Raw genomic sequence first — 57671 nt, forward strand, 5'->3', positions numbered from 1 at the left:
AGAAGGGATATCAGCAGGAAACCTGTGCTGGAAAAAGTCATGGGATGTAGTAGAAAGAGAGCCACCCTGCATGGTTAAAAGAGAGAGGATCGTATCCCGAAAGGAAATCTTACGTTTTCTCGAAAAATCAACGCCAGGGTGAAGGACAAAAGAATCCTTCTGAAGTTCTAATTCAGAAATAGCAGACAGGAGCAATTCATAACTGGAAGCAAAAGTAGAGTTCATAAGCGAGCCTCCTTTTGTATAAAAAAAGATTGCAATGTATAATTCTTTTTTACCATACATTGCAATCTTTTGGAATACTATGTTCTAACTAAATGGCATTGGCCCGTTTTTCCCCCTCGCGCTCCCCCTTTCCGGGCACGCTTTTTTGAACGTACGTTGTGGTGTGTGATACGTTTTGTATAGGGCGATGGATTCGACTGTATCGGGAATTCAAGGCTGAGCCGATGAATGAGGACGGACGGAAAAGCGGCCCGCATAGCGGGCCTGTTCCCTGATATGAGATTTATATTCTGTGATATTTAACTGAATCAAGTAAGTCCCCTGCAGAGTTGCGAAAAGCAATAAGCAGTGGGTGAGGACTTGCTTGTATCAAGAGAAGTGCAGGCTCTATCTGATAAACTGCGGAGCAGTTATTCAGTTATGAGCAAGTAGCGAAGCGGATTGCGAATATCCGCTTGACCTGAATCAAGAAAGCATATCAGTTACTTATATCGGCATAACTTGCAATATCCAACATCGTAGAATCCATCACCCCGTCAGAAAAGTAACACATTCCACAACGCAGAACAGCGGCGTGGCCGGGAGGGGAGGAGCGCGAGGAGGGGACGATGGCCTTCGCAACTATGAATGCTTCCCCTCCTCGCACCTGCCGCATGCGAAATGCTCCCCCTGGAAAGGAAAAGCACAGCCGCATGCGAAATGCTCCCCCTGGAAAGGGAAAACCGCATGCGAAATGCCCCTCCTGGAAAGGAAAAGCACAGCCGCATGCGAAATGCCCCTCCTGGAAAGGAAAAGCACAGCCGCATGCGAAATGCTCCCCCTGGAAAGGGAAAACCGCATGCGAAATGCTCCCTCCCGGAAAGGGATTCACTTCCAATTAATTTCATGCTAGAATAAAAAAAGAATAATAAGAAAAACAATAACAAGAAAAAATAATCAGGAAAAGAGGAAATCACATCATGGTAAAACAGAATATCGTCTTCGTAGAAAACACTCCGGGAAGTCTTCAGAAAGTCACAAAGATCCTTGCAGAGAATCAGATCGACATTTACGGCTTCGGCTGTTTCGATGCACCGGAGTTCGCAAACTTCCGTATGGTATGTGATGATCCGGAAAAAGCAGACCAGATCATGGCAGAAAACGGATATATGACCCGTATTACTCAGGCTATCCTGGTAGATCTTCAGGATGAGATCGGCGGTCTTGACAAGCTTCTCAGCGTCATGGGCGACAGTAATGTAAACCTTCATTACATTTACACCTTTTTCCACAGAGGTTTGAAAGTTCCGGTAGCGATCATGCACTGTGAGGATCTCCTTGTTGCAGAGAGTGTTCTCCGTAACAATGGCTTCAAGGTTCTGGATCGTCTAGTAGATCCTGATGGAGTTGAAGAAGCGTAAGGACATATTCCGGAAAAAATGACAAACAGGAATGACGTATTCACGTATTGAAGTTTTGACAGGGCAATGCTACAATAAAAGAGCGTGTCAGGAAACAGGAAAAACGTTTCCGGGCACGCTCTTATTTACATGTACAACGAGCTGTGGCGAGATTCTGATGAGTGCTGTACAGATCGGAGAAGTAGGCACAGCTGCGTTTATAACGGAATGTACATACAATGGAGGAAATCGATGAAAAGAGAAAGTTTCAGAAAAGGTATGAAGGATGGAGTTCCCATCGCTCTTGGATATTTTGCGGTATCCTTTACCTTTGGCATGATGGCTGTTGCCGGCGGCTTGAGTATCTGGCAGGCAGTTCTGATCTCCCTGACCAACCTGACATCGGCCGGTCAGTTTGCGGGACTGGACATTATTTTTGCGGGAGGCTCCATGTGGGAAATGGCAATGACCCAGCTGATCATCAACCTGAGATACTGCCTGATGTCATTTTCCCTGTCCCAGAAATTCCGGCGTGAGGAGTCCGGTATCCTGAAATACATCGCTGCTTTTGGTATCACCGATGAAATTTTCGGGATCAGTGCGGCCCAGGAGGGAAAGGTCAGCGTATTTTATAATTACGGAGCCATGTGCGTGGCAATTCCCGGATGGACTCTTGGAACTCTGGCAGGAGGAATCTCCGGAAGCCTTTTGCCGGATTTTATGCTTAGTGCGTTGAGCGTTGCCATTTACGGAATGTTCCTGGCCATCATCATCCCGCCGTCCAAAAAGAGCAGACCGGTTCTTGGGGTGGTTGTGGCATCCATGGCAGTCAGCACTGTTTTTGCGGTGACACCGGTGTTAAAACAGGTATCATCCGGATTTATGATCATTATCACAACACTTCTGGTAGCAGGCCTAGCAGCTTATTTCTGCCCGGTGGAAGAGAAGGAGGAAGCCGTTCATGAGTCATAATGTATATCTCTATATCCTGGTGATGGCAGCAGTCACCTATCTCATCCGTATGCTGCCCCTTGCTCTTGCAAAAAATGAGATCAGAAGCCCGTTTATCAAGTCCTTTCTGTACTACGTGCCATACGCCTGTCTGGCAGCCATGACCTTCCCGGCTATCCTGAAAGCCACAGACAGCATCATCTCCGGCGCTGCAGGTTTCCTGGTAGCACTTATTGCTGCATATAAGGAAAAAAGCCTGATCACAGTAGCCCTGCTGGCGTGTGCGGCGGTGTTTATCGTGGAGAGGGTTCTGGTATTTATCTGAAAAGTATAATATGCAGGAGGGAGCTTCGAAAAGCTCCCTCCTTTTTCATTTATTCACCTAAAAATCCAAGATCGATCTCTCCGTCAAACACCGTAGTTGCAGGTCCTGTCATATATACAAGGTTTTCATCTCTTTCCCAGGAGATGTTTAAGTCTCCGCCAAGAAGCTGTACAGTAACCGGCTTGCTGCCGTCAACCTTGTCATTGAGGATGGAAGCTACCGTAACTGCGCAGGCGCCTGTGCCGCAGGCAAGAGTTTCTCCGGAGCCACGCTCCCATACACGCATCTTTACGGTGTGGCGGTCGATCACCTGAACAAACTCAGTGTTGACTCTGTCCGGGAAGCATACGTGATTTTCAAAGGACGGGCCGATCTTTTCCAGGTCAAGGCTGTCCACATCGTCTACGTAGATGATGGCATGAGGATTACCCATGGAAACTGCGGTCATGTGATATTCTTTTCCGTCGACGGTGATGGGAGCGTCGATCACCTGTTCGGTTTCGGCAACCACCGGGATCTCTTTTGCAGTGAGGATCGGGGAGCCCATGTTGACTTTTACCATGGAGGCCTTGCCGTCGCGGATAGTAAGATCTACATATTTGATACCGCTTCTTGTGGCGATGCTTAAAGAAGTTTTGTCCACAATGCCGTGGTCATAGACATATTTGGCAACGCAGCGGATACCGTTTCCGCACATGGCACCCTGAGAGCCGTCCAGATTGTACATATCCATCTCGCAGTCTGCAATCTCCGACGGGCGGATCAGGATCAGCCCATCGGAACCAATGCCAAAATGACGGTCGCTGACAAATTTTGCCACTGCGGCCGGATCCTTAACAGTTTCCTCGAAACAGTTTACATATACATAATCGTTTCCAATGCCGTGCATTTTCGTGAATTTCATAATAGTAACCTCCTCTTGTTTCTGAATATTATACTTGTTTTTTCTGTTGGAACACAAGACCCCATGGAAAAAACACGCAGGTTTTTTCCATTTGTTGCCTTTAATAGTATAGTATATTGGACAATTGTTATCGAAAAGTGAATTTTCCCTGTGGAATTCCGGTAAATTAGAAGTGGATTTTCGTATTTATGGATTTTATGTGCTTGCATTTTGTCAGAAACATGGTATCATAAAACAAAGTAATATGCATGGAGATGTATAATTATGCTGTACATTACGAATTGGACTGACACAAGCAGAGAGACAGTTAACGTAAAGTACATAGAATTCAGGAGGAAGAAAAAATGAAGAGAAAATTTATGGCACTTGCACTTGCAGCAGCTATGACAGTTTCTATGACATCCGCTGTTTTTGCAGCAGATGAGATCAAGAGCGCAGATGATCTGGAGGGTAAGAAGATCGGTGTTCAGCTTGGAACAACCGGTGATGCAGACGCTACAGAGGTTAAAGACGCAACAGTAGAGAGATACAACAAAGGTAATGACGCTGTTATGGCTCTGAAACAGGGTAAGATTGACTGCGTAGTGATCGACAGCGAGCCTGCTAAGAAATTTGTTGAGAAAAACGATGATCTTGAGATCGTTGAGGATATTTTTGATAAAGAGGAGTATGCAATCTGTCTTTCCAAAGATAATGCAGACCTTACCAAAGAGTTCAACGAAGCGCTGAAGGAGCTGAAGGATGACGGAACTCTGGATTCCATCAGAGATAACTACATCGGTGATGATGCAGGTAAGACACCGTATGAGACTCCTAAGGATGCAGATCACTCCAAGGGAACTCTTACCATGGCAACAAACGCAACCTTCCAGCCATACGAATACTATGACGGAGATAAGATCGTAGGTATTGATGTTGATATCGCTCAGGCTGTCTGCGACAAGCTTGGATATGAGCTGAAGGTCGAGGATATGGAGTTTGATGCGATCGTAAATTCTGTTAAATCCGGAAAAGCTGATTTCGGTGCTGCAGGAATGACAGTAACAGAGGATCGTAAAAAGAGCGTTGATTTCACTGATCCGTACACAACTGCAGAGCAGGTTGTTATTGTAAAGAAATAATTTTGCACAGAGAAATCAGAGGATTCTGAACGGATAAGCTGAGAAACAGATATTCGTTGCAGGGTTCAGTAGCGAATGATCAGGTTCCGGATATCCGGGTATGTTTTCCGGATTTCGGAACCTGTAGTTTTGGAAAGGGTGGAAATTTTGAGTCTTATTGAACAGTTTCAGTTTAACTTTCTGGACGACAATCGCTGGCAGTTCATTTTGTCCGGTCTGAAAAATACCATCATCATTACTTTTTTTGCTGTACTTCTTGGTATTTTTCTGGGATTTGTCATTGCTATTGTCCGTTCTACACATGATAAGACAGGTAAGCTTAAGATCCTTAATGTGATCTGTCGTGTTTATCTGACTGTGATCCGTGGCACCCCAACGATGGTACAGCTGCTGATCGTATTTTATGTTATTTTTGCAACCATAGATCCGGGTAAGATAGTTGTTGCCATTATCGCCTTTGGTATGAACTCTGCTGCATACGTGGCTGAGATCGTCCGTTCCGGTATCATGTCTATTGATCAGGGACAGTTTGAGGCAGGACGGAGCCTGGGTCTTAACTATACACAGACTATGATCAAGATCATTCTTCCGCAGGCGGTCAAGAACATCCTGCCGGCCCTTGGAAACGAGCTGATCGTACTTTTGAAGGAGACATCCATCAGTGGTTATATCGGACTTATGGATCTGACCCGTGGCGGAGACATTATCCGAAGCCAGACCTACAGTGCACTGTTCCCGCTGCTGGTAGTAGCTGCGATCTATCTTGTGATCGTTTGTTTTCTTACCTATCTGGTAGGAAGACTTGAAAGGAGGCTGAGAACCAATGAGCGTAAGTAATGAAGTGCTTCTGGATGTACAGGGACTTGAAAAGGCCTATGGCGGCAATCAGGTTCTCAACGGGATCACCACACAGATCCGCAGAGGTGAAGTAGTAGCCATTATCGGACCATCCGGCTGTGGTAAATCTACATTCCTCCGTTCCCTGAATCTCCTTGAGGAGCCGACCGGGGGAAAAATCCTCTTTGAGGGAACCGACATCACAGATTCCAAGGTGGATATCAACCGTCATCGTCAGAAGATCGGAATGGTATTCCAGCAGTTTAATCTTTTTCCACATAAGACAGTAAAAGAGAACATTATGCTCGCACCTGTGACTCTGAATCTTATGAGTAAGGAAGAGGCTGAAAAAACGGCACTGGAGCTTCTGGAGCGAGTAGGTCTTCCGGATAAGGCAGATTCCTATCCGGACATGCTTTCCGGCGGTCAGAAGCAGCGTATCGCCATTGCAAGATCTCTTGCCATGAACCCGGACGTGATGCTGTTTGATGAGCCTACATCTGCTCTTGATCCGGAGATGGTAGGAGAGGTCCTGGAACTGATGCAGGAGCTTGCAAGATCCGGCATGACCATGGTTGTGGTAACTCATGAGATGGGCTTTGCCCGCGAGGTGGCAACCAGAGTCCTCTTCATTGATGAAGGAAAGATCCAGGAAGAAAATTCTCCTAAGGAATTCTTTGCAAATCCAAAGAATAAGAGACTTCGAGAGTTTCTTTCAAAGACATTATAAATATAAGAATATTAAAAACGGATGCTTGATCCTCCTGTGGAAATGCTGCAGGAGATAAAGCATCCGTTTTTTGTAGTGCTAGTTGCAAAAAAATCTTTTTTCTTTCCGCTGCTCAGTGGATTTCTTCACCGGCAGTTTTCTGTGCGGCTTTTATTTCGTTGTAACAGTATTTGATGATAGATTTTCTGGTTATGATCCCGATGAAGGAGCCCTGGTCATCTACCACCGGTACGAAGTTCTGATTAATGGCGCGATCCAGGAGATCTTCCATATTGGAATCTGCATGGACCGGTTTGTAGGTGGCACGGCGTGGGATCGCCATGATCGGGATTCCCTCTGTTTCCTTGATGTCGTGGATATCTGCACGGCGCATGCCCCAGAGGAGATCTCCCTCTGAGATGGTGCCGAGATATTTGCCGTCCATGGTGAGGATAGGAATGCAGGAGTACTTGCGGTGCTCCATTTTTTCGAGGGTCTGGCGAAGAGTTTCATCCTCAAAGATGTAGGCTACTTCGCTTTTGGGAATCAGAAAAAACAGAATGTTCACGTTATTACCTCATTTCCGCGAAAATTATAAATAAATCTGTAGGCTGTTTTAGAGAAGCTGAAGTCCGTGTGTCTCTGCAGCATCTGTGATCTCCTTCGGCCAGAGAGAGACATGTACTTCTCCGATGTGTGCTTTACGAAGGAAGAACATACAGATCCTGGACTGTCCGATACCACCACCGATGGTGTACGGAAGCTCTTTGTTCAGGATTGCTTTCTGGAATGGAAGCTCTCTTCGGTCATCACAGCCTGCTTCGGTGAGCTGGCGGTCAAGTGCGTCCTCGTCAACACGGATTCCCATTGAGGAAAGCTCAAGGGCAATGTCAAGTACCGGATAGTATACGAGGATATCACCGTTCAGTTCCCAGTCATCATAGTCCGGAGCACGTCCGTCGTGGCGCTCGCCGTTGGTGAGGGTTTTGCCGACTTTCATAAGGAAGACAGCACCCTTTTCACGGGTGATCCGATATTCACGTTCCTTCGGTGTGCAGTCCGGATACATGTCAAGAAGCTCCTGAGTTGTGATAAAAAAGATATCCTTCGGAAGGATCTCCTCGATGTAGTCATACTGTACAGCCATGTATTTCTCAGTTTTACGAAGGACACTGTAAATGGTGCGTACGGTTTCCTTGAGAGTCTCCATGGAACGTTCTTCTTTGGAGATGATCTTTTCCCAGTCCCACTGGTCTACGTAAACAGAGTGGATATTGTCCAGATCTTCATCCCGGCGGATGGCTACCATATCTGTGTAAAGACCTTCTCCGTGAGAAAATCCGTATTTTTTCAGTGCGTAGCGTTTCCATTTGGCAAGGGAGTGTACGATCTCGGCGTTGCTTCCTTCGATAGCCTTGATATCAAAGCTTACCGGGCGCTCTACACCATTAAGGTTGTCGTTAAGGCCGGATTCCGGTGCTACAAATGTTGGAGCGGATACTCGAAGAAGGTTCAGCTTCTGTGAGAGTGTCTGCTGGAAGAAATCTTTTACTGTTTTGATCGCAATCTGTGTGTCATGGAGGTTCAGGTCTGCATGATAGGTTGCGGGGATTGTGATTGTATTCATTATCGGCTCCTCCTGATGATTTTTAGGCTTATTGCTCTGTGGGGTATTATAGCAGAAAATGGGTGGAGTGGCAATATAATGAGAGGGGAAGTCTTTTGAGGTATCGTAGAAAAATACTGGGTATTAAATGCCTAGTGTGATATACTGAAAAAAGAATGCTTATGTTTACGACGGAAATATAAATATCCGTTTTGACGGATAGAATGGAGGGAGCTTATGGCAGGTCAAAGGTGTCAGGTTTGTGGGGGTAAGGTTGTAAATGGCAGGTGTTCATTATGTGGGATGCCTTACAGAAATGATGAGGTGTTATATCATCTGAATGAGCCCCGGGAGATACATTATAAACATGCTTCCGCCAAAGTGAGGGATATGATGCGGCAGTATGGAAAGGATGCTGATCAAACAACACAACATAACGGAAACGTAAACCGGAATACGAACGTAAACCGGAATACGAACGCGAACCGGAATACAAACATAAACCGGAATACGAATGCAAGCCGCAATACCGATTTGAATCGGAATCTAACCGGAAGCCGGAATACAGGTGCAGCAGCCGGACGTAAGACTGCAGCGGCAGTTAATACCAGGAATAAAACAACGGTGGGCAGAAATCGTGCAGAAGTTTTAGATCAGGGAAAAAAACAGCAAAAAAAAGATCAGAAAAGCAGTGGGGCAGGCTGGATCATATGGTTTATAGTGACACTGGCCATTCTGCTTCCAAAATTATGGGATTTTCTTGCAGACTGGATCGGAACGAATTTGTGAGAATATTTCTGCAGTGAGATCAGGCAGTGCTAAGTGTCTGTATTTTCGTGTATACAGAAATATCCCTTTTCTTTTCTCCTCAGCTGTGTTATACTCATGCCTAGCACAACATATAGATGAAAAACAATATATAGAGGATATAGGTACTATATATAGTATTTTGCATAGCGACTTATATATAGCACAGGGAGGGATGAGCAATGTTATATGTGATCAAGAAAGACGGGACAAGAGAGGAGTTTAATCCGCAGAAGATCGTGGCTGCCGTGAACAAATCCGCAGAGCGTATTCTTTATACTTTTTCAGACGAGGAGAAGGATTTTATCTGCCGTTTTGCCCAGGAGCATGCGGATTCCCTTGGAAAGAATGAGATTGAGATCCAGGAGATGCACAATATCGTGGAGGGGGCTCTGGAGCGTGTGAATCCGGCAGTTGCCAAGAGCTACCGTGATTATCGGAATTACAAGCTGGATTTTATCCATATGATGGATGATGTCTATACCAAGAGTCAGGCGATCCGTTATATCGGTGATAAAAGTAATGCCAATACAGACAGCGCCCTTGTTGCCACGAAACGAAGCCTGATCTTTAATGAGCTGAACAAGGAACTCTATCGGAAGTTTTTTATGAACCGTAATGAGCTTCAGGCATGTAAGGACGGCTACATTTATATTCATGACCAGTCTGCACGTCTGGATACCATGAATTGCTGTCTGTTCGATGTGGCAGCTGTTTTAAGTGGCGGTTTTGAGATGGGCAATGTCTGGTATAACGAGCCGAAGACTCTGGATACAGCCTTTGATGTTATGGGGGATATCATTCTCAGTACAGCAGCACAGCAGTATGGTGGCTTTACAGTGCCGGAGGTTGATAAGATCCTGGCACCGTATGCAAAGAAGAGCTATGATAAATATATTTCCGAATTTATGAAATACTCGGACGAGAGCTGGAGTGGCCGTGAGGAGAGAGCTATTGAGTATGCTCTTGATAAGGTCCGCAGGGATTATGACCAGGGCTGGCAGGGAATTGAGTACAAGCTGAATACCGTCGGTTCTTCCAGAGGTGATTATCCGTTTGTTACGGTGACACTTGGTCTCGGAACCGAGCAGTTTGAGAAGATGTGTACGATTTCCCTTCTTGAGGTCCATCAGGGAGGACAGGGTAAGGCCGGACACAAGAAACCGGTACTTTTCCCGAAGATCGTATTCCTTTATGACAAAGAGATCCATGGTCCCGGAAAGTGCTGTGAGGATATTTTTGAGGCTGGTGTGGAGTGTTCCTCCAAAACCATGTATCCGGACTGGCTGTCTATGTCCGGCGCAGGCTATATTTCCAGTATGTACAGGAAATACAAGAAGGTCATCAGCCCGATGGGATGCCGTGCTTTCTTAAGTCCGTGGTATGAGCGTGGCGGTATGGAGCCGGCGGATGAGAATGATACGCCTGTTTTTGTGGGACGTTTTAACATTGGTGCGGTAAGTCTTCATCTTCCGATGATCCTTGCAAAGGCCAGAGCGGAGAGCAGAGATTTCTATGAGGTTCTGGATTTCTATCTGGAAATGATCCGTAACCTGCATATCCGCACTTACGAATATCTGGGACAGATGCGTGCATCCACCAACCCGCTTGCATACTGTGAAGGCGGTTTCTACGGCGGACATCTGAAACCGAATGAAAAGATTGGCAAGATCCTGAAGCCTATGACAGCTTCCTTCGGTATCACAGCGTTAAATGAGCTTCAGGAACTTTACAATGGCAAATCCATTGCCGAGGATGGGGCGTTTGCTCTGGAGGTCCTGAAATATATCAATGACAAGGTAAATCAGTACAAGAAGGAAGATGGTTATCTTTATGCGATCTACGGAACACCGGCAGAGAGTCTTTGTGGCCTGCAGGTAGAGCAGTTCCGTAAGATGTATGGAATCATTGAGGGCGTTTCTGACAGACCATATGTGAGCAACAGCTTCCACTGCCATGTAACAGAGGATGTGACTCCGATCGAGAAACAGGATCTGGAGGGACGTTTCTGGGAGCTCTGCAATGGCGGTAAGATTCAGTATGTACGTTATCCGATCGGCTACAATAAGGAAGCTATCCGTACACTGATCCGCAGAGCCATGGATCTGGGATATTATGAGGGAGTGAACCTTTCTCTTGCATACTGTGACGATTGTGGTCATGAGGAACTGGAGATGGATGTATGCCCTGTCTGCGGTTCCAGAAACCTGACCAAGATCGACCGTATGAACGGATATCTTTCCTACAGCCGTGTCCATGGAGATACCCGCCTGAATGAGGCGAAGATGGCTGAGATCGCTGAGCGAAAATCTATGTAAATGCTAGCTGTCCGATCAACTGTGGAACAGTGATCGGACAGCCAGACAATATAAAAATATCCCGCAGAGCTGCCGGTAAGACCAGCAGCCGTCTGCGGGATATTTTTATGTAAAGTGAAGTTTTATAGTTCACTTTGTATTCTGAGTCCGTAAAATGATCATTTAATGATAGTTCCGGTCTTCTCACGGTAGCCGTCTTTTGCATGGGCCATGTCTGTGATGATGGTACGGCGTCCGGTTCCCTTCTCCACGAAGGAAACACCTGCTTCGATCTTAGGAAGCATGGAGCCTGCCGCAAACTGTTTGCCGGCAATATATTTCTTGGCATCTTCTGTGGAAATAGTATCCAGATAAGATTCGTGATCCGTATTATGGTCAAGGCTTACTTTCTCGACGCTTGTAAGGATCATCAGAGTGTCAGCGTTCAGTTCTTCTGCAAGAAGTCCTGCTGCCAGGTCTTTCTCGATGATGGCGCTGGCACCATTCAGCTGAGTTCCCTGCTCAAGAACCGGGATTCCGCCACCGCCTGCGGCAATGACGATCTGCTCTGCTGCAGAGAGGACCTTTACGGTTTCAATCTCTACGATCTTCTGTGGCTTCGGTGCTGCAAGGATACGTCTGTACTGGCCCTCGCCCACCTTTGTGACAAAGTTTCCTTTTTCTTCTTCAGCCTCGGCCTCTTCTGCGTTAAGAACACGTCCAATGATCTTCTCCGGCTCTGCAAATGCTTCATCGTATGGATCGATGACAACCTGTGTCAGAACTGTGCTGACCGGTTTGTAGATCCCTCTGGAGATAAGCTCAGCACGGATGGCGTTCTGAAGGTCATAGCCGATATAACCCTGGCTCATGGCGGAACATACGGACATTGGTGCAAATGTATAATCAGGATGTGCCTTACCGAATTCATTCATTGCGGTGTGGATCATCCCTACCTGCGGACCGTTGCTGTGGGAGATCACTACGCGGGTTCCCTCCTCTACCAGATCTGCGATTACCTTCGCTGCGAGTTTTGTAGCTGTTTTTTGCTCTGGAAGTGTGGTGCCAAGTGCCCGGTGGCCTAATGCAACTACTACGGTTTTTTCGCTCATAGGAAATACCTCGTTTCTCTTTAAAATTGGAATGAAATCAGTTACTGTATCCAGTAACGAGTACATCGAAAACGACGTACGAGTATTATATTTTATTATAAAAGACCTATGTGGGAAATGCAATAGAAAATCGAGTGTTTTCCAAGACAGGAAAAACCGCCTGATCCAGTCAGACGGTTTGATTCCTACTATTTTTTGAGGGGGGAGATAGAGAGTGGTTTTTCATCTATCCAACACCTATTATATAGAGAAAATATGTTTAAAATATGTCGTTAATCTAAAAGAAATGGAAAATTTATAAAGAAAGTTTAAACAAACTTTATAATTTTTATATCCGGTTGCGCATGGTTTGAAAATGTGATACATTGAAAAAGTCTTGATCCTGCATTCTGCGGGATCTGTTCACGCATCGTTTCGATGCAGAAATCCATTTTATTTTATCGAAAAAAATATTGATCATGCACCATTTGCCGGGGAGGGATGCCTTTGTCTGTGGAAAAGTAAGCTTCTGTAAAAAAAACATGTGTATAAGAAATGCCAGATCAGGCAGAAATGAGGAAGAGCCATGAAAAACAGAATATGGAAACAGATGAAGAAAGCCGGAATTGTGACAGTGCTGGCAGGAGCCATGCTGGGAGGAACAATAGAACCGAAGCTGACTCTGGGAGCAGATTTTTTGCCGGGACAGGCACCGTTTATCGATCAGAGTGTGTTCTGGAAAGACATAGAATCCGGACAGGCGGAGCTTGGGATCCGGATTCGCGGCCTGAATGAATGGCTGTCCGGGAGAAGGTTTTCGGAGGATAAGGAGAAAAATGAGAAGTGGGACGATGAACTTCAGAAGATTGAAGATTCATCGGTGGAGCAGGAAGAAGAGATAGAACCGGAGCTGCCGGAGGATGACTTGCAGCAGGAAAAGGAGCCAGAGCAGGAGCTGCCGGAGGATGACTTGCAGCAGGAAGAAGAGCCAGAACAGGAACTTTCAAAGGCTGAGGATGACTTGCAGCAGGAAGAGAAGGCAGAACAGGAATTGCCGGTGGATAAGGTTGGGGAAGGAATCGGAATAGAAATGGAGGAAGGATATGAGCACGTGGAGCAGCTGGCATCCGGGGAAACAGTACAGCCGGAGGATGAAGAGCAGGAGAAAACGGGTCCGCTCACACCGGAAGGAACGTCGACCGGAGGGGAAAATGTAGGGAATGAAGAGGAAGGTGAGTCTGAGGAGACGCAAAAGCTGACGCTGGTCACGTATATTTCGGAGTATTTTGTTCCGGAAACGGATTCTGTCCCGAAAAATATGGCTGCACAGCAGATTTCTGTAAGGAGCCAGAGCGGTGAAGCTACAGAGATCACAAAGCTGGAAAGCGTGCTGAACGTGGAGCAGAACGGGCAGGATGAGATCTTTTTCCGTATCCCGCTGATCTTGCGGCAGGAATACCGTTTTCCGGCAGAGAAAAGCAGTTATCCTGTGACTCAGGAGGAACCGCTTCAGAAGGACTGTACCGGTGCGGGAACCTTTCTCATGACAGAAGAAAACGGGGAAGAGCTGGTGATCGCAGAGGGAATCTCGCCTATGCTGGACGTGGAGGCTGCTGAGGCTGATATGGAATTGTCGGTAATTGCACAGAATGAAAAAATGAAAGCAGGGCAGACCATCCGTTATCAGGTAGAGATAGCCAATACCGGAAAGCTGGATCTTGCAGATATCCGTCTGACCAGCAGCCTTTCCTGCCCTAAGATCCGGCAGCTGTGGGAAGATGCAGAAGGCCTTCTAACAGAAGGGGCTGTGGCGGAATTTGCAGAATTAAAAGCCGGAGAGAGCAGGAGCTTTTATGTACAGGCGCCGCTTCTGGATGAACAGGAAAAAGATCTGGAGCACCAGGTGGAAGCAGAGGCCAGGGTGAAGGACAGAGCGGATGAAGTGATCCGGAAGAACGCCTCCACTATAAATGGTCTGGAGGCACTGAAGGCGGATCTTTCTGTAAAGAAAACTGCAGACAAAGAAACCGCTGCACCGGGTGAGACTGTGACCTATCAGATCTGTATCGTGAATACCGGTGAAAAAACGCTTCATTCGGTTGTGGGAACGGAGCGCTTTCAGGCAGCAGGGATCCATGCACAGTTTCTGGAGCAGGAAGGTGTAACGCTCAACAGCAGCCGTACAAAGGCAATGATCCAACAGATCCCGCCGGGAGAGGCAGTTTCTCTTCAGGCTGTGGTGAAGATTCCGGGAAAAACAGCGGATCAGAAGCTTTTTAACCAGGTGACGGTCACAAGCCAGGAAACCGGAGAGCGATTGATGGAGGCCTCCGCTTCTGTCATGGTAAAAGGAGAGGTGGCTATTACGCCGGAAGAAGGGCTGCCTTTGCAGGGAGATGACCAGGGTCAGGCTTCCGGTCAGATACAGATGGCAAGAACTGCGTCCACACATCCGAAGACCGGAGATGATACCAGGAGGGATTTGTGGACGCTTCTGGCAGTGACAGCTTTGGTGACTGTGCTGGGCGGCATCTGGCTCCGGAAAAAATATGCGGATATTTATGGAAAAAGCTGATGTTACTGAGAACGGAGTGAACAGTAACAAGCTGATATTTTACAAGGCGGCCGTACCTCAAAGAAACGTTGAAAACAGGGGGGAGGTGTGCTATTCTATATGGTATGTACAGAAAATAAGAACAGTATATTTCCCACCTCCGGTGTGCTGCCCGTCAGACCGGAAAAAGGGAAGATGGAGGAGAAAAATGAATCTTTTATCCTTATTGGAACATCTTGAATACAAATGCCTTCAGGGAAGTACAGAGCAGGAGGTTTCTTCTGTTGTATATGATTCCCGCAAAGTAGAAGAAGGGAGCCTTTTTATCTGCATCAGAGGTGCGGTCGTGGATGGACATAAATTTATACCTGATGTTGTGGCAAAGGGTGCGAAGACACTCATCGTGGAAGAAGCGGTGGAGGCACCGGAGGATGTGACAGTGATCCAGGTAGAGGATACCCGTTACGCCATGGCCTTTATTTCAGCAGCATGGTTCGGACATCCGGCAGAAAAGCTCAAAACCATCGGTATCACCGGAACCAAAGGAAAAACAACTACAACCTATATGGTGAAATCGATCCTTGAGAATGCCGGATATAAGGTTGGTCTGATCGGAACCATCGAGGCTGTTATCGGGGAGAAGCATATCCCGGCAGCCAACACGACACCGGAATCCTATATGGTACAGAAATATTTTCATGATATGGTAGAAGCAGGCTGCGATGCGGTCGTTATGGAGGTTTCCTCACAGGGACTGATGCTTCACAGAACCCAGGGATTTGTGTTTGATTTTGGAATTTTCACAAATATTGAACCAGATCATATCGGACCGAATGAGCACAAGGACTTTGATGATTATCTGCACTGCAAATCCATGCTTCTCAGACAGTGTAAGGTTGGTATCGTAAATCGTGACGATGAACACTTTGACCGCATTATCGAAGGCCACACCTGTAAACTTGAAACCTATGGATTTTCCGAAAAAGCAGATCTCCGTGCAGAGGGCGCCAGACTCGTTGGAAGAAAGGGCTATCTGGGAATTTCCTATCATGTTAAGGGACTTATGGATTTTCCTGTGGAGATCGATATTCCAGGTAAGTTCAGCATTTACAATTCTCTGACTGCCATTGCCATTTGCCGCCATTTTAAGGTATCCGAGGAGAATATCATCAAAGCTCTGAAGGTGGCCAGGGTCAAAGGCCGTATTGAGATGATCAAGGTATCTGACGAATTCACACTGATGATCGATTACGCACATAATGCCATGGCGCTGGAGAGCCTTCTCGGAACACTGAAGGAATATGATCCGCACAGACTGGTATGCCTGTTTGGCTGTGGCGGAAACCGTTCCAAGCTGCGCCGTTATGAGATGGGTGAGGTTTCAGGAAAGATGGCAGATCTGACCATCATTACTTCAGATAATCCGCGAGATGAGGATCCACAGGCCATCATCGATGATATCAAGATCGGAATGGCAAAAACAGATGGAAAATATATAGAGATCCCGGATCGTAAAGAGGCGATCGCCTACGCGATCCATCACGGTGAGCCGGGAGATATCATCGTCCTTGCCGGAAAGGGCCATGAGGATTATCAGGAGATCAAGGGTAAGAAATATCCCATGGATGAGCGTGTACTGATCCGGGAGATCCTGGAAGAAGATCAGAAAGCGTAAATGGATGATCTATGCAGATGTGATCATTGATATTTCCCATGAAAAACTGGACCGGGATTTTCAGTATCGTGTACCTGAGGAACTAGTGCAGGCAATAAAACCTGGAGTTGTGGTCACAGTGCCCTTCGGAAAGGGAAATACCCTTCGGAAAGGCTATGTGACCGGGATCTCCGGAACGGCAAAATATGATGCGTCAAAGCTCAAGGAGATTCGGGGAGTGTCCACAGACAGTGAGACAACAGAATCCCGGCTGATCGCACTTGCGGCCTGGATGAAGGAGACCTATGGCTCCACCATGATCCAGGCACTGAAAACAGTTCTGCCTGTAAAAGACAAGGTCCGTGCAAAAGAGAAAAGACTGATTCTTTTTACAGGGAAAAAGGAAGAGGGGCAGGCACTTCTTGGCAAGCTGGAAGGCAGCCGCTTTAAAGCACGTGAGCGGTTCCTTCGGGCAATCCTGGAGGCCGGGAGCCTAGATTATACCTATGCCTCCAAAGAGCTTGGAGCCGGCATTTCCGTTCTTGATTTTTTTGAGAAAAAAGGTCTGATAACTATTGAAAGTCAGGAAATGTATCGCATTCCCGAGGGGCTCGGCTTGGTGAAGGAGAACATGGAACTGAGTCTGAACCAGGAACAGCTTTTGGCGGCAGAGCAGATCTTTCGGGAATGGCAGGAGCCGGACCCAAGGCCTGCACTTCTTTTCGGAGTGACCGGAAGCGGAAAGACCCAGGTTTATATGCGCCTGATCCAGGAGGTACTGGAGGAGGGAAAACAGGCAATCGTGCTGATCCCTGAGATCGCGCTTACTTATCAGACAGTCAGGCGCTTTTATGCCATGTTCGGAGATAAGGTTTCGGTTCTGAACTCCAGACTTTCCCAGGGAGAACGTTATGATCAGTTCAAAAGAGCAAAACGTGGTGAGATCCAGGTGATGGTAGGACCCAGATCTGCACTGTTCACACCGTTTTCAGATCTGGGACTGATCGTTATCGACGAAGAGCATGAACCCACCTACAAAAGTGAGAATACGCCAAGGTACCATGCACGTGAGACTGCCATTGAGAGGGCACGAATGGAACATGCCCGTGTGGTCATGGGATCAGCCACTCCGTCATTGGAAGCCTACAGTCATGCCTGTGACGGAGAATATCTTCTGGTAAAGTTAAACGCACGTTATGAGGAAAGGCCTCTTCCACAGGTATCAATCGTGGATCTTCGGGAAGAATTAAAGAAAGGAAACCGCTCGGTACTGAGTCTGGAGCTGAAGAGGGATCTGGAGCAGGTCCTTGAAAGAAGAGAACAGGCCATGCTGTTTCTGAACCGGAGAGGATATGCGGGCTTTGTTTCCTGCAGAGCCTGCGGTCACGTTATGAAATGTCCCCACTGTGATGTATCTCTAAGTGAACACAATGGCAATCGTCTGATCTGTCATTATTGCGGCTATGAGACTGTGAAACCGGAAATCTGTCCGTCCTGTGGTTCACCGCACATTGGTGGATTTAAGGCAGGAACCCAGCAGATCGAGAAGGTCATTGAAAAAGAATTCCCGAAAGCCAGGGTACTTCGAATGGATTTTGATACCACAAGGACCAAGGACAGCTATGAGAAGATCCTGGCTTCTTTTGCAAAGCATGAGGCAGATATTCTGGTGGGGACCCAGATGATCGTCAAGGGACATGATTTTCCGAATGTGACTCTGGTAGGAGTGATTGCAGCAGATCTTTCGCTGAATATGGATGACTATCACTGCGGGGAGCGTACATTCCAGCTTCTGACTCAGGCAGTTGGACGTTCCGGCAGAGGGAATCGGCCGGGGCAGGCGGTGATCCAGACATATCAGCCGGAGCATTACAGTATCCAGGCTGCGGCTATTCAGGATTATAAGAAATTTTATAAAGAAGAAATGGGGTATCGGATGCTTCTGGACTATCCGCCGGCAGCCCATATGATGACTGTTTTTGGCGCCTGCCAGGATGAAGAACTTCTGAAAAATGCCATGTATTATATAGAAGTTTTTATCCGCAGGGTAAGTCCGAAGGAAGAGCTTCACATGATCGGACCTGCAGCTGCATCGGTAGGTAAGGTAAAGGATGTTTATCGTCAGGTGATCCATCTGAAGCACAGGGATATCTGCTTTCTCACAGCAGTCAGAGAGAAGCTGGAGAAATATATAGAGATAAATTCCGGATTCCGGAAAATATACATTCAATTTGATATGAATTAAAGGAGAAAAAAATGGCACTTAGAACAATCCGTGTACAGGGGGATTCTGTACTGACAAAAAAATCCCGGACAGTAGACAAAATGACACCGAGGATCGGGGAACTGATCACAGATATGCTGGATACCATGTATGATGCAATGGGTGTTGGCCTCGCTGCACCACAGGTAGGAATCCTGAAACGTATCGTTGTCATCGATGTAGGTGAGGGCCCGATCGTGCTGATCAATCCGGAGATCCTTGAGACAAGCGGCGAGCAGACCGGTGACGAGGGATGCCTGAGCGTTCCGGGAATGGCAGGACAGGTAACACGTCCGAACTATGTGAAGGTAAAAGCACTTGATGTAAATATGGACGAACAGATCTACGAGGGAGAGGGCCTTCTGGCAAGAGCGTTCTGTCATGAGATTGACCATCTGGATGGAAAAATGTATACAGAACTTGTGGAGGGAGAACTTCACAAGGTAACTTATGATGAAGAAGACTAAAGGCGGGATACTATGAAGATTATTTATATGGGAACTCCGGACTTTGCGGTGGCGCCTCTTGCAGCACTGGCAGAGAACGGATATGAAGTGGAGGCTGTGATCACACAGCCGGACAAACCGAAGGGCAGAGGCAAAACTATGATGCCTACTCCTGTAAAAGAAGAAGCACTGAAATACGGGATCCCGGTACTGCAGCCGGTGAAGGTAAGAGATCCTGAATTTGTGGAAGAACTGAAAAATCTTGCACCGGACATCATCATTGTTGCGGCATTCGGGCAGATCATTCCAAAGAGCATCCTGGATATGCCGAGATTCGGATGTATCAATATCCATGCGTCTCTGCTTCCTAAATATCGTGGAGCTGCACCGATCCAGCAGGCGGTGATCGACGGTGAAAAAGAATCCGGTGTTACCATTATGCAGATGGGAACCGGTCTGGATACCGGTGATATGATTTCCAGGATCGTGGTTCCGCTTGCCAAAGATGAGACAGGTGGAAGCTTGTTTGATAAGCTCGCACAGGCAGGTGCAGAGCTTCTGGTACAGACTTTACCGTCCATTTTTGACGGAACTGCAACCCGCGAGAAACAGCCGGAGGAGAGTCCAACACCATATGCTGCCATGATCTCCAAAAAAATGGGGCTTCTGGATTTCAGCAAAAATGCGGAAGAACTGGAGCGTCTGGTAAGAGGCCTTGATCCATGGCCAAGCGCTTTTACCTTTATCAATGGAAAAACATTGAAGGTCTGGAAGAGCTCTGTTCTGGAAAAACAGACACAGGAAGCACCGGGAACTGTGATAGCCGCTGACAAAGGAGGAATCCAGGTAGCATGCGGCCAGAAGGTACTCGTGCTCCATGAAGTGCAGCTGGAAGGCAAAAAACGCATGGAAGCGGATGCGTTCCTTCGGGGATATCAGTTGAAACCAGGAGACATGTTCAGAGATTCCAGGGAGTGATGAGTTATGTACGGATATGGTTATTACGGATGGGGAATGGACCCCACGATTCTTTTGCTCGTGATCGGAATGCTTCTTTCTCTTGCGGCATCCGCGAAGCTGCGCAGTACCTTTGCAGTCTATAAAAAGGTCCGGAGTCATTCAGGTATCACCGGTGCGGAAGCTGCACAGAGGATCCTGAGAGCGGCTGGGATCACAGACGTACAGGTAGTTCCGATCCGCGGAAGTCTTACGGATCACTATGATCCGAGAACGAAAACGGTTTCCCTTTCAGAAGATATTTATGGAAGAAATTCTCTGGCGGCTGTGGGGGTGGCAGCACATGAATGTGGCCATGCGATCCAGGATGCGATCAATTATGCACCACTGAATATCCGTTCCGCCATTGTACCTGCCGCAAATATTGGTTCCCAGCTTTCATGGCCGCTGTTTATCGCAGGACTGATCTTTTCCATTGATCCGCTGGTAACTCTGGGAATTGTTTTGTTTTCACTGGCAGTACTGTTTCAGCTGGTGACACTTCCGGTTGAGATCAATGCGTCTTCCAGAGCGCTTAAAATGCTGGAAAGTACAGGTATCTTAGGTGCAGATGAAAAAAAGGGTGCAAGAAAAGTACTTACAGCGGCAGCGCTTACCTATGTAGCAGCTCTGGCGGCATCTATTCTGCAGCTTCTGAGACTGATTATCCTTGCAGGAGGTAGAGATCGTGATTAGCAGCGGAGTAAATACCAGAGAACTGATCCTTGAGATCCTGTTACAGATCGAGGAGGAGGGTGAGCACAGCCATATTGCGATCCGGAATGCGCTTTCCAAATATCAGTTTCTTCCGAAACAGGAACGTAGCTTTATTACAAGAGTATGTGAGGGAACCCTGGAATACAGGATCTATATTGATTATGTCATCGATTCTTTTTCCAAGGTTTCTGTAAACAAGATGAAACCGCAGATCCGTGAGATCCTGAGAAGTGCGGTATATCAGCTGAAATTTATGGACAGTGTTCCGGACAGTGCAGTATGCAATGAAGCGGTAAAGCTGGCACAGCGAAAAGGTTTTTATAATCTAAAGCCCTTTGTCAACGGGGTGCTCCGTACGATCGCAAGAGAGATCGGTGATCTGGAGCTTCCTTCCAGGGAAGAAAACGAAGTCCGTTATCTTTCTGTGAAATATTCCATGCCGGAATATCTGGTAGAAAAATGGAAAGCAGCCTACGGAGTGAAGACTACGGAGAAGATCCTGGAGGATTTTCTGACAGAAAGACCGATTACAGTACGGTGCCGTACTCATAAGGCGTCTCTGAGAGAAATCGTCACCAGTTTGAAGTCTCAGGGAGTGACAGTAGAACAGGCTCCTTATCTTCCCTATGCACTGAAGATTTCCGATTACAATCATATTTTGACACTTGAGACCTTCCTTCAGGGAAAGATCCTGGTGCAGGATGTAAGCTCTATGCTTGTAGCGGAATCTGCAAGTCCGAAAAAAGGTGACCATATCATCGACATGTGCGCTGCACCAGGTGGAAAAAGCATCCATGCGGCAGACAAAATGGGGGATTACGGAAATGTGGATGCCAGAGATGTAAGTCAGTATAAGGCAGATCTTATCAAAGAAAACATCCATAGGACCGGAGTGATCAATGTGGAAGCCAGAGTTCAGGATGCAACGGTATATGATCCGGATTCCGAACAGGTTGCGGATATTGTGATCGCGGATGTACCGTGCTCCGGTTATGGAGTTATCGGCAAGAAACCGGAAATCAAATACCGGGCAACTCCGCAGAAACAGGAAGAGATCGTAATGCTCCAGAGAATGATCCTGGATAAGGCTGCAAAGTATGTGAAACCGGATGGAACGCTGATCTTCAGCACATGTACCATTGCCCGGGAAGAAAACGAAGAAAATGTATTATGGTTTTTAAAGAATTATCCGTACCGGCTGGAAAGCCTGGATCCGTATATTCCGGAGGAACTGCACTGTAAATCCACGAAGCTTGGCTATCTGCAGCTTCTGCCGGGAATACATAAGACAGATGGATTCTTTATTGCCAGATTCAGAAGGAAATAGCAGAAAATGACAGATGTAAAATCCATGACCATGGAGGAATTGAAGGAATTCATGACAAAGATCGGTGAAAAGCCTTTCCGGGCGAAACAGATCTATGCATGGCTTCACCAGCAGCTGGTTACCTCCTGGGATGAAATGACAAATCTTTCCAAAAGCCTCAGGGAAAAGCTTTCGGCTTATCCGATCACAGCACTGACCCAGGCAGATGTAAGGATCTCAAAAATTGACGGAACCAGAAAATATCTGTTCCAGCTGGAAGATGGAAATGTGATCGAGAGTGTTCTCATGCGGTATCACCACGGAAATTCTGTGTGCATTTCTTCTCAGGTGGGTTGCCGTATGGGATGCAGATTCTGTGCATCTACCATCGGAGGACTGACCAGATGCCTGAAACCGTCCGAGATGCTGGATCAGATTTACCGTATCCAGGCAGATACCGGTGAACGTGTGGCCAATGTAGTTGTGATGGGAACCGGTGAGCCGATGGATAATTATGACAATCTTGTCCGTTTTGTCCGGATCCTTACCGACGAAAACGGTCTTGGGATCAGTCAGAGAAATGTGACGGTTTCTACCTGTGGGATCGTGCCGAAGATGTATGATCTGGCTGAAGAAAAGCTTCAGATCACTCTGGCACTTTCCCTTCATGCTCCAAATGATGAAAAACGACAGGAACTGATGCCGATCGCGAATAAGTATTCCATGGATGAGGTTCTGGATGCCTGCAGAAATTATTTTGACAAAACAGGCCGAAGGATCACCTTTGAGTACAGTCTTGTAGCCGGCGTCAACGACAGTGAAGAAGATGCGAGACAGCTGGCAGGCCGTATAAAAGGCATTAATTGCCATGTAAATCTGATTCCGGTCAATCCCATCAAGGAACGCTCCTATGTGAGGTCTACTCGACAGGCTGTGGAGAATTTCAAAATAAAACTTGAAAAATACGGAATTAATGTTACTATTAGAAGGGAAATGGGCAGCGATATCGACGGTGCCTGTGGACAGCTAAGAAAAAGTTACATGGAAAAAACAGAAAGCGAGAAGTGACATGAGGATATACTCAGCTACTGATGTAGGGCAGAAGCGGAAGATGAATCAGGATTACGTGTTTGCATCTGAAGGTCCGGTTGGAAATCTGCCTAATCTTTTCACAGTCGCGGACGGAATGGGCGGACATAACGCCGGTGACTATGCATCCTCACATGCAGTACGGATCCTTGTGGATGAAATCCGTGAAGATGCGGATTACAATCCTGTGAAGGTTATTCGTCATGCGATCGAAGCTGCGAACACGGAGATCAGAAACCGTGCGCAGGAAGACGAAAACCTCCGGGGCATGGGAACCACTATGGTGGTGGCGACTATTGTAGATCAGTATGCCTATGTAGCCAATGTGGGTGACAGCCGTTTATATGTGATCCAGGACGGAATCCGCCAGGTCACCAGAGATCATTCCCTGGTACAGGAAATGGTGAGAATGGGCGAGATCAGCGAAGCGGAAGCACGGAATCATCCGGATAAGAACATCATTACAAGGGCACTTGGCGCGGAGAAAACGGTGGATGTGGATTTCTTTGATCTGAAACTTGAAAAAGGATGTACGATCCTGATGTGTTCAGACGGTCTCAGCAATATGGTTGAAGATGAGAAGATCCAGGAGATCATATCCGATCCGGAAGCAGATATTGATCAGAAGGGCAGTGCGCTCCTTCGGGAAGCAAATCAGAATGGTGGTAAGGATAATATTGCAGTCGTACTGGTAGAGCCATTCACGAATGAGGTGGAAGCATGTTGAAGACGGGAATGATCATAGCCGAGCGCTATGAGATCGTAGGAAAAATCGGAACTGGCGGAATGGCAGATGTCTATAAGGCTATGGACCATAAGCTGAACCGTTTTGTTGCCGTGAAGGTCCTGAAACCGGAGTTTCGGGAAGACACCACGTTTATAAAGAAATTCAGAAGTGAGGCCCAGGCGGCAGCTGGTCTTACACATCCGAATATCGTCAATGTATTTGACGTAGGAGATGACGGCGGTGTTTATTACATTGTTATGGAACTGATCGAGGGTATCACTCTGAAGGAATACATCTCCAAGAAGGGAAAGCTTTCCATTAAAGAGGCTACAAGTATCGCAATCCAGGTTTCTATGGGTCTGGAGGCGGCACACAGCCATGGTATCGTTCACAGAGATGTGAAACCCCAGAATATCATTATTTCCACAGATGGTAAAGTAAAGGTGACAGACTTTGGAATTGCCAGAGCTGCATCTTCCAATACGATCAGCTCCAATGTAATGGGATCTGTACATTACAGCTCACCTGAGCAGGTGAGAGGCGGATACAGCGATGAGAAGAGCGATATCTATTCTCTTGGAATCACACTGTATGAGATGGTCACAGGAAGAGTTCCTTTTGACGGAGATACCACTGTGGCGATCGCTATCAAGCATCTGCAGGAAGAGATGGTCCCGCCAAGTGTGTATACACCGGACCTTCCGTACAGTCTGGAGCAGATCATTCTGAAATGTACACAGAAAAGTGTAGATCGTCGTTACAGCCGTATGGAGGATGTGATCGCAGACCTGAAGCATTCTCTGATCGATCCCCAGGGTGATTTTGTAAGGCTTACTACAGTTGACAACGATGCCAAGACGGTTGTGATCTCAGAAGAAGAGCTTGGTGAGATCAAACATACACCGAAGCAGATCACAAAACCGGAGATCACCGCACTTGAGGAAGAAAAATACGATGATAACGATTACGATGATGCAGAGGAAGAATACAGACCGAGATCCGAGCATAGATCCGGAAAGAAAAAGAAGCATCATGGTTCCGGAAGAGGCCTGACGATTGCGGCACTGATCGGAGGTGCAGTCCTTCTGATCGTTCTTGTGGTAGTGCTTGGACGTGCCGCAGGACTGTTTGGAACCGGCAGCAGCGGAGCTGCAGACAGCAGCAAGGCAGAAGCGAAGCAGGAATCAGCAGCTGACGGTCTGGCAACTGTTCCTGATCTTGTAGGCAAGACAGAGGAAGAGGCTAAAACACTTGCAAACGATGCACATCTGGGTGTCCAGATGGCCGGTGAGGAGGCATCCGATCAGGAAAAAGGCAGGATCTCCCGTCAGGAGACAGCTGCGGGAACACAGGTTGAAGCCAATACAACTGTGAAATACTGGGTAAGCACCGGAACAGCACAGGTTACGATCCCGGATCTGGATGGACGCACAGGAATCGATGCACAGCAGACTCTGGAAGATCTTGGACTTCAGGTAAATGTCCAGAAAGAATACAGCGACACAGATGACAACGGATATGCATTGGTAGATCCGGGATATGTTTACAATGTCGAGCCGGCAGCAGGTACTTCTGTGCAGGCAGGCTCTTCTGTGACACTGACAGTCAGCCGAGGGGTTGATTATGGCGATAATGCTGAGGTCCCGAGTGTTGTGGGAATGACCAAGGATGATGCACTTACTACTTTAGGTAAATTTATTGATATCCAGATAACAGAACAGCAGAGTACAGAAGCTGCAGGTACAGTTATCGCACAGGATCCGGAAGCCTATGCGGCAGCGGACCCGGATCAGCCGATCAGCATTACCATCAGCTCCGGTGACAAGGCTCCATCCACAGACAGCGCAGCATCTGCAGATAGTACAGCATCTGCGGACAGCACAGTATCCACAACTACATCTACAGCAGATGTCAATGCAAACACAGGCTGGAAATGTACACAGACACTGGATACCCCGTCCGGCTACAATGGAGGCGCAATCCGTCTGGAACTGATCCAGAACGTAAACGGTGAGCCTAAGGCATCCACTATCATTGATGGACAGAATATCAGCTTCCCGTATCAGCTTGATATCTCAGGTGCTGAGGGCGTTACCTCAGGAACTATCTATCTCTATGAAGAGATGGACGGAGATTATCAGCAGCTTGGAACCTACACGGTTACATTCAAGAAAGCTGAGTGATCATGCAGGGAAAGATAATCAAAGGTATTGCCGGATTCTACTACGTATATGCAGAAGACGGCAATACATATGAATGCAGAGCCAAGGGAATTTTCCGTAAGGATAAATTCAAGCCTCTGGTAGGTGACAATGTGGACATTACAGTTCTGGATGAAAAGGAACTGGAGGGAAGTGTGACGGAGATCCACAAGCGGAAGAATTCTCTGATCCGTCCGGCTGTGGCCAATGTAGATCAGGCACTGGTGATCTTTGCCATGGATAATCCGAAGCCGAACTTCATGCTTCTGGATCGTTTCCTCATTATGATGGAGAGGGAAGGTGTTCCGGCAGTCATCTGTTTTAACAAAAAAGATCTGGCAACAACGGAAGAGCTGGAATTTCTCTATGAAACATATCAGAGTTGCGGCTATCAGGTGATCCTGTCAAGTGCCCTGAAGGGAGAAGGACTCGACGAGATCGAAGAAGTGCTTCAGGGCAGGACAACTGTGGTTGCCGGCCCATCCGGCGTGGGAAAATCTTCTCTTACAAATTCCCTTCAGGAAGAAGTGGAGATGGAAACCGGTGAGATCAGCCGTAAGCTGAAACGGGGAAAACATACCACGCGCCATGCACAGATCATACCGGTGGCACAGGATACATTCCTTGTGGATACGCCGGGATTTTCCTCCTTATATATTGAAAATATGGAGGAGCAGGAACTGAAGGATTACTTTCCGGAGTTCCGAAGATATGAAGGACAGTGCCGCTTTCAGGGGTGCCGTCACATACATGAACCGGGCTGCGCTGTTAAGGAAGCCCTTGAGAACAATGAGATCAGCAGACTCCGATATGAAGATTATCTGGAGCTGCACCAGGAATTAAAAGAGAAAAGGAGATACTGAGTCATGGAATACCGATTGTGCCCGTCGATCTTATCAGCAGATTTTAACAGACTGGGAGAACAGATCAAAATTCTGGAAAAGGAAGGCGTTGAATATCTGCATATTGATGTTATGGATGGAGATTTTGTTCCCAGCATTTCTTTTGGAATGCCGGTGATCAAATCGATCCGGAAAGAATCCAACATGTTTTTCGACGTACATTTGATGGTAACAGAACCGGAAAGATATATCCGCGATTTTGTAGAATGCGGAGCAGATTCCATTACTGTACATGCGGAGGCATGTGAGGATCTGGAGCGTACACTGGAGCAGATCAGGGCAGCAGGGGTAAAGGCGGCAGTTTCGATCAAGCCATCCACACCGGTAAATGACATCAGCCATCTTCTTGAAGATGTAGATATGGTGCTGATAATGACTGTTCAGCCAGGATTTGGCGGACAGAAATACATGGACGAATGCACGGAGAAGATCCAGGAGCTTCGTGAGCTTATTGATGAAGAAGAGCTGGATGTTGATATCCAGGTAGATGGTGGTATCAATGATGATACACTGGAGACGGTTATGCGTGCCGGTGCAAACCTCATGGTCGCAGGTTCCTGGGTATTTAAGGGCGATGTGGCAGCCAATGTAAGACACATTACAGAAAAAATCCACAATATCAAAAAAGAGCTGGACTGAAAATGATCGATACAATAATAATCAGCGGGGGCAATATCCAGAATGGTTTTGCCCTCGATTTTTTAAAAAAAAGAATAGAAGAAAGCCGAGGAGAGAAAATCACTCTTGTTGCTGCAGATAAGGGGATGGAATGGTTTATGAAAAACCGGGAATTTATTCCGGATCTTGCAATTGGGGATTTTGACAGTCTTTCCGAAGAAGGCCAAAAATATATGGAAAGCCTGAAGGGACCGGAGATCATCAGGCTGAAGCCAGAGAAGGATGATTCGGATACACAGTCTGCGGTAAATCAGATGATCCGCAAGGGTGCAAAGGATATCCTGATCCTGGGAGCTACCGGCACAAGGCTGGATCATGTGCTGGCGAATCTGGGACTGCTTTCCATGGGTAAGGAACAGGGCGTTCGTATTGCGATCGCAGATCAGTGGAATTATATCACACTTGCAGAAAGCGGAACCATACTGCACAGAGAGGAGCAGTTTGGAAAATATGTTTCATTCTTTACTGTGGGAGGTGATGTGATAGGCCTCACTCTGAGGGGATTTAAGTATCCGCTGAACGGATATCATCTGACAGTAGAAGACAGTGGACTGACCGTCAGCAATGAGATTTCGGAAGAAACCGCAGAGATCCTGTATGAAAGCGGGCAGCTTCTGATGATCATGTCCAGGGACTGACAGTAACAATAAATGCCTCACAGTTGCGATTTCAGGCTGTGTATGGTAATATGGGACAGGAATGGCCTGAAAAACGGAAAGGCCTGTTTAAAGAGTATCTGAAAAATACTGTAAATAAATATATCGAAAGGACGTATATAGAGAGATGAAATTAGGAATCGTAGGTCTTCCTAACGTAGGAAAAAGTACATTATTCAATTCACTGACAAAAGCCGGAGCAGAATCCGCAAACTATCCGTTCTGTACTATCGACCCCAATGTGGGTGTTGTAACCGTTCCGGATGAGAGACTGAATCTTCTCGGAGATTTTTATAAATCAAAAAAAGTAACACCGGCAGTGATCGAATTCGTCGATATTGCAGGTCTTGTAAAAGGCGCATCTAAGGGAGAGGGACTTGGAAACCAGTTCCTTGCAAATATCCGTGAGGTAGATGCTATCGTTCACGTGGTACGCTGCTTTGAGGATTCCAATGTTGTTCATGTAGATGGAAGCATTGATCCGCTCCGCGATATCGAGACTATTAATCTGGAGCTTGTTTTCTCTGATCTTGAGATCCTCGAGAGAAGAATTGCCAAGGTTACCAAGACTGCACGTATGGATAAGGAAGCTGCCAAAGAGCTTACATTCCTTGAAAAAGTAAAGGCGCATCTGGAAGAGGGACAGCTTGCCATTACTCTGGAAACAGAGAACGAAGATGAGGATGCATGGCTTGCAACCTATAATCTTCTTACTGCAAAACCGGTGATCTATGCGGCTAACGTTGCAGAGGATGATATCGCAGATGATGGGGCGAACAATCAGTATGTACAGGCAGTACGTGAATATGCTGCCAAACAGAACAGCGAGGTATTTGTGATCTGTGCGCAGATCGAGGAGGAGATCTCCGAGCTGGATGAGGATGAGAGAAAGATGTTCCTTGAGGATCTGGGACTGACAGAATCCGGCCTTGAGAAGCTGGTGCGCGCAAGCTATCACCTTCTTGGACTTATGAGTTTCCTGACAGCAGGAGAGGATGAGACAAGAGCATGGACCATCAAGATCGGAACCAAGGCACCGCAGGCAGCAGGTAAGATCCACACAGACTTTGAACGTGGATTTATCAAAGCAGAGGTTGTGAATTATCAGGATCTTCTGGATTGCGGTTCCTATGCAGGTGCCAGAGAGAAGGGCCTTGTACGTATGGAAGGAAAAGAGTACGTTGTACAGGACGGAGATGTGATCTTATTCAGATTTAACGTGTGATCACCAACGTCTGTGAAATACCGGCTGTAAGCTGAAAAATTATAACAGGTGATTTTATGGATATGTCAATTCGGTTTCCCGGATTAAATCTGGTTTTGGATCATGTGCCGAGATCCTTTGAGATCTTTGGCTTTGAGATCACGATCTATGGCGTCCTGATCGCGATAGGAATGCTTCTGGGAATCTTTTTTGTGGTACTGGAAGCCAGAAGAAATCATGAAGATCCGGATGCATATCTGGATCTGGCCATCATAACGCTGCTTTCCGGTGTGGCAGGGGCAAGGCTGCTTTATGCGGCTTTTTCCTGGAGCCTTTATAAAAATGATCCGGGACAGCTTCTGAATATACGGTCCGGAGGACTTATGTTTTATGGCGGACTTCTGGGCGGTGTGCTGGGTGGTGCGGTCTACTGCAGGATCCGAAAGAAATCCTTCTGGCAGATGGCAGATCTTGCCTGCATGGGACTTCTGATCGGGCAGATAATAGGAAAGTGGGGAAGCTTTTTTAACAGAGAATCTTTCGGGGAATATGCAGACAACATTTTTTCCATGCAGCTGCCGCTGACTGCGGTACGGGCAGGAGAGGTCACCACGGCTATGCGTGAAAAGCTTCAAACCGTGGACGGTGGTACCTGGATTTTGGTACAGCCCTTGTTTTTCTATGAAAGTCTCTGGTGTCTGCTTGTGCTTTTGATGCTTATGATGCTGCTTCGCAAAAAAGTATTTCAGGGAGAGATCTTTCTGAGATATCTGGCAGGCTATGGTCTTGGAAGAGCAGTGCTCCAGTGGTTCCGCACAGATAAAATACTGTTTCCGGGAACCGGCGTGGATGTTTCACTGGTGATCTCGGTAATACTTTTTGTTCTTTGCACCGTGGTAGTTGCAGTGAAACGCGTGATGTCCAGAAAGCGGGCAAAAGTACGGATGAGAAGGATCGAGAAAGATCAGCAGGCAGAGAAAGAAGCGGAACAGCAACGGGAAAATGTAGCAGAGAATCTGGAAACAGAGACTGTACAGGGAGAAAAAAATGGATCAGAACGAGATACAGAAGAAAGAGGAAGCTCTTCGGAAAGCGTCACTTTTGCAGCAGCTGCAGGAGGAACGGAAGAAGCTGGACAGCCAGATCAGGAGCAGGAGCGATCTTCTGAAGAATCTGGAGGCCAGCCAAAGAGTTGATCGTATTCTGGAATTATATTACGGAAACTGAGATCAAACAGATATAGGATACAGGTGCTTTTGTCTGATGGATCAGAATATAGGATAGGATACCGGCATTTGGCTGATAAGAGCAGCAGAAAACTGCCCTGCAGGAAAACGTCTTCTACGACGTTTCCGGCAGGGCAGTTTTTGTGCTGTGCAGTAGGAATATATCAGTACATCTTTCGGAAATCCAGAGGAGTTGTGCCTGTGACTTTACGGAACATGGCGATAAAGTGGCTGGCATCGGAAAATCCCGAAGCGCCGGCAACATCCTGGATCTTCATATCCGGTCTGGAAAGCAGAAGCTCACGTGCGCGGCTGATGCGGTACATGGTAACGTACTCGTAAACCGAGCAGCCCATAAAACGGCGGAACAGACGGGAAAGATACTGCGGAGAGACAAAAACGCTCCGGCTCAGCTGCGCTGCAGTGATATCCTGCTGATAACCGGTTTCGATTTCTTTTATTACCGGAATCACATATCTCTGGTAGAGAGGATTATCCTGTATCTTCGGAGAAGCTGCACAGTCTGTAAAATTCATAAGAAAATTATAGCAGTCGGAAGAAAGAGATTTCATATCCGGTGTGGGCTGATGATATTTACGCAAGGTAGAAGAAATCATTTTCCGGATACTGGCTCCTTGTTCCTTTTCGATAAGGATCACTTCCTGGTTGTCTGTCATGGAAGGAATGCTGCCTGCCAGTGTTCCTGTGAAGGTGGCAAACATCGTGGTCCAGGAAGTAGACTCCCTGTGATAGGAATGAGGGACACCGGGGGCGATGAGGATGCCCTCGTTGGCTCCGAGAGTATAAAATTTTCCACGGACTTCAATGCGTCCGGTACCCTTTTCAGTCTGGAGGTAATGATAATACGGATATCCGTCCGGACGGAAGATATTAACCTGATTCCAGTGGTTCCCAAGAGATTCAAACATGAAGGGAGCACTGACCGGAGTGTTTCTGAAATAGATCGACATGATATTCACCTGTTTCTAAATGTTATATATTTTGGCGAAACATATTATACCATAATCCGGTGGATTATACTATAATGATCATAGCATAAAAAATGAAGGATCCGGCAGAAAAAACAGAATCTGCCGGGCAGGAGGAAAAAATGAAAAAATTTGATCATTCTCTGTTAAAAGATCCCCGGTATTTCAGCGACGGAAGAATGGATGCCCACTCAGATCATACATATTATCGCTGTGAGGAAGAGAGAGAAGATGGGAAAACTTCTTTCCGTCACAGTCTGAATGGTCTCTGGAAGTTCCATTATGCACGGAATTATGCATCTGCTATCCCAGGCTTTGAGGAAGAAGCATATTCCTGTAAGGACTGGGAGGACATTTATGTGCCGGCACATATCCAGATGGAAGGATATGATGCACCGCAGTATGCCAATGTCCAGTATCCGTGGGAAGGCCATGAAGAACTTCATCCGGGACAGATCCCGGAACGTTTTAACCCGGTGGCAAGCTATGTGAGATATTTCCATGTGCCGGAGAGCATGAAAGGAAAAAGAGTATTTGTTTCATTCCAGGGAGCAGAGAGCGGCCTGGCTCTGTGGCTCAATGGAAAATTTGTGGGATACAGTGAAGATTCTTTTACTCCGTCAGAATTCGAGCTTACGGAATATCTGAAGGACGGCGAGAACAAGCTGGCGGCACAGGTGTTTAAATGGACAGCCAGCAGCTGGTGCGAGGATCAGGATTTTTACCGTTTTTCCGGAATTTACAGAGATGTTTATCTGTTTACGGTACCGGATGTCCATGTATATGATCTCAGGATCCGTGCCATTCCGGATGAAACTCTCAAAAAAGCCGAGCTTGAGATCGTGACCAGTACCTGGGGAAAAGGAAAAATGAAGCTTACACTTTCCAGAAAGGGAGAGATCCTTTTGCAGGAGGAAAGATCTCTGAACGGAGAGGATACCTGTACCTGGGAGATTCAGGATCCCCTTCTCTGGAGTGCAGAAGAGCCGAATCTCTATGATCTGGAGCTGGAGATCAGTGATGAAAGCGGAAAGCTCCAGGAGATTATCCCGGAGAAAGTCGGTTTCCGCCGTTTTGAAATGAAGGATGGTATCATGACCCTTAACGGAAAACGTATCGTATTCAAGGGTGTGAACCGCCATGAGTTCAGCTCTGTCACAGGAAGACATGTGTCCCGGGAGGAACTGCTCAAAGACATCGTGACCATGAAACAGAACAACATCAATGCGATCCGTACCTGTCATTATCCGGATGCATCTCCGATCTACCGTCTCTGTGATGAATATGGTATTTACATGATCGCAGAAAACAATCTGGAGTCTCACGGAACCTGGGATATAGCAGAATTTACCGGAGATCACACGGATATCGTTCCGCACAACAAACCAGAATGGCTGGGCATGATGCTGGACCGTGTAAATTCCATGTATCAGCGTGACAAGAACCACCCGGCGATCCTGATCTGGTCCTGTGGAAATGAATCCTTTGGTGGAAAAGATATCTTTGAGATGTCTGAGTTCTACCACAAGAATGATCCTACAAGACTGGTACATTATGAGGGGGTTTTCCATGACCGCAGCTACAATGCCACTAGTGACATGGAAAGCCAGATGTATCCTTCCGTAGAAGCGATCCGGGAGTTCCTTGCAAAGGATGACAGCAAGCCGTTTATCTGTTGTGAGTATACCCATGCAATGGGAAATTCCTGCGGCGCAATGCATAAATATACAGATCTTACAGATACAGAACCGAAATATCAGGGTGGCTTTATCTGGGATTACATTGATCAGTCTATTTACAAAAAAGACCGTTACGGTAAAGAATTCCAGGCATACGGCGGAGACTTCGGTGAACGTCCTACAGATTATAATTTCAGTGGAAACGGTATCGCATACGGCGGAGACAGAGATGCTTCACCAAAGATGCAGGAGGTAAAATTCAACTACCAGAATATCACTGCGCAGGTAAGTGAGGATTCTGTTAAGATCATCAACAAAAATCTTTTTGTAAATACGGACACATTCCGATGTGAAGTAACTCTTGCAAAGAACGGTCATGTTCTCCGCACAGAGACACTGGATACAGCGGTGGAGCCTTTAAGCCAACAGACCTACAGACTTCCATTTGGAAAACAGCAGCGCCAGGGCGAATATACGGTAACCGTAGCCTTCCTTCTCAGAGAAAAAACACTTTGGGCAGAGGCAGGACATGAGGTTGCTTTCGGCCAGTATGTTTATCAGGTGGAAGGAACACCGGAAGCTCCTGCGTGTGGCGTGGAGCTTGTGAGAAGCCTTCATAACATCGGTGTCCGCGGGGAAAATTTCGAAGTGCTGTTTTCCGTTCTCAATGGTGGTTTGGTTTCGTATAAATATGCAGGAAGAGAAATGATCGAAGCGATTCCGAAGCCCAACTTCTGGAGAGCACCTACAGATAATGATTGCGGAAGTCTGATGCAGATGCGCTATGCACAGTGGAAGATCGCCAGTATGTACGCAAGTCATAAGGATTACCGAAAAGGCATGTATGGTCCAGCCAATGCTCCGGAGACAACGGTTCACGAAAACAGCGTGGAGGTTGCTTTTACCTACATACTGCCAACTACGCCTGCCAGTGAATGCCGTCTTGCCTATGAGGTAACCGGAGATGGAAGAGTAAAGACAACGCTGACCTATGATCCTGTAAAAGAGCTGGGTGATATGCCGGAGTTCGGAGTACTCTTTAAATTCAATGCGGATTATGATCATGTTCAGTGGTACGGCCTGGGACCGGCAGAGACTTATGCAGACCGAAAGCATGGCGCAAAGCTCGGCATTTATGAGAATCTCGTGACAGACAATATGGCACGCTATCTTGTGCCGCAGGAATGCGGAAACAAGGAGGAAGTACGCTGGGCAAAGATCACAGACAGAAAGGGCAGAGGAATGCTCTTTGAGATGGATAAAGAAAACGGCCCGATGATGTTCTCGGCACTTCCATATACTCCTCATGAAATGGAAAATGCCATGCATCCCTATGAGCTTCCGGCAATCCATTATACCGTTGTCCGTGCCGCAAAGGCGCAGATGGGAGTTGGAGGAGATGACAGCTGGGGTGCCCGCACCCATCCGGAATACCTTCTGGATACCAATGGAAAGATGAAATTTTCCTTTGCGTTCAAAGGCCTTTAAAATGTCATAAAATAACAGAACATAAAGTCAGAAAAAAGCTTCCGGCGACTGTCCGGAAGCTTTTTCATTTCATAATAATGCACAGAAAATAAACAGGTTGAAAAAAAACCTGTGGATATTTCATGAAATGAAAAAAAACTTGGATATGCACTTGTTTTTTCATGGTAAATAGTTTAGAATGATTACATAAGTGGTAGAAAGTGGTGAATAGTGGTAGCGAATGGGGATGAGTGGCAGAATACACCATTTGCACCCTGGAAGCACGAAGGGGAGAATCGTGTTTCACGAGAGTAGGTGGGTTTCATGTTCATGGGCGAGTATAATCATACGATCGACGCGAAGGGGCGTCTGATCATCCCTTCCAGGTTCAGGGAACTCTTAGGGGAAGAGTTCGTACTGACAAGAGGGTTGGATGGTTGCCTTTCTATTTATCCGATGGATGAATGGGTTGCTTTTGAAGAGAAACTCCGAGCATTACCACTTACAAATAAAGACGCAAGAACCTTTTCACGTTTCTTTGTAGCCGGAGCTACAACATGTCAGCTGGATAAGCAGGGAAGAATCCTGGTGCCGCAGACGCTGCGCCAGTTCGCTGGTCTGGATAAGGATGTGGTGCTTACGGGTAATCTGAACCGGATCGAGGTTTGGAGCAAAGAGAAGTGGAGCGAGAACTGCAATTATGATGATATGGACAGCATTGCGGAAAGCATGCAGAACATAGGAATCGTCATTTGAGCATAACGCAGGTAGAAATCCCACAGGAGACGGATATGGAATTTAAGCATAAATCTGTATTACTCAATGAGACCATTGACGGCTTAAGGGTAAAGCCGGATGGAATCTATGTGGATGGCACTTTAGGAGGAGCGGGACACGCCACAGAGGTGTGTAAGAAACTTTCTGCCAAGGGGAGATTTATTGGCATAGATCAAGACCAGGATGCGATAATTGCTGCGAGTGAACGGCTGTCAGCCTTTAATCAGGTGACAATCATTCGCAGCAATTATTGTTACATGGCAGATGAGCTGAGATCCCGTGGCATTGAGAAGGTGGACGGGATCCTGCTGGATTTGGGAGTGTCATCTTATCAGCTGGATAATGAAGAGAGAGGTTTTTCCTATCGGTACGATTCTCCTCTGGACATGCGAATGGACAGAAGACAGAGCCGTACAGCCGGTGATATAGTCAACGGTTATGAGGAACGGGAGCTGTATCGGATTATCCGCGATTACGGCGAAGATAAATTTGCCAAAAATATAGCGAAACACATTGTGGCTGCCAGAGAGCAGGCACCGATCCGGACAACCGGAGAACTGACAGAGATCATACGGGGTGCGATCCCCATGAAAATACAAGCTACAGGAGGACATCCGGCCAAGAGGACTTTCCAGGCAATACGTATTGAGCTCAACCGGGAGCTTGACGTGCTCCGGGATTCCCTGGACGGCATGATCGATCTCCTGGATGACGGAGGAAGGATCTGTATCATTACATTCCATTCTCTGGAAGACAGGATCGTTAAGACCATTTTCCGAAAAAATGAAAATCCCTGTACCTGCCCGCCGGATTTTCCGGTCTGCGTATGCGGAAAGAAATCCAAGGGTAAGGTGATCACAAGGAAACCGATCTTACCGGGAAAAGAGGAAATGGAAGAGAATCCGAGATCCAAAAGTGCGAAGCTTCGTATTTTTGAACGGAAAATGTAGTTGAGAGATGGAAGGTAGGCAAATGGCGAAGACAGGAAGAGGGACTACAGCCAGAAGAAATCGAAATACCGTCAGGAACAGCAGAGAAATGTATGTTCAGGGAAATGCGGTAAAACGGCTGCAGGAAGTTCCTCAGAGGACTGATCTGCCCGAGATACAGGAAAGGCGACGGCTGGCTCAGAAAAGAAAACAGAAATCCGCAGTACCTGTGACACCGGCAAAACAGGTGGTAAGCAGACAGGCACAGCGGAACCGGGAAAAGGCAATGGCCATGAACAAGGGGTTCGTTCTGTTTCTTACGGCAGTTTCCATCGCGGTACTTTTTACCTGTATCAATTATCTTCAGGTAAAATCCGAAATCACGGCGAGTATGAAAAATGTTGCAAATCTGGAATCTGAGCTTGCACAGCTGAAAGAAGATAACGATGCATATTACAGTCAGGTCACTTCTGCAGTGGATATCAGCGAGATCAAGAAAAAAGCTATCGGCGAGCTTGGAATGAAATATCCTTCGGAGGATCAGATACAGACCTATACCACGGAAGGAAACAGTTATGTGAGACAGTATCAGGATGTGGACACACACAAGTAACAGAAGTACAGTTTTTAAGCAGGTGATCGATTGAGTACAAGAAGGCGCAGGCCGGTAAAAAAAATAAATTACAGTATGAAGAAAAAGCTGGCAGTACTATTTTCCTTAGTGTTGCTGGCTTTAGTCGGTTTGGTGGCAAGAATTACCTATATCAATGCCACCAGCGGAAGCAAATATCGAAAGCAGGTGCTGAGTCAGGCTCAGCAGAAATATGAAAATCAGACACTTCCGGCAAAAAGAGGAGATATCTATGACCGGAACGGGAATATCCTGGCAACTAGCAACAAGGTCTATAATGTGATCCTTGACTGTCTGGAGGTCAATAAGGATCAGGATTCCGTGGAGCCTACCATAAAGGCTCTTGTGGAAGTCCTGGGATTGGACGAAGATGAGATGCGGAAGCTTCTCACCGACAGCAGTACAAAAAAAAGTCAGTATCAGATCGTAAAGAAACAGATTTCCATGGACGACAAAAAAGCCTTCGAAAAATACGAAGATCCGGGAGACGACAGTGAACTGACTGCCACGCAGCTGAAAGAACGTTCCAGGATCACAGGTGTATGGTTTGAGGAAGATTATCTCAGATCTTATCCGTTTAATGAGACTGCCTGTGATACCGTTGGATTTACACTTTCCAGAGATGTGGCGGATGCCGGACTGGAGGGATATTACAATGCGACACTTACCGGTGTGGATGGAAGACAGTACGGATACATCAACAACAATTCCGACGTAGAACAGACGATCATCGAACCGACGGATGGCAAAAGCATTGAGACCTCGCTGGATCTGGGACTTCAGCAGATCGTGGAAAAATACGTAAATACCTTTAAAGAAAAGATGGGAGCCAAAAATGTAGGCGTGATCATCGAGGATCCGAAAACAGGAGAGATCCTGGCAATGGACGGCGGTGACCGTTATGACCTGAATAACCCGAGAGATCTTTCAAATGTGTATTCCCAGAGTGAGATCGCTGCCATGAACGATGAGGAAACCGTGGAAGCGCTGAATGGAATGTGGAGTAATTTCTGCGTGACAGATGCCTACGAGCCGGGATCGGTTGTAAAGCCCATCGCTATGGGCTCCGCACTTGAAATGGGAGCGATTTCCGAGAGCGATAATTTTGTCTGTGACGGCGGACAGTCTTTTGGAGCGGAAGGTGCGACTACTTTTATCAAATGTGCGGTATGGCCGGATGCTCACGGGACAGAAGCTCTTTCCGATGTCATTGCCAATTCCTGCAACGATGGTATGATGCAGATCGCAGCAAAGATGGGAAAAGATAATTTTCTTAAGACACAGAGCGTTTTCAATTTCGGAACAAGAACCGGTATCGATCTTCCCAATGAGGGAAGCGGTGTGATCCATACCAGCGATACCATGGGAGAAACGGAGCTTGCATGCTCTGCTTTCGGACAGGGCTATACACTGACCATGATACAGGAGATCAATGCAATGTGTTCTGTGATCAATGGAGGATACTACTATCAGCCTCATCTGGTGACGAAGATCAAGGACAGCAGCGGCGGAATCGTAAAAACGATCTCTCCGACACTGATGAAGCAGACGATTTCCGAGAAGATATCTGCAGATATCCGCTCCTACATGGCTGCCAGCGTAGACCATGGTACCAGCCGTACCTCCAAGGTGCAGGGCTACAGCTCCGGTGGTAAAACCGGTACTGCCGAGAAGCTTCCGCGAGGCAATGGCAAGTATCTGGTATCCTTTATCGGATTTGCACCGGTAGATGATCCGGCGCTTGTGATCTATGTAGTTGTGGATGAGCCGAAGGTAGATGATCAGGCAAGCAGTACGTACGCACAGTACATTGCACAGGGAATCCTTTCCGAAGCACTTCCGTATCTGAATGTACAGCCGGATGAGGCAGAGGATGGAGAAGTTCCGACTACAGAGCTGTGGGAACTTTTTAAGGGAATCAGCGATTCTGCAACAGGAACCGGCGCGGACGGGCAGAAGGAGGCAATTTCCGATGAGAATGTACCAAGTCCGCCGGAAGATGCGTCGGAGGACAGTGATACCGAAGATAATAACGATATGCAGAGCGAAGGTCTTACCAACGAGGAGGCCGGTCTGGAATAGATAAAAAGAATACCCTCTCAGGGGAACGTCATATATTACAGTGACGACCTCTGAGAGGGATTTTTTTATGATCCGGACCATGGTTTATCACAGGAAAAAAATATGGATGGTTTTTCTGATCTGCATAATGCTTCTTCTGGGACTTGTGGGAAGACTCTGGTATCTTATGAATGTTCGGGCAGAATATTATTCAAAAAAGGCGGAGGATCTTCATGAGAGGGAACGTGACATAAAAGCAGCTAGGGGAAAGATCCTGGACATCAGGGGAAATATTCTGGCAGATAACCGGACAGTCTGCACAGTATCGGTGATACACAGCCAGATCAAAGATCCTGAAAAAGTGATCCGTGTACTGTCCGGAGCATTGTCTGTAAAAGAAGAGGAAATCCGAAAAAAAGTTGAAAAAATTTCTTCTATTGAAAGAATACAGACAAACGTGGAAAAAAGCATTGGAGACAGGATCCGGGAATATGACCTTGAGGGAGTGAAGGTAGATGAGGATTATCGGAGATATTATCCTTATGGATCTCTCGCTTCAAAAGTACTGGGATTTACCGGAGGTGATAATCAGGGGATTATTGGTCTTGAAGTGAAATACGATGAGATCCTGAAAGGAGAGCCCGGAAAGATCCTCACAGTTACGGATGCACGTGGTGTGGAGATCGACGGAACCGGAGAACGGAGGAAGGAACCGGTGTCAGGAAATACTCTGCGTACCAGTCTGGATGTTAATATCCAGGAATATGTGCAGCAGGCAGCCGGTAAAGTCATGGAAGAAAAACAGGCGGAGAGAGTTTCCATACTGCTTATGAACCCTCAGAACGGAGAAATCTATGCCTGTGTCAATGTGCCTGAATTTGATCTGAACGATCCGTTTACTCTGAATACAGAAGAAACAGCAGCAGAGGGAGAAAAGAAGCAGGATCTTCTGAACCGGATGTGGAGAAACCCCTGTCTGAATGATACCTATGAACCTGGCTCGACTTTTAAGATCATCACTATGGCAGCAGGGCTGGAGGAAGGAGTGGTGTCAACAGAGGATCGTTTTTTCTGTCCGGGCTATAAGGTGGTGGAGGACCGGCGGATCCACTGTGCAAAGAGAACAGGACATGGTGCGCAGAGTTTTGTAGAAGGTGCCCAGAACTCCTGTAACCCGGTATTTATTGAGGTGGGCCTGCGGCTTGGAGCAGACCGTTATTACAAATATTTTAAACAGTTCGGACTTTTGAAAAAAACAGGGATAGATCTTCCGGGAGAGGCAGGAACGATCATGCATAACCCCAAAAATATGGGAGAGGTGGAGCTTGCCACGGTATCCTTTGGCCAGTCGTTTCAGATCACACCGATCCAGCTTGCAACAACCGTCAGTGGGATCATCAATGGCGGAAACCGGATCACACCTCATTTTGGGATCAGCGTGGAAAGTGCGGACGGAACAAAGGTGCGGACACTGGAATATCCGGTGGAAAGCGGGATCGTGTCCGGTGAGACTTCCCGGACAGTACGTACGATCCTGGAAACTGTAGTTTCAGAAGGCTCCGGAAAAAATGCCGGGATTCAGGGGTTTTCCATTGGGGGAAAAACAGCTACCTCTCAGACACTGCCCAGAGGCTCCGGCAGATATATTTCTTCATTCCTGGGGTTTGCCCCGGCAGAGGATCCGAAGGTCCTGGCTCTTTGTATCATCTATGCACCCCAGGGTATGTATTATGGTGGGATCATTGCCGCACCGGTGGTACGCAGTATTTTTGAAAATGTACTTCCCTATCTTGGAATCGAGAGGACAGTTACGGAAACTTCATCCGGGGAAAACCGGGCAGATGGGGTTGATTAATGAGGATAAAAGCCTTATACTGTTGAAGAAGTATAAAAAAACGAAAGAATTAGAGGTGTGAGGATGGAGTTTCATGTTGTGATCCCTGTGCTGATCTCATTTGCGATCAGCCTTGTATTAGGACCGATTGTTATCCCTTTTTTAAGAAGACTTAAAATGGGACAGACAGAGAGAGAGCTGGGTGTGCAGTCCCACCTGAAAAAGAACGGTACCCCTACTATGGGTGGGGTGATCTTTCTCATTGCAACAACTGTAACATCACTGTTTTATATCAGAGATTATCCGATGATCATCCCGGTACTTTTCCTGACACTGGGATTTGGACTGATCGGATTTCTGGATGATTATCTGAAGGTAGTTCTGAAGCGTTCTGACGGACTTCTGCCATGGCAGAAAATGGCACTGCAGATCGTTGTGACAGCTGTATTTGCTTTTTATCTTGTAAATTATTCCAACGTATCCCTGACTATGAAGATCCCGTTCTGGAGTGGACATTATCTGAACCTGGGATGGTTTGCAGTTCCGGTACTGTTCTTTGCGGTGATCGGTACAGTAAACGGAGTCAATTTTACGGATGGACTTGACGGACTGGCTTCCAGTGTTACCCTGATTGTGGCAGTATTCTTTACGGTGGTTTCCCTTGGAATGAACAGTGGTGTGGAACCGATCACCTGTGCAGTTGTGGGCAGTCTGATGGGATTTCTTCTGTTTAATGTATATCCTGCCAAGGTATTTATGGGAGACACCGGTTCTCTGGCATTGGGTGGCTTTGTGGCTGGTGTGGCTTATGCCATGCAGATGCCGCTGTTTATCATCCTGGTCGGACTGATCTACCTTGTGGAGGTATTGTCTGTTATGCTCCAGGTATCCTATTTCAAGGCAACACACGGAAAAAGAATCTTCAAGATGGCGCCTATCCACCATCATTTTGAGCTTTGTGGGTGGTCCGAGACACGAGTTGTTGCAGTGTTCTCTGTTGTAACTGCTATTATGTGCCTGATCGCTCTCCTGGCATTATAAGGAGGAACAGAAAAATGGATTTAAAAGGAAAAAAAGTTCTCGTTTTCGGAGCCGGAAAAAGCGGCATTGGAGCAGCTGATCTGCTTGGAAGTGCAGGAGCACAGCCGGTGATCTATGACGGAAACGCAGATCTTGATAAAGAGGCAGTATTACATAAAACAAACGGAAAATACACCCCGGAGATCTGGGCCGGAGATTTTCCTGAGAGAGCGCTGGACAGTCTTGATCTTATAGTGCTAAGTCCGGGAGTTCCCACAGACCTGCCGCTGGTAAAGAGCTTCTATGAAAAGGGCCTTCCGGTATGGAGCGAGGTGGAGCTTGCCTATCGTACAGGCAAGGGAGAGGTTCTTGCGATCACAGGAACCAACGGTAAGACAACAACAACAGCACTCCTCGGAAAGATCATGGGAGATGCCCGTGAATCTGTATTTGTTGTAGGAAATATCGGAACTGCATATACATCCAAATCATTGGAGATGAGGGAGGATTCCGTAACTGTTGCGGAGATCAGCAGCTTTCAGCTGGAGACTATTGACCAGTTCCGCCCAAAGGTAAGTGCGATCCTCAACATCACAGAGGACCATCTGAACCGTCATCATACCATGGAGGAATACATCCGTGTAAAAGAGCTGATCACCAAAAATCAGGGACCGGAAGATGTATGTGTTCTGAATTACGAGGATGAAGTCCTTCGTAAATTCGGTGAAAATATCGTTCCGAAGGTGGTATATTTCTCAAGTCTTCGTAAACTGGATCAGGGAATCTATCTGGACGGAGACCAGATCATTCTCAAAACAGAAAAAGAAGAGATACCGATCGTAAAAACCGAAGAGCTTAAGATCCTGGGACGTCATAATCACGAGAATGTAATGGCAGCAGCCGCCATGGCATATTATGCGGGCGTTTCTGTGGAGAGTATCCGCAAGAGTGTCTGTGAGTTTGTGGCAGTTCCACACAGGATCGAGTATGTGACAGAGAAAAACGGTGTTGCATATTACAACGATTCCAAGGGAACCAATCCGGATGCGGCCATCAAGGGGATTCAGGCAATGAACCGTCCGACTCTTCTGATCGGCGGTGGCTATGACAAGGAATCCAGCTATGATGAGTGGATAGAATCCTTCGACGGAAAAGTCCGTTATCTTGTTCTCATCGGTCAGACGAAAGAGAAGATCAAAGCAGCAGCAGAACGTCTTGGATTTACAGATATCATCCTCTGCGAGGATCTGAAGGAAGCTGTCCGGGTCTGTGCGGAAAAAGCCAATCCCGGAGATGCAGTTCTGCTTTCACCGGCATGTGCGAGCTGGGGACAGTTTGATAATTATGAGCAGCGCGGTGACATGTTCAAGGAATACGTGAAAGCACTGTAATAATCCGAAAAATACATACATAAGCTGAAATAAAGACCACTGTGGAGGCCATGCATGGAGGCAGGACAGAAACAGACCGGAAAGACAGATACCGTTCTCTGGGTACTGGTTCTGATTCTGGTGGTATTGGGACTCGGGGCGCTTTTTTCGGCAAGTGAATATAATGGCAGAGTACGTTTCCACGACTCTGCCTATTATTTTAAGAAGCAGCTCTTTGCCACGGCACTGGGGCTGCTTGTTATGTATCTGGCATCACGGGTAGATTACCGGCTGTCTGTAAAGCTGGCGCCGGCTGCCTATATTTTTTCGCTTTTCCTGTCTGCTGCAGTCCTGCTTTTCGGACAGGAGATCAATGGATCGAAGAGGTGGCTGAACCTGGGGCCGCTTTCCTTTCAGCCATCGGAGTTTTCCAAGGTGGCAGTGATATTGTTTCTGGTGTGGCAGATCAGCAATACAAAAAGCAAAACAACCGGATTCTGGTTTATCTGCAGGACTATGATGACTTTGCTTCCGGTAGCAGGTCTGGTGGGCTCCAATAACTTAAGCACAGCGGTGATCATTCTGGGGATCGGTGTGCTGCTGATTTTTGTGGCCAATCCCAGGTATCTGCAGTTTCTCGCACTTGGAGGTGCGGGGATAGGATTTATTGCGGTTTTTCTTGCCGCGGAGAGTTATCGTCTGGAACGCCTGGCAATCTGGCGGGATCCGGAAAAATATGAAAAAGGATTTCAGACCATACAGGGCCTGTATGCAATCGGAAGCGGAGGGATCTTCGGCAAGGGGTTCGGGAACAGTCTGCAGAAGCTGGGATTTGTCCCGGAAGCCCAGAATGATATGATATTTTCTATTGTGTGTGAGGAAACGGGGATACTGGGAGCTTTTCTGACACTTTTTCTGTTTGGTATTCTGATCTGGAGACTTTGTATTCTGGCATTAAACTGCCGGGATCTGCAGGGAACGCTGCTGTGCGCCGGGATCATGGCACATATGGCGATCCAGGTAGTCCTGAATGTTGCAGTAGTAACGAATACGATTCCCAACACCGGGATCACTCTGCCCTTTGTAAGCTATGGCGGAACTTCTGTTGTTTTTCTTCTGGGGGAAATGGGGCTGGCCTTAAGTGTCAGCAGTCACAGACATGGAAGGATCACATAGAATAACAAGTAAGAGGCCCTTTTAGGAGTGGAATACTTGAATGAGATCGATGAGATCATCGTGACCGGAGGCAGGCCGCTGCATGGAAGCGTCCGGATCCAGGGGTCAAAAAATGCGGCACTTCCGGTTATGGCAGCAGCACTCTTAAGCACCGGGACCAGTGTACTGCGGGGATGCCCGAGAATCAGTGATGTATATTTGATGGAAAAGATCCTGAAATATCTGGGGGCAGAAACCTGGTGGGAAGGTCAAGATCTTTATCTGGACTGCAGCCATGCGGACGGCACCATGATACCGGAGTGTTATTCCGGAAAAATGCGTTCTTCCGTGATCTTAATGGGAGCAATGCTGGGGCGGAGCAAAATGGCACAGACAGGATATCCCGGAGGCTGTGTGATCGGGAAGCGGCCGGTGGATCTTCATATCCAGGTTTTGCGCCGCCTTGGGGCAGCTGTGGTGGAAAACGGCGGGATGATCCGGGCATCCTGTGGAAAACTCCGAGGTGCAGAGATGTTTTTTCAAAAAAGAAGTGTAGGCGCTACAGAACAGGGCATTCTGGCAGCGGTCCTTGCAGAGGGGAAAACAGTCCTTAACGGCTGCGCCTGTGAACCGGAAATTTATTGGCTTTGCCATTATCTTACCGGAATGGGGGCAAAGATCCGGATCCGTGAAAATGGCTGTATCTGTATTGAAGGAGTGGAGAAGCTTGAAGCTGGCGATAGCTGCATTCCACCAGACCGTATTGTCGCCGGGACCTATCTCATGGCAGCGGCGGCAACCAGAGGAGAGATCATCCTGGAAAATCCGCCTCTGGAGGAAATGGATGGAATCCTGGACGTATATCGGAAAATGGGTGGACAATGCCGCAGGGTAGGTGGTAAACTAATAGTCAACGGAAAAAATACAGGTTTTCCCCTGGAGCTTCTGGAAACAGAAGTTTATCCGGGATTTCCTACAGACCTGCAGTCTCCTGCGATGGCGGTACTGGCCACGATCCCGGGAGTGAGCAGGATCCGCGAGAAGATTTTTGAAGACAGATATAAAACAGCTTCATGGCTCTGTAAAATGGGAGCACAGATCCAGATCCGGGATGGAGTTGCTGTGATATACGGAGGGCAGCCCCTGACCGGTTGTATTGTGGAAGCAGAGGAACTTCGCGGTGGTGCGGCACTTGTGATCGCAGCACTTGCCGCGCAGGGGATTACCAGGATCCGGGGCTGTTGTTTCATAGAAAGAGGCTATGAACATATCTGTGAGGATCTGACCGCACTGGGCGGTCTGCTGATAAAGGACAGAGGAACTTTATGAAAACATCAAAAAAAAAGCCACTGAAAGCAGTTGGCGGACTTCTTGTTCTGCTGCTGGCAGGAATTATTTTCTTTTTTACGTATTATCAGGTAGATGAAGTGCAGGTGATGGGCAGCAACCATTATTCTGAAAAACAGATCAGGAAGATGGTGCTTAGGGGGCCGCTGGCATCCAATTCTGTTCTTGCACCGCTTCTTTATACTAAGCAGAATACAAAGGATGTTCCCTTTATAGAAGGCTATACCGTAACAAGGCTGAACCGGCACACCATTTGTGTCAGTGTGAAGGAGAAGGATATCGTTGGCTGTATCCCTTATCTGGACAGTTATATTTATTTTGACAGAAACGGTATTTTTGTGGAAGGATCCACGGAACGTAACGAAAAAATCCCGTTTTTTGACGGGATCAAAGTCAAAAAAGTGATCCAGAACGAGAAACTCCCCATCAAGGATGAAACGGTGATGAACACGGCAGTTGCTCTTTCTACTATTTTTGCAAAAAATGATAAGGTTCCGGATCACATTGAATTTGAAGACGACGGACAGATCAGTCTTGTTTACGGGGATATCACAGTTAAACTTGGAAAGGATGAATATCTGGAAGACAAAATGACCAGAGTTCTGGCTATCCTTCCGATGATTTCCGAAAAAAAAGGAATTCTCCATGCAGAAAATGTAAATGATAATTCCAAGAACATTACCCTGGAGCAGGAACAGGACGAGAGCCAGACTTCCGCAGAAAACTGGACCGGAGGCTATGATGAGGAAGGAAATTACACCGGAGAAGGCGAATACGACGAAAATGGCAACTATGTAGGACCGAAACCGCAGACGGATCTGGAGTATGCGCAGGAAAACTGGGTAGGTGGCTATGATGAAGAGGGAGATTACACAGGCAGTGGTGAGTACGATGCCAACATGACCTATGTAGGCGAAGCCCCCACAGAAGAAACCATGGCAGAAAAAGGAAACTGGAAGGGCGGTTACCGGGAAGACGGAGGCTATGACGGAGTCAGTGAATATGACCGTGATGGCAATTACGTAGGCACTCTGGAGGATTATCAGACTTCGGCAGAAAGCTCCGGAGACGGAACAGACTCCGAAGATCCAGATGCTCAGAGTACGGATACCGAAGATACAGAAAATGAAGAAGACTCTTCAGACAGCAGTACGGACAGCACCGAGGAAGAGGTTGATTACAGCAGTGATCAGGAAGAAGGCGCTGAGGATTATGATGAAAATTCGTACAGCGATTACAGTGATGAGTCCGATTATGAGTAAAGATAAAAAAGCTTTCTTAATATATAGTACCGGTATTTGGACATTTTGCCAGAGATTGTTTTGTAAATGTTTCGGTTAATAGAAACAGTGCCGAAATTTAGTGAAAAAAGTATAAAAAAACAAAATTAATGGTTGATTAATTACCGAAAAAAATATATGATATAACTATGTGTATATGTAGCTTGGAATAGATTATTACACTGAATCGGATATCAGGTAGAAATAAAGGAGGAAGTACATTGTTAGAGATAATGACGAATGAGGCTGAGTCTTCTGCGAAAATTATTGTAATTGGAGTAGGCGGCGCAGGTAATAATGCGGTAAACAGAATGGTGGAAGAGGCCATTGGCGGAGTTGAGTTTGTAGGTGTTAATACCGATAAACAGGCTCTGACACTGTGTAAAGCTCCGACTGTACTTCAGATTGGTGAGAAAATTACGAAAGGTCTCGGCGCCGGTGCACAGCCGGAGGTTGGACAGAAGGCAGCTGAGGAGAGCATTGAGGAAGTTAAGAAGATCATCGAGGGAGCGGACATGGTTTTCGTTACCTGTGGTATGGGAGGCGGAACCGGAACCGGAGCTGCTCCTGTGATCGCCGGTGCGGCAAAAGAGATGGGTATCCTGACTGTCGGTGTTGTTACCAAGCCTTTCCGTTTTGAAGCAAAGACCCGTATGAACAATGCACTTGCGGGAATCGAAAATCTGAAGAAAGCAGTTGACACTTTGATTGTCATCCCCAATGACAAATTACTTGAGATCGTTGACAGAAGAACAACCATGCCGGAAGCACTGCGTAAGGCTGATGAGGTTCTTCAGCAGGCAGTACAGGGTATTACAGACCTGATCAATCTGCCGGCTCTGATCAACCTTGACTTTGCAGATGTGCAGACAGTCATGACAGACAAGGGAATCGCTCATATCGGTATCGGTGAGGCAAGAGGTGATGACAAGGCTATGGAGGCTGTACAGCAGGCGGTATCTTCTCCGCTTCTTGAGACAACCATCAAGGGCGCTACTCATGTGATCATCAATATTTCCGGAGATATTTCTCTTATGGATGCCAACGATGCTGCAAGCTATGTACAGGAGCTTACAGGTGAGGATGCAAACATCATCTTTGGTGCTATGTATGATGATTCTGTTGCAGATTATGCGAGAATTACAGTTATTGCTACAGGTCTTACAGACAATAACCTTCAGAACACACCATTTGGAAACAGAGCTTCCAATTCTGTATTCGGAAACACCAAAAAAACAAGCCAGTCACAGCCAGGCGGTATGAACCTTAACATGCCAAGCTTCAGCCTGCCGACTATGAATTCCACACAGTTTGGAACAAAGGCTCCTACAAGCACTGTTCAGAAAAAGGACATCCAGATCCCGGATTTTCTTAAGAACAGATAATAAATGAACATGATAAGATCCGGCAGAGACTCCATCTGGAACGCTGCCGGATCTTTTTGACTTTCTGATCAAAAGAAACAGGAATGTCTGCTCTGTATGGAAACAGGATTTCTGTTCAGGATATCAGCATTCGCAGCTGAAAGTATCACATTTTGTATCACAGCAGCGATGTGCATTGTCACCGGTTACATTGATGGAAGCTGCGGTGCATTTGCAGTGCTCATTGTAGGTGCAGTTGTGTGCTTTGCAGTCGATGTTAACGGTCTCACACCCACAGCAGGGATCTGCGGAATTTTTTACAGCACACTCTTCCTGGTCACGGAAGCTTTCACAGGCGGTGTCGTCCGCATAACGAGCATCTGCACCTTCGACACTGATGGCTCCCCTGGAACAGAGAGAATTTTTGTTATAGCAGCAGTTGTGTGCGGAGCATTTAAGACTTGTCATAAAAGTGTCCTCCTGATAATTATGATTTTATCGGAAACCGTCAGCCTGCCGGAATGCGCATCCTGTCTGATCGTCAGCACTGCGGTAAGGCTTGACAGATTCCGATGTTGCATAGTATGTCCGGAAGAAGAAAAATTTATACTCAAAAAATAAATACAGAATAATATAAAAAACAGTTGACAAATAGCAGACACCATGGTATTCTCTTAGAGTACGTAGCGAAAAGAAAGCAGAGTTCACTCTCACCTCAGCGCTGAAGATAAGCGACTCAGGTCAATATTGCACAGTACTGCGAACGGACCAACCATCAGTGCGCAGGTGTAATTATTTGAAGTGTGGACATCTGTCTGCGCTTTTTTTGTGCGGCTTAAGCTACATTAATGAGAAAGAAAAAAATAATTCTATCATGTTCATGGAGGTGTACAACAATTAGCGGTTTAATGATTAACGAACAGATCAGAGACAGAGAGGTACGCTTGATTGGTCCGGACGGAGCTCAGCTTGGAATCGTGTCCGCCAGAGAAGCGATGGCGAAAGCGCAGGAGGCAGGACTTGACCTTGTAAAGATTGCCCCACAGGCGAAACCGCCGGTATGCAAGATCATCGATTACGGTAAATACCGTTACGAGCTTGCAAGAAAAGAAAAAGAGGCCAGAAAAAAGCAGAAAACCATCGATGTCAAAGAAGTGCGTCTTTCCCCGAACATTGATACGAATGATTTGAAGACGAAGGTAAATGCAGCAAGAAAGTTCCTTAGCAAGGGCGACAGAGTTAAGGTTACACTTCGTTTCCGCGGAAGAGAGATGGCACATATGTCCAGCAGTAGGCATGTGCTTGATGACTTCGCAGATCTTCTGTCCGATATAGCGACTGTAGAGAAGGCTCCGAAGGTAGAAGGCAGAAGCATGACTATGTTTCTGACTGAGAAACGGTAGATATCTCAGTCTTCACGGCAACAGCCGGGCAGAACGGGATGCTATATAAAATTTAGAAGTACCAAATCAAGGAGGAATTCATAATGCCAAAAATTAAAACTTGCAGAGCAGCAGCAAAGCGCTTTAAAAAAACAGGTACAGGAAAATTAGTAAGAAATAAAGCCTACAAGAGCCATATCCTTACAAAGAAATCTCAGAAGAGAAAGAGAAATCTGAGAAAATCTACTGTTGTTGATTCTACTAATGTAAAGAGCATGAAGAAAGTATTACCATATTTATAAGATAGAGAAGACGAACAGGAGGAGAATTAAGAAATGGCAAGAATTAAAGGCGGATTAAACGCAAAGAAAAGACATAACCGTACATTAAAACTGGCAAAAGGCTACAGAGGAGCCCGTTCCAAACAGTATAGAGTAGCAAAACAGTCTGTAATGAGAGCTCTTACAAGCTCCTATGCAGGAAGAAAACAGAAGAAACGTCAGTTCAGACAGCTCTGGATCGCTCGTATCAACGCAGCAGCAAGAATGAACGGACTTTCTTACAGCAAAATGATGCACGGCCTTAAGGTTGCAAACATCGACATCAACAGAAAGATGCTTGCAGAGATGGCTGTTAACGATGCAGCAGGCTTCACAGCTCTTGCTGAGATCGCTAAGAAAGCAATCGCATAAGTAAAGTATTAAGAGACGAAGGAGTCCAGGGAATTTTTCCCTGGATTTTTTTGTAAAAAAATTCAGACAATTTGCCGAAAAACGACACAAGCTGTACAGCGGACAAGTGTCCGCGTTGTGCAATCAGACGAAAAACAACAGATAACTAAATTTGCCCTTGAAATAAAAAATATGCGATGCTATAATTTTACCATTAAACATTAGTAACGCGACAAAGCGCAGGAGGAGAGATTATTATGAAGAATTGGAAGAAAGTAATCGGCGTTGCATCAGCAGCAGCGATGACAGCAGCTATGATGATGCCTGCATCCGTTTTTGCGGCAGAGGATGAGACATTTAAGATCGGTGTGATCGGACCGATGACAGGTGATTACGCACAGTACGGTACCAACGTATACAACGCAGCCAAGATCGCAGCTGATGAGATCAACGAGAACGGTGGATTCAACGGATATAAAGTAGAGATTCTTGACGCAGGTGATGACCAGGGAGATCCAGAGAAGGCTGTTAACGCATACAATGACCTGATCGATAAAGGAATGCAGATGCTCTGTGGAACTGTAACATCCGGTTCCTGTATCGCAGTAGGAGCTGAGGCAGCTGAGGATACATTCCTCTTCACACCATCCGCAACAGCACTTGACTGTATCACAGCAGGAACAAACGAGTTCCGTATGTGCTTCACAGACCCGGCACAGGGAACCAAATCTTCTCAGTACATTTCCGAGCACAAACTTGCAACGAAAGTAGCAGTACTTTATGATTCCGCTGCTGACTACAACTCCGGTGTACATGACGCATTCGTTGCAGCAGCTGCTGATGACGGACTTGAAGTAGTTGCAGATGAGGCTTACACAACAGACAGCAACACAGACTATTCTGTACAGCTTGCAAAGATCAAGAAGAGCGGCGCTGAGCTTCTTTTCCTTCCGAACTACTATTCCGACAATGCGCTGATCCTTCAGCAGGCATCTGAGGCAGGACTTGACATTAAATTCTTTGGTGTAGATGGCATGGATGGTATCCTCAATGTAGAGAACTTCGATAAATCCCTTGCAGAGGGTGTTATGCTTCTGACACCATTCTCCGCAACAGCTACAGATGAGAAGAGCCAGAACTTTGTAAAAGCATACGGCGATGCTCACAACGGTGAGATCCCGAACCAGTTTGCGGCAGATACATATGATGTACTTTACGCAATGCAGCTTGCAGCTGACGATGCAAAGATCACACCAGATATGGAAAATGCAGACATCAGTGCAGCAATGAGCGCATCCATGGCAAACATCGAGCTTGACGGACTTACCGGAAAAGCAAAATGGACCGAGGATGGCGAGTGTGATAAAGAGCCGAAAGCATTCGAGATCAAAGACGGTGCTTATGTAGAGATGAAATAAGTAATTTCTGTTAACGTTAGGGGTCAGGGGACGGTCACCTTTAGTGGGAACCGTCCCCTTTTTCCCTTATCAATAAACAATTAAAAGAGGTGCGTTATGAGTTTTATATCTTATTTAAAAGACGGCATCAGTCTTGGCAGTATCTATGCGATCATCGCACTTGGATATACCATGGTTTATGGTATTGCCAAGATGCTGAACTTCGCACACGGAGATGTTATTATGGTGGGAGCTTATATCATCCTTACCTGTATCACAAGAGGCGGCATGTCACCGATCCTTGCTGTGATCCTTTCCGTTGTGATCTGTACACTGCTTGGTGTTGTCATTGAGAAGGTAGCTTACAGTCCACTTAGAAAAGCTTCCTCAAACCTGGCCGTTCTTATCACGGCTATCGGTGTCAGTTATCTGCTTCAGAACCTGGCACTTCTGATCTTCGGCGCAGATGCCAAGAGTTTCGTAGCTGTTATCAAAGTTCCGTCCATCACACTGTTTGACGGTGAGCTTACCATCAAGGGAATCACCATCGTAACCATCCTTGCATGTATCATTATCATGGTGGGACTTTCCCTCTTTGTAAAAAAGACAAAACCTGGCCGTGCCATGCAGGCGGTTTCCGAGGACAGAGATGCGGCACAGCTGATGGGAGTTAACGTCAATGCGACAATTTCCCTCACATTTGCCATTGGTTCCGGACTTGCAGCGATCGCAGGCCTTCTGCTCTGTCAGACTTATCCGACACTGACTCCGTACACAGGAGCCATGCCTGGTATCAAAGCTTTCGTAGCTGCTGTATTCGGTGGAATCGGTTCGATTCCGGGAGCTATGGTCGGCGGCATCCTTCTGGGAATCATCGAGATCTTCGGAAAAGCTTATATTTCTTCCCAGGTTGCAGATGCGATCGTATTTGCAGTCCTGATCGTCGTGCTTCTTGTAAAACCTACCGGACTGTTCGGCAAGAACATCCAGGAGAAAGTGTAAGGTGGCCGATATGAAGAATATGAAAAACAAAACAACAAAAAATAACATGATCAACTATGGAATTGTCATTGTGCTTTTTGTGATCGTACAGGCACTTTCCTCAACTGGAAATCTTTCCAGACTTCTTATGGGACTTCTTGTTCCCCTTTGTGTTTATACCATTGCATCAGTTTCCCTGAACCTGGTAGTCGGTTTTTCCGGTGAGCTGAGCCTTGGACATGCGGGCTTCATGTGCGTGGGAGCTTTTTCCAGTGCCCTGTTTTCACAGGTTGCTGCAGACTCCATTCCGCAGGTTCCTCGCTTTATCCTTGCAATCCTTGTAGGTGCGGCAGTTGCAGCACTGTTCGGTGTGATCATCGGTATTCCGGTACTTCGTCTCCGCGGTGACTACCTGGCTATTGTTACACTGGCTTTTGGTGAGATCATCAAGAACCTGATCAATGTACTTTACATTGGCGTGGATGACAAAGGACTTCACGTTGCAACAAGTGCAGCCGGTCTTCATCTGGAAGCCGGCGGAAAGCAGATTCTCAAAGGTGCCCTTGGTATTTCGGGAACAGCAACTCTTTATAAAGATATCAAGAATTACTTTTTCCTGATCGGCGTGATCCTGCTTCTTCTCACATTGTTTATTGTACAGAACCTTGTAAACTCCAGAAGCGGACGTGCTATTATGTCAACCAGGGACAACCGTATTGCAGCGGAGTCTGTAGGAATCAATATCACCAGATATAAGCTGCTGGCATTTACAATTTCTGCAGCCCTTGCAGGAGTTGCAGGTGTGCTGTATGCACATAACCTTTCTCTTCTTAAGGTTTCTGTATTCGATTACAATATGTCCATTCTGGTACTTGTGTATGTAGTACTTGGAGGAATCGGAAATATCAGAGGATCTATCATTGCAACCATTATCCTTTATGCACTGCCTGAGCTTCTCCGTGGATTCGCAAACTACCGTATGCTGATCTATGCTATCGTACTGATCATCATGATGCTCTTTAACTGGGCACCGGCGGCGAGAGACTGGAGAGCACGCATGGTAGAGAAATTTAAAGGCAAAAAAGAGAAAAAGGAGGTGGCCTGATCATGGCAATGCTGGAAGTAAATAATCTGTCTATCCAGTTCGGCGGTCTTCGTGCTGTTGACGGCTTTAATATGACCATTGAGAAGGGACAGCTCTATGGACTGATCGGACCTAACGGTGCCGGTAAGACAACGGTATTCAACCTTCTCACAGGTGTATACAAACCAACAGAGGGAATCATCAGACTGGACGGCCAGGACATCACCGGAAAAAGCACCATTGAGATCAACAAGGCCGGAATCGCAAGAACCTTCCAGAATATCCGTCTTTTCAAGGATATGCCGGTTCTTGACAATGTAAAAGTAGGACTTCACAATCATCATCCATATTCCACACTGACCGGGATCTTAAGACTGCCGAAATATTACAAGGTAGAAAAAGAGATGAATGAACGTGCCATGGAGATACTGAGGGTGTTTGATCTGGATAAGGAAGCAGACACTCTGGCAGGAAATCTGCCTTATGGTAAACAGCGTAAGCTGGAGATCGCCAGAGCTCTTGCCACAGAGCCAAAGCTTCTTCTCCTGGATGAGCCGGCGGCTGGTATGAACCCGAATGAGACACAGGAGCTGATGGATACTATCCGTTTTGTGCGGGAGCATTTTGATATGATTGTTCTTCTGATCGAGCACGACATGAAACTGGTGGGCGGTATCTGTGAGGAACTTACAGTTCTGAACTTCGGTCAGGTACTGATCCAGGGTGAGACATCTGCAGTGCTGAAAGACCCGACGGTTATCACTGCATATCTGGGAGAATAAGGAGGAACGAGACAATGGCAATGTTGGAAGTAAAGGACCTCCAGGTCTATTATGGTGTGATCCAGGCTCTGAAGGGAATTTCTTTTCATGTAAATCAGGGAGAGGTTATTGCGCTGATCGGTGCCAATGGCGCCGGAAAGACAACCACACTTCAGACACTTACCGGAATTCTTTCTCCGAAGTCCGGAAGCATTGTGTTTGAGGGAAAAGACCTCACAAGAACACCGGCGCATAAGATCGTAGAGATGGGTATGGCGCATGTTCCGGAGGGAAGACGTGTATTTGCGGATATGTCCGTTTATGAGAATCTGCTCCTTGGAGCCTATACAAGAAAGGACAAGGCAGAGATCGCAGAAAGTCTTGCAAGTGTATACAAGAGATTTCCGCGTCTGGAAGAACGTAAAGGACAGCGTGCCGGAACACTTTCCGGTGGTGAGCAGCAGATGCTTGCCATGGGACGTGCACTGATGAGCAGACCAAGGATCATTTTGATGGATGAGCCGTCCATGGGTCTGTCGCCGATTTTTGTAAATGAGATTTTTGACATTATCCGCGAGGTAAGTGAGAGCGGAACTACAGTGCTTCTGGTTGAGCAGAATGCGAAGAAGGCACTTTCCATTGCAGACCGTGCCTATGTTCTGGAAACAGGAAGCATCACTATGGACGGAAAGGCTGAGGATCTTCTGAACGATGAGGCTGTTCAGAAGGCATATCTTGGAGAGTAGGGGGAAAGACATGGATAATTTCGTAATTACCATTGCAAGACAGTATGGAAGCGGTGGACGTACCATCGGAGAGGAGCTTGCAAAGAAATTAGGGATTTCTTACTATGACAAGGATATCATCCGCATGGCATCTGAGGAGAGCGGCATTCATGAGCAGCTTTTTGGAAGGGCAGATGAAAATGTCAGCACAAAGCAGAGATTTTTTGCAAAGTCCGGAATCTACAAGGGTGAGCTGATCCCACCGCAGAGCAAGGATTTCACATCCGATGAGAACCTGTTTAATTATCAGGCGAAGGTGATCCGGCAGCTGGCAGAAACAGAGTCCTGTGTGATCATCGGACGTTGTGCAAATATGATCCTGAAAGATTATTCCAATGTTCTTCGTGTGTTTGTTTACGGAGACTGGGATTTCCGTATCCGTGAGGCAAGTAAGAAGCTCAGCGGAACTACAAAGGATATTGAGAAATTTATGCAGAAGGATGACAAACGCAAAGAAGATTTCTGCAAACGTTTCATGGGTGTTGACTGGGCAGACATGACGAAATACAATCTGTGCCTGGATAACGGTACCCTTGGTTATGAGAAATGCGTGGAGGAGATCGAGAGTGCACTTGAGATCCTGAAAAAATAAGACATATATCAGAGAATATTCCCCGGGAAAGAAAAGCCAAAAGTCTTTTCCCGGGGATTTTTTCATATATTGTGGAAAAGTATATTTGATCCGGCGGGAAATATGGATAAGCGAAAAAAATATTTCTGTGTAGTGGCAATGGTATTGATCCTGCTCAGCGGATATGGAAAAATCTCAGACAGTGCATTTCGGATGCGGGTGACCAGAATGATCGCCGGTGAGGGGATGCTCCGGCTGGTGGCGGCACAGTACGGACAAAAAGCAGCAGAACCGGTGGCTGAGACAGCCTCTGACAGAAGCGAAAAAGAGGATCGTCCACGTGTGGCTCTTACCTTTGATGATGGACCGCATGCAACATATACACCTCTGCTTCTGGATGGCCTGCGGAAGCGTGGAATCCATGCCACATTTTTTCTTATGGGAAAAAATATCCGGGGAAATGAGGAGATCGTAACGCAGATGCAGAGAGACGGTCATCTCATCGGTAATCACACGTATGATCACGTGCAGCTTGATAAGCTTCCCGGTGATCAGGCCTGTCAGCAGATCATAAAGACGAATAATGAGATCTACGAGATCACCGGAGAATATCCCATGTATCTTCGCCCGCCCTACGGTGCCTGGCCGAAGGATCTGGAGCTCTGTGTGACCATGCTGCCGGTATTCTGGGATGTGGATACCCTGGACTGGAAATCAAAAAATGTCCGTTCTGTGGAAAATATCGTAAAAAGACAAGTGAAGGATGGCTCCATTATCCTAATGCATGACAGCTTTTCTACCTCCGTGGAAGCGGCCCTGGAGATCGCGGATATGCTTACGGAAGAAGGATATGACCTGGTAACTGCAGATCAGCTGCTGGTGATGTAACTGTGATTTGCCGAAAAGGCAGAAACGATTGCTTTTTTATGTGCAAACAGGTAAAATTATAAAAATAAGGAATCTGTCCGTATGCCGGAAACAAATGAAACGATCGTTGCCGGATACAGATCTATGAAAAGAATACGGATCGTGAATATCCGCTTTTTACAGAAAATACAGGAGTGAAAACCATGGATTTATTTGAATACGCAAAATCAAAAACGCTGGACCAGGAGTCGCCTCTGGCATCCAGACTGCGTCCGCGAACGCTGGATGAGGTGGTGGGACAGCAGCACATCGTAGGAAAAGATAAATTGCTGTATCGTGCCATAAAGGCGGATAAGCTGACATCTGTTATTTTTTACGGCCCTCCGGGAACCGGAAAG

General features: G+C 46.8%; 52 protein-coding genes and 1 pseudogene (1 of these 53 running past the window's edge). 46 read left to right on the plus strand and 7 right to left on the minus strand.

Annotation, left to right across the window (positions count from 1 at the left end; translation table 11 throughout):
- Positions 1 to 225: pseudogene (locus BLP57_RS09060) on the minus strand (hypothetical protein); the annotation flags it as partial.
- Between the two features lie 959 nt (positions 226 to 1184).
- Here BLP57_RS09060 and BLP57_RS09070 point away from each other — a divergent pair.
- The 3 genes from BLP57_RS09070 to BLP57_RS09080 all read left to right on the plus strand — a co-directional run bounded on the left by BLP57_RS09070 (position 1185) and on the right by BLP57_RS09080 (position 2880).
- On the plus strand, positions 1185 to 1625 hold the full coding sequence (locus BLP57_RS09070; protein WP_021651595.1) for a hypothetical protein: 441 nt from the start codon (positions 1185 to 1187) through the stop codon (positions 1623 to 1625).
- 231 nt (positions 1626 to 1856) lie between these two features.
- On the plus strand, positions 1857 to 2576 hold the full coding sequence (locus BLP57_RS09075) for an AzlC family ABC transporter permease (protein ID WP_044961558.1): 720 nt from the start codon (positions 1857 to 1859) through the stop codon (positions 2574 to 2576).
- On the plus strand, positions 2566 to 2880 hold the full coding sequence (locus tag BLP57_RS09080; RefSeq protein ID WP_021651597.1) for an AzlD domain-containing protein: 315 nt from the start codon (positions 2566 to 2568) through the stop codon (positions 2878 to 2880). The genes BLP57_RS09075 and BLP57_RS09080 overlap by 11 nt, the downstream gene beginning before the upstream one ends.
- Positions 2881 to 2929: 49 nt before the next feature.
- Here the strand turns inward: BLP57_RS09080 and dapF are convergent, their stop codons facing one another.
- The gene (dapF, locus tag BLP57_RS09085) at positions 2930 to 3784 is read right to left on the minus strand and encodes a diaminopimelate epimerase (RefSeq protein WP_044961559.1); all 855 of its coding nucleotides are present in this window, start codon (positions 3782 to 3784) and stop codon (positions 2930 to 2932) included.
- Positions 3785 to 4128: 344 nt separating this feature from the next.
- Here dapF and BLP57_RS09090 point away from each other — a divergent pair, with 344 nt between their 5' ends.
- From BLP57_RS09090 to BLP57_RS09100, 3 genes are all read left to right on the plus strand, one after another.
- Entirely contained in the window at positions 4129 to 4905 is a 777-nt protein-coding gene (locus tag BLP57_RS09090; RefSeq protein ID WP_015526132.1) for a transporter substrate-binding domain-containing protein, read from the plus strand.
- Positions 4906 to 5049: 144 nt separating this feature from the next.
- Positions 5050 to 5742, plus strand: coding sequence for an amino acid ABC transporter permease (locus BLP57_RS09095; protein ID WP_059086976.1), 693 nt, complete (start codon positions 5050 to 5052; stop codon positions 5740 to 5742).
- Positions 5729 to 6472: an amino acid ABC transporter ATP-binding protein gene (locus BLP57_RS09100; protein ID WP_021651603.1), complete on the plus strand. Its 744-nt coding sequence runs from the start codon at positions 5729 to 5731 to the stop codon at positions 6470 to 6472. Before BLP57_RS09095 ends, BLP57_RS09100 begins: the two co-directional genes overlap by 14 nt.
- Positions 6473 to 6584: 112 nt before the next feature.
- On the opposite strand, the gene BLP57_RS09105 is transcribed toward BLP57_RS09100, so the two are convergent.
- Both BLP57_RS09105 and asnA read right to left on the minus strand, forming a co-directional pair.
- Entirely contained in the window at positions 6585 to 7019 is a 435-nt protein-coding gene (locus BLP57_RS09105; protein WP_021651604.1) for a CBS domain-containing protein, read from the minus strand.
- Between the two features lie 48 nt (positions 7020 to 7067).
- Entirely contained in the window at positions 7068 to 8078 is a 1011-nt protein-coding gene (asnA, locus tag BLP57_RS09110; RefSeq protein ID WP_015526128.1) for an aspartate--ammonia ligase, read from the minus strand.
- 513 nt (positions 8079 to 8591) lie between these two features.
- Here asnA and BLP57_RS18040 point away from each other — a divergent pair.
- Positions 8592 to 8846 carry a hypothetical protein gene (locus BLP57_RS18040; protein WP_207646702.1) on the plus strand — a complete coding sequence of 85 codons (255 nt, stop codon included), beginning with the start codon at positions 8592 to 8594 and terminating at the stop codon, positions 8844 to 8846.
- A 200-nt stretch (positions 8847 to 9046) separates the two neighbouring features.
- Positions 9047 to 11182, plus strand: coding sequence for an anaerobic ribonucleoside-triphosphate reductase (gene nrdD / locus BLP57_RS09120; protein WP_015526126.1), 2136 nt, complete (start codon positions 9047 to 9049; stop codon positions 11180 to 11182).
- A gap of 158 nt (positions 11183 to 11340) precedes the next feature.
- Here the strand turns inward: nrdD and arcC are convergent, their stop codons facing one another.
- Positions 11341 to 12273, minus strand: coding sequence for a carbamate kinase (arcC, locus tag BLP57_RS09125; protein ID WP_015526125.1), 933 nt, complete (start codon positions 12271 to 12273; stop codon positions 11341 to 11343).
- 565 nt (positions 12274 to 12838) lie between these two features.
- Between arcC and BLP57_RS09130 the strand changes: the two genes are divergently transcribed.
- The 15 genes from BLP57_RS09130 to lgt all read left to right on the plus strand — a co-directional run bounded on the left by BLP57_RS09130 (position 12839) and on the right by lgt (position 30841).
- Positions 12839 to 14827, plus strand: a complete 1989-nt coding sequence (locus BLP57_RS09130) for a DUF11 domain-containing protein (RefSeq protein ID WP_092071144.1) — start codon at positions 12839 to 12841, stop codon at positions 14825 to 14827.
- A 187-nt stretch (positions 14828 to 15014) separates the two neighbouring features.
- Positions 15015 to 16481 (plus strand): UDP-N-acetylmuramoyl-L-alanyl-D-glutamate--2,6-diaminopimelate ligase, encoded by a 1467-nt coding sequence (locus BLP57_RS09135; RefSeq protein ID WP_092071147.1) that lies wholly within the window; start codon positions 15015 to 15017, stop codon positions 16479 to 16481.
- Between the two features lie 4 nt (positions 16482 to 16485).
- Positions 16486 to 18705, plus strand: coding sequence for a replication restart helicase PriA (priA, locus tag BLP57_RS09140; protein WP_092071151.1), 2220 nt, complete (start codon positions 16486 to 16488; stop codon positions 18703 to 18705).
- A gap of 11 nt (positions 18706 to 18716) precedes the next feature.
- Positions 18717 to 19190 (plus strand): peptide deformylase, encoded by a 474-nt coding sequence (gene def, locus BLP57_RS09145; RefSeq protein ID WP_022426881.1) that lies wholly within the window; start codon positions 18717 to 18719, stop codon positions 19188 to 19190.
- 12 nt (positions 19191 to 19202) lie between these two features.
- On the plus strand, positions 19203 to 20147 hold the full coding sequence (gene fmt / locus BLP57_RS09150; RefSeq protein WP_092071154.1) for a methionyl-tRNA formyltransferase: 945 nt from the start codon (positions 19203 to 19205) through the stop codon (positions 20145 to 20147).
- A 6-nt stretch (positions 20148 to 20153) separates the two neighbouring features.
- Positions 20154 to 20861 (plus strand): zinc metallopeptidase, encoded by a 708-nt coding sequence (locus BLP57_RS09155; protein WP_015526118.1) that lies wholly within the window; start codon positions 20154 to 20156, stop codon positions 20859 to 20861.
- Positions 20857 to 22209, plus strand: a complete 1353-nt coding sequence (gene rsmB, locus BLP57_RS09160; protein WP_092071234.1) for a 16S rRNA (cytosine(967)-C(5))-methyltransferase RsmB — start codon at positions 20857 to 20859, stop codon at positions 22207 to 22209. The genes BLP57_RS09155 and rsmB overlap by 5 nt, the downstream gene beginning before the upstream one ends.
- 6 nt (positions 22210 to 22215) lie before the next feature.
- Positions 22216 to 23256 carry a 23S rRNA (adenine(2503)-C(2))-methyltransferase RlmN gene (gene rlmN / locus BLP57_RS09165; RefSeq protein ID WP_015526117.1) on the plus strand — a complete coding sequence of 347 codons (1041 nt, stop codon included), beginning with the start codon at positions 22216 to 22218 and terminating at the stop codon, positions 23254 to 23256.
- Position 23257: 1 nt separating this feature from the next.
- Positions 23258 to 24004: a Stp1/IreP family PP2C-type Ser/Thr phosphatase gene (locus tag BLP57_RS09170; RefSeq protein ID WP_021651617.1), complete on the plus strand. Its 747-nt coding sequence runs from the start codon at positions 23258 to 23260 to the stop codon at positions 24002 to 24004.
- Positions 23998 to 26187 (plus strand): Stk1 family PASTA domain-containing Ser/Thr kinase, encoded by a 2190-nt coding sequence (gene pknB / locus BLP57_RS09175; RefSeq protein ID WP_092071159.1) that lies wholly within the window; start codon positions 23998 to 24000, stop codon positions 26185 to 26187. Before BLP57_RS09170 ends, pknB begins: the two co-directional genes overlap by 7 nt.
- 2 nt (positions 26188 to 26189) lie before the next feature.
- On the plus strand, positions 26190 to 27068 hold the full coding sequence (gene rsgA, locus BLP57_RS09180) for a ribosome small subunit-dependent GTPase A (RefSeq protein ID WP_021651619.1): 879 nt from the start codon (positions 26190 to 26192) through the stop codon (positions 27066 to 27068).
- 3 nt (positions 27069 to 27071) lie between these two features.
- Positions 27072 to 27746: a ribulose-phosphate 3-epimerase gene (gene rpe / locus BLP57_RS09185; protein WP_015526113.1), complete on the plus strand. Its 675-nt coding sequence runs from the start codon at positions 27072 to 27074 to the stop codon at positions 27744 to 27746.
- A 2-nt stretch (positions 27747 to 27748) separates the two neighbouring features.
- Positions 27749 to 28423, plus strand: coding sequence for a thiamine diphosphokinase (locus BLP57_RS09190; RefSeq protein ID WP_092071162.1), 675 nt, complete (start codon positions 27749 to 27751; stop codon positions 28421 to 28423).
- Positions 28424 to 28568: 145 nt separating this feature from the next.
- Complete coding sequence (ychF, locus tag BLP57_RS09195; RefSeq protein WP_022426886.1) at positions 28569 to 29666, plus strand: redox-regulated ATPase YchF; 1098 nt, start codon at positions 28569 to 28571, stop codon at positions 29664 to 29666.
- Positions 29667 to 29722: 56 nt separating this feature from the next.
- Entirely contained in the window at positions 29723 to 30841 is a 1119-nt protein-coding gene (gene lgt / locus BLP57_RS09200; RefSeq protein WP_092071165.1) for a prolipoprotein diacylglyceryl transferase, read from the plus strand.
- Between the two features lie 194 nt (positions 30842 to 31035).
- On the opposite strand, the gene BLP57_RS09205 is transcribed toward lgt, so the two are convergent.
- Entirely contained in the window at positions 31036 to 31842 is an 807-nt protein-coding gene (locus tag BLP57_RS09205) for a helix-turn-helix domain-containing protein (protein WP_015526109.1), read from the minus strand.
- A 140-nt stretch (positions 31843 to 31982) separates the two neighbouring features.
- Here BLP57_RS09205 and BLP57_RS09210 point away from each other — a divergent pair, with 140 nt between their 5' ends.
- From BLP57_RS09210 to ftsZ, 12 genes are all read left to right on the plus strand, one after another.
- Positions 31983 to 35027: a glycoside hydrolase family 2 TIM barrel-domain containing protein gene (locus tag BLP57_RS09210; protein ID WP_092071237.1), complete on the plus strand. Its 3045-nt coding sequence runs from the start codon at positions 31983 to 31985 to the stop codon at positions 35025 to 35027.
- Positions 35028 to 35330: 303 nt separating this feature from the next.
- A complete protein-coding gene (gene mraZ / locus BLP57_RS09215) occupies positions 35331 to 35762 on the plus strand; it encodes a division/cell wall cluster transcriptional repressor MraZ (protein ID WP_021651636.1) in 432 nt (143 codons plus the stop codon).
- Between the two features lie 35 nt (positions 35763 to 35797).
- Entirely contained in the window at positions 35798 to 36733 is a 936-nt protein-coding gene (gene rsmH / locus BLP57_RS09220) for a 16S rRNA (cytosine(1402)-N(4))-methyltransferase RsmH (protein ID WP_015526106.1), read from the plus strand.
- 22 nt (positions 36734 to 36755) lie between these two features.
- On the plus strand, positions 36756 to 37325 hold the full coding sequence (locus BLP57_RS09225; protein WP_015526105.1) for a hypothetical protein: 570 nt from the start codon (positions 36756 to 36758) through the stop codon (positions 37323 to 37325).
- Between the two features lie 108 nt (positions 37326 to 37433).
- Positions 37434 to 39425 (plus strand): peptidoglycan D,D-transpeptidase FtsI family protein, encoded by a 1992-nt coding sequence (locus BLP57_RS09230; RefSeq protein ID WP_242872593.1) that lies wholly within the window; start codon positions 37434 to 37436, stop codon positions 39423 to 39425.
- 67 nt (positions 39426 to 39492) lie between these two features.
- On the plus strand, positions 39493 to 41259 hold the full coding sequence (locus tag BLP57_RS09235) for a peptidoglycan D,D-transpeptidase FtsI family protein (RefSeq protein ID WP_175442968.1): 1767 nt from the start codon (positions 39493 to 39495) through the stop codon (positions 41257 to 41259).
- A 63-nt stretch (positions 41260 to 41322) separates the two neighbouring features.
- Complete coding sequence (gene mraY, locus BLP57_RS09240) at positions 41323 to 42279, plus strand: phospho-N-acetylmuramoyl-pentapeptide-transferase (protein ID WP_015526100.1); 957 nt, start codon at positions 41323 to 41325, stop codon at positions 42277 to 42279.
- Between the two features lie 14 nt (positions 42280 to 42293).
- Positions 42294 to 43649, plus strand: a complete 1356-nt coding sequence (gene murD / locus BLP57_RS09245; protein ID WP_015526099.1) for a UDP-N-acetylmuramoyl-L-alanine--D-glutamate ligase — start codon at positions 42294 to 42296, stop codon at positions 43647 to 43649.
- 54 nt (positions 43650 to 43703) lie between these two features.
- Positions 43704 to 44804, plus strand: a complete 1101-nt coding sequence (locus BLP57_RS09250; RefSeq protein WP_092071168.1) for an FtsW/RodA/SpoVE family cell cycle protein — start codon at positions 43704 to 43706, stop codon at positions 44802 to 44804.
- Between the two features lie 27 nt (positions 44805 to 44831).
- Entirely contained in the window at positions 44832 to 46112 is a 1281-nt protein-coding gene (gene murA, locus BLP57_RS09255) for a UDP-N-acetylglucosamine 1-carboxyvinyltransferase (RefSeq protein WP_242872590.1), read from the plus strand.
- Positions 46109 to 47392, plus strand: a complete 1284-nt coding sequence (locus BLP57_RS09260) for a cell division protein FtsQ/DivIB (protein WP_092071174.1) — start codon at positions 46109 to 46111, stop codon at positions 47390 to 47392. The genes murA and BLP57_RS09260 overlap by 4 nt, the downstream gene beginning before the upstream one ends.
- Before the next feature lie 251 nt (positions 47393 to 47643).
- A complete protein-coding gene (ftsZ, locus tag BLP57_RS09265) occupies positions 47644 to 48795 on the plus strand; it encodes a cell division protein FtsZ (protein ID WP_015526094.1) in 1152 nt (383 codons plus the stop codon).
- 123 nt (positions 48796 to 48918) lie between these two features.
- On the opposite strand, the gene BLP57_RS09270 is transcribed toward ftsZ, so the two are convergent.
- A complete protein-coding gene (locus BLP57_RS09270) occupies positions 48919 to 49242 on the minus strand; it encodes a DUF1540 domain-containing protein (protein ID WP_092071177.1) in 324 nt (107 codons plus the stop codon).
- A 440-nt stretch (positions 49243 to 49682) separates the two neighbouring features.
- Here BLP57_RS09270 and infC point away from each other — a divergent pair, with 440 nt between their 5' ends.
- From infC to BLP57_RS09325, 11 genes are all read left to right on the plus strand, one after another.
- The gene (infC, locus tag BLP57_RS09275; protein ID WP_015526092.1) at positions 49683 to 50177 is read left to right on the plus strand and encodes a translation initiation factor IF-3; all 495 of its coding nucleotides are present in this window, start codon (positions 49683 to 49685) and stop codon (positions 50175 to 50177) included.
- Between the two features lie 83 nt (positions 50178 to 50260).
- Entirely contained in the window at positions 50261 to 50458 is a 198-nt protein-coding gene (gene rpmI, locus BLP57_RS09280; RefSeq protein ID WP_021651646.1) for a 50S ribosomal protein L35, read from the plus strand.
- Positions 50459 to 50491: 33 nt separating this feature from the next.
- Positions 50492 to 50848 carry a 50S ribosomal protein L20 gene (gene rplT / locus BLP57_RS09285; RefSeq protein WP_015526090.1) on the plus strand — a complete coding sequence of 119 codons (357 nt, stop codon included), beginning with the start codon at positions 50492 to 50494 and terminating at the stop codon, positions 50846 to 50848.
- Positions 50849 to 51084: 236 nt separating this feature from the next.
- Positions 51085 to 52245: an ABC transporter substrate-binding protein gene (locus BLP57_RS09290; protein ID WP_092071179.1), complete on the plus strand. Its 1161-nt coding sequence runs from the start codon at positions 51085 to 51087 to the stop codon at positions 52243 to 52245.
- A gap of 96 nt (positions 52246 to 52341) precedes the next feature.
- Complete coding sequence (locus tag BLP57_RS09295) at positions 52342 to 53226, plus strand: branched-chain amino acid ABC transporter permease (protein ID WP_015526088.1); 885 nt, start codon at positions 52342 to 52344, stop codon at positions 53224 to 53226.
- Positions 53227 to 53236: 10 nt separating this feature from the next.
- Positions 53237 to 54310: a branched-chain amino acid ABC transporter permease gene (locus BLP57_RS09300; protein ID WP_173722504.1), complete on the plus strand. Its 1074-nt coding sequence runs from the start codon at positions 53237 to 53239 to the stop codon at positions 54308 to 54310.
- 2 nt (positions 54311 to 54312) lie between these two features.
- Complete coding sequence (locus BLP57_RS09305; protein WP_092071185.1) at positions 54313 to 55071, plus strand: ABC transporter ATP-binding protein; 759 nt, start codon at positions 54313 to 54315, stop codon at positions 55069 to 55071.
- A gap of 14 nt (positions 55072 to 55085) precedes the next feature.
- The gene (locus tag BLP57_RS09310; RefSeq protein WP_092071187.1) at positions 55086 to 55796 is read left to right on the plus strand and encodes an ABC transporter ATP-binding protein; all 711 of its coding nucleotides are present in this window, start codon (positions 55086 to 55088) and stop codon (positions 55794 to 55796) included.
- Between the two features lie 10 nt (positions 55797 to 55806).
- On the plus strand, positions 55807 to 56427 hold the full coding sequence (locus BLP57_RS09315) for a cytidylate kinase-like family protein (RefSeq protein ID WP_059086748.1): 621 nt from the start codon (positions 55807 to 55809) through the stop codon (positions 56425 to 56427).
- A gap of 102 nt (positions 56428 to 56529) precedes the next feature.
- Positions 56530 to 57294 (plus strand): polysaccharide deacetylase family protein, encoded by a 765-nt coding sequence (locus BLP57_RS09320; protein WP_092071246.1) that lies wholly within the window; start codon positions 56530 to 56532, stop codon positions 57292 to 57294.
- Between the two features lie 182 nt (positions 57295 to 57476).
- Positions 57477 to 57671: the 5' portion of a replication-associated recombination protein A gene (locus BLP57_RS09325; RefSeq protein ID WP_059086749.1), read on the plus strand. It continues 1128 nt past the right edge of the window; 195 of the gene's 1323 nt are visible here — the first part of the coding sequence; the start codon lies at positions 57477 to 57479; its stop codon lies off the right edge, out of view.

The sequence above is a fragment of the Blautia sp. SF-50 genome, from assembly GCF_900101315.1.
GTDB classification, from domain to species: Bacteria; Bacillota; Clostridia; order Lachnospirales; family Lachnospiraceae; genus Blautia_A; species Blautia_A fusiformis.

What these genes read in the sequence shown, in the direction of transcription:
- BLP57_RS09070 (WP_021651595.1), top strand. Translation starts at nt 1,185, where the DNA reads ATGGTAAAACAGAATATCGTCTTCGTAGAAAACACTCCGGGAAGTCTT.
- BLP57_RS09075 (WP_044961558.1), top strand. Translation starts at nt 1,857, where the DNA reads ATGAAAAGAGAAAGTTTCAGAAAAGGTATGAAGGATGGAGTTCCCATC.
- BLP57_RS09080 (WP_021651597.1), top strand. Translation starts at nt 2,566, where the DNA reads ATGAGTCATAATGTATATCTCTATATCCTGGTGATGGCAGCAGTCACC.
- dapF (WP_044961559.1), bottom strand. Translation starts at nt 3,784, where the DNA reads ATGAAATTCACGAAAATGCACGGCATTGGAAACGATTATGTATATGTA.
- BLP57_RS09090 (WP_015526132.1), top strand. Translation starts at nt 4,129, where the DNA reads ATGAAGAGAAAATTTATGGCACTTGCACTTGCAGCAGCTATGACAGTT.
- BLP57_RS09100 (WP_021651603.1), top strand. Translation starts at nt 5,729, where the DNA reads ATGAGCGTAAGTAATGAAGTGCTTCTGGATGTACAGGGACTTGAAAAG.
- asnA (WP_015526128.1), bottom strand. Translation starts at nt 8,078, where the DNA reads ATGAATACAATCACAATCCCCGCAACCTATCATGCAGACCTGAACCTC.
- nrdD (WP_015526126.1), top strand. Translation starts at nt 9,047, where the DNA reads ATGTTATATGTGATCAAGAAAGACGGGACAAGAGAGGAGTTTAATCCG.
- arcC (WP_015526125.1), bottom strand. Translation starts at nt 12,273, where the DNA reads ATGAGCGAAAAAACCGTAGTAGTTGCATTAGGCCACCGGGCACTTGGC.
- BLP57_RS09130 (WP_092071144.1), top strand. Translation starts at nt 12,839, where the DNA reads ATGAAAAACAGAATATGGAAACAGATGAAGAAAGCCGGAATTGTGACA.
- BLP57_RS09135 (WP_092071147.1), top strand. Translation starts at nt 15,015, where the DNA reads ATGAATCTTTTATCCTTATTGGAACATCTTGAATACAAATGCCTTCAG.
- priA (WP_092071151.1), top strand. Translation starts at nt 16,486, where the DNA reads ATGATCTATGCAGATGTGATCATTGATATTTCCCATGAAAAACTGGAC.
- def (WP_022426881.1), top strand. Translation starts at nt 18,717, where the DNA reads ATGGCACTTAGAACAATCCGTGTACAGGGGGATTCTGTACTGACAAAA.
- fmt (WP_092071154.1), top strand. Translation starts at nt 19,203, where the DNA reads ATGAAGATTATTTATATGGGAACTCCGGACTTTGCGGTGGCGCCTCTT.
- BLP57_RS09155 (WP_015526118.1), top strand. Translation starts at nt 20,154, where the DNA reads ATGTACGGATATGGTTATTACGGATGGGGAATGGACCCCACGATTCTT.
- rlmN (WP_015526117.1), top strand. Translation starts at nt 22,216, where the DNA reads ATGACAGATGTAAAATCCATGACCATGGAGGAATTGAAGGAATTCATG.
- BLP57_RS09170 (WP_021651617.1), top strand. Translation starts at nt 23,258, where the DNA reads ATGAGGATATACTCAGCTACTGATGTAGGGCAGAAGCGGAAGATGAAT.
- pknB (WP_092071159.1), top strand. Translation starts at nt 23,998, where the DNA reads ATGTTGAAGACGGGAATGATCATAGCCGAGCGCTATGAGATCGTAGGA.
- rsgA (WP_021651619.1), top strand. Translation starts at nt 26,190, where the DNA reads ATGCAGGGAAAGATAATCAAAGGTATTGCCGGATTCTACTACGTATAT.
- rpe (WP_015526113.1), top strand. Translation starts at nt 27,072, where the DNA reads ATGGAATACCGATTGTGCCCGTCGATCTTATCAGCAGATTTTAACAGA.
- BLP57_RS09190 (WP_092071162.1), top strand. Translation starts at nt 27,749, where the DNA reads ATGATCGATACAATAATAATCAGCGGGGGCAATATCCAGAATGGTTTT.
- ychF (WP_022426886.1), top strand. Translation starts at nt 28,569, where the DNA reads ATGAAATTAGGAATCGTAGGTCTTCCTAACGTAGGAAAAAGTACATTA.
- lgt (WP_092071165.1), top strand. Translation starts at nt 29,723, where the DNA reads ATGGATATGTCAATTCGGTTTCCCGGATTAAATCTGGTTTTGGATCAT.
- BLP57_RS09205 (WP_015526109.1), bottom strand. Translation starts at nt 31,842, where the DNA reads ATGTCGATCTATTTCAGAAACACTCCGGTCAGTGCTCCCTTCATGTTT.
- BLP57_RS09210 (WP_092071237.1), top strand. Translation starts at nt 31,983, where the DNA reads ATGAAAAAATTTGATCATTCTCTGTTAAAAGATCCCCGGTATTTCAGC.
- mraZ (WP_021651636.1), top strand. Translation starts at nt 35,331, where the DNA reads ATGTTCATGGGCGAGTATAATCATACGATCGACGCGAAGGGGCGTCTG.
- rsmH (WP_015526106.1), top strand. Translation starts at nt 35,798, where the DNA reads ATGGAATTTAAGCATAAATCTGTATTACTCAATGAGACCATTGACGGC.
- BLP57_RS09225 (WP_015526105.1), top strand. Translation starts at nt 36,756, where the DNA reads ATGGCGAAGACAGGAAGAGGGACTACAGCCAGAAGAAATCGAAATACC.
- BLP57_RS09235 (WP_175442968.1), top strand. Translation starts at nt 39,493, where the DNA reads ATGATCCGGACCATGGTTTATCACAGGAAAAAAATATGGATGGTTTTT.
- mraY (WP_015526100.1), top strand. Translation starts at nt 41,323, where the DNA reads ATGGAGTTTCATGTTGTGATCCCTGTGCTGATCTCATTTGCGATCAGC.
- murD (WP_015526099.1), top strand. Translation starts at nt 42,294, where the DNA reads ATGGATTTAAAAGGAAAAAAAGTTCTCGTTTTCGGAGCCGGAAAAAGC.
- BLP57_RS09250 (WP_092071168.1), top strand. Translation starts at nt 43,704, where the DNA reads ATGGAGGCAGGACAGAAACAGACCGGAAAGACAGATACCGTTCTCTGG.
- BLP57_RS09260 (WP_092071174.1), top strand. Translation starts at nt 46,109, where the DNA reads ATGAAAACATCAAAAAAAAAGCCACTGAAAGCAGTTGGCGGACTTCTT.
- ftsZ (WP_015526094.1), top strand. Translation starts at nt 47,644, where the DNA reads ATGACGAATGAGGCTGAGTCTTCTGCGAAAATTATTGTAATTGGAGTA.
- BLP57_RS09270 (WP_092071177.1), bottom strand. Translation starts at nt 49,242, where the DNA reads ATGACAAGTCTTAAATGCTCCGCACACAACTGCTGCTATAACAAAAAT.
- infC (WP_015526092.1), top strand. Translation starts at nt 49,683, where the DNA reads ATGATTAACGAACAGATCAGAGACAGAGAGGTACGCTTGATTGGTCCG.
- rpmI (WP_021651646.1), top strand. Translation starts at nt 50,261, where the DNA reads ATGCCAAAAATTAAAACTTGCAGAGCAGCAGCAAAGCGCTTTAAAAAA.
- rplT (WP_015526090.1), top strand. Translation starts at nt 50,492, where the DNA reads ATGGCAAGAATTAAAGGCGGATTAAACGCAAAGAAAAGACATAACCGT.
- BLP57_RS09290 (WP_092071179.1), top strand. Translation starts at nt 51,085, where the DNA reads ATGAAGAATTGGAAGAAAGTAATCGGCGTTGCATCAGCAGCAGCGATG.
- BLP57_RS09295 (WP_015526088.1), top strand. Translation starts at nt 52,342, where the DNA reads ATGAGTTTTATATCTTATTTAAAAGACGGCATCAGTCTTGGCAGTATC.
- BLP57_RS09300 (WP_173722504.1), top strand. Translation starts at nt 53,237, where the DNA reads ATGAAGAATATGAAAAACAAAACAACAAAAAATAACATGATCAACTAT.
- BLP57_RS09305 (WP_092071185.1), top strand. Translation starts at nt 54,313, where the DNA reads ATGGCAATGCTGGAAGTAAATAATCTGTCTATCCAGTTCGGCGGTCTT.
- BLP57_RS09310 (WP_092071187.1), top strand. Translation starts at nt 55,086, where the DNA reads ATGGCAATGTTGGAAGTAAAGGACCTCCAGGTCTATTATGGTGTGATC.
- BLP57_RS09315 (WP_059086748.1), top strand. Translation starts at nt 55,807, where the DNA reads ATGGATAATTTCGTAATTACCATTGCAAGACAGTATGGAAGCGGTGGA.
- BLP57_RS09320 (WP_092071246.1), top strand. Translation starts at nt 56,530, where the DNA reads ATGGATAAGCGAAAAAAATATTTCTGTGTAGTGGCAATGGTATTGATC.